This is a genomic window from Pseudomonas capeferrum (assembly GCF_013523055.1).
Classification (GTDB): domain Bacteria; phylum Pseudomonadota; class Gammaproteobacteria; order Pseudomonadales; family Pseudomonadaceae; genus Aquipseudomonas; species Aquipseudomonas capeferrum_A.
In genome coordinates, this window is the sequence record NZ_JAAMQM010000023.1 from 57428 (window position 1) to 106423 (window position 48996).

Consider the following 48996-nt stretch of genomic DNA (forward strand, 5'->3'; position numbering starts at 1 on the left):
AGCACTACGATGTGCGTCTGGGTGTGAACAACGTCTTCGACAAGCAGATCTACCGCGGCGGCAACGCCAGCAGTTCGGGTGCCAATACCTATAACCAGCCGGGCCGGGCGATGTTCGCCGCCTTGAACATCTCGTTCTGACCGACTGGCTGTAGCCACTGCCCCGACCCGGTCGCGCATCGACCGGGGCAGGGCAGTTTTCCCTTGTCTGGACTGCAGCATTCACAAAGAGGCTGGGTCTGCGGGTTGTCACGTTTGAAACAGCACCTGTGGGCTAATGCCTGTCAGATAAAGGAAAGCAATCGGTTCAAATGCTGGTGCTCAGCCTTCGGCTTTTGGAATCCTCAGTGATGCTGCTGGCCTATCGCGGGACGAGCCCGCTCGCCACTGAGAACACCACGAACCAGTGGCGAGCGAGCTCGTCCCGCGATAGGCCAGCAGCGTCACTGAAGATTCCAGAGGCAAAACAAGAGCACCAACCAACGAAATTTGATGGTTTTTCATTAGCTGACCAACATTAGCCTTTCGGCGGCCTGAACTCTCGAGGAGTCATTCGAATGAGCAAGACCCCTGCCTGGCTGGCGATCCTTTCGCGCAGCGCGGCGGCTCTCCTGGGCGGCTACGCCTTCAGCTACGCGGTGACCGCGTTCCTGGCCAGGGTCCTGCCCCTGGCTGCCGGTGATGCGGTGATCGTCTCGACGTTGCTGGCCTTCGCCTTCTACACCGGCGTCATTCTCTGGGCCTTCGCCACCCGCGATGCCTGGCGGGCGTGGATACCCATGGTCCTGGCCGGGCCGTTGGCACTGGTCGGTTTCTGGCCGCAGGCGATGGAGTGGCTGAAATGAAGAACACCTTCACCCAGTCCATGTCCTGGCTGCATACCTGGGCGGGCCTGATCTTCGGCTGGCTGCTGTTCGCCATCTTCGTCACCGGCACCCTGGCGGTCTTCGACAAGGAAATCGATCATTGGATGCACCCGGAGATCCCCACCACCGGGGTAAACCAGGCCGAGGCAGCGCAGCGCGCCATCGCCTACCTGCAGCAACATGAGCCCACGGCCGGCAACTGGGGCATCAGCCTGCCCACCGAGCGTTCCCCCGGGTTGCGGGTATCCACCGGGGATCGCCGTCACGGCAAGAGCGTGCAGCTCGATCCACGCACGGGCGAGGTCCTGGAGGTGCGCGAGAGCGTCGGTGGCAATTTCTTCTTCCGCTTCCACTTCACCCTGAACCTGCCGCGCAACTGGGGGATCTGGGTGGTTGGTGCGCTGGCCCTGGTGATGCTGGCGGGCCTGGTCACCGGCATCGTGATCCACAAGAAGATCTTCAGGGAGTTCTTCACCTTCCGCCCGAACAAGGGTCAGCGCTCCTGGCTGGATTTTCATAACGCCAGTGCGGTACTGCTGCTGCCGTTCCACCTGATGATCACCTACACCGGCCTGGTGATCTTCATGTTGATCTATATCCCGGCGGCGGTGGACGCTCTGTTCGAAGGCGACACTCGCGCCTATTTCCAGTCCCAGGGCCATGGCGGGCCGCCCCCGTTCAGGCAACTGATCAAGCAGCCAGGCCAGCTGACCGATGTGGTGCCCTTGCTGGCCCAGGCACAGGCCCGGGTGGGCAATATCGCCGGCGTGAGTATCCGCAACCCCAATACGGCCGGCGCGCGCATCGAGGTCCGTCCGGAGCTGGGCTACCGCATCGCCCTGACCAAGGGTCAGGCCATGACGTTCGACGGCGTCAGTGGCGAGCTGCTCGGCGATGTTCCCGAATTCCGTCCGGCGCCGCTGACCCAGCGGGTAATGGCCGGCCTGCATTTCGCGCAGTTCGGTGGCTATGGCATGCGCTGGTTGTATTTCCTCTGCGGACTGATCAGTTGCGCGATGATCGCCAGTGGCCTGGTACTGTTCTGCGTCAAGCGCAGCCGCAAGTATGCACACGCCACGGCCGAGCGCTCGGCGCGACGCTGGTACCGCCTGGCGGAGGTCTTCAACGTCGCCTTCGTCGCCGGTTTGCTGGTGGCCTGCATCGGGCTGTTCTGGGCCAGTCGTCTGCTGCCGACGGAACTGGCCCAGCGTGAAGCCTGGGAAGTGCGAGCGTTCTTCGGGGCATGGCTGTTGACCCTGCTGCATGCCGGGGTGCGGCCCGCCCAGCGCGCCTGGGTCGAGCAGCTGGGTCTGGCGGCGCTGCTCTGCGCGGGACTGGGACTGCTGGGCGCACTCACCGAGCTGGCCGACCGTACGCGTATCCTGCTTGAAGTCAGCGGCCTGGTGCTGGGCCTGCTGCTAGCCATCGCGGCCTGGCGCGTGGCCACACGCGTAGAGGCGCCAGCCAGGTCGAGAAGCCGCGGCAAGGTTTTGGAGGTGAATCCATGATGATGTTCATCGGCGGTGTCCTGTGCGCCTATGGCGGCATGCTCGGACTCTGCCAGGGACTGGAACGACATTACAAACAGGTCTGGGGCAAGCCTTGCGCACCTTGGCGAAGTCGTGTCCTGCGCGGGCTGGGCTGGGTCGGACTGGTGGCGAGCCTGTTGCTGTGCGTGCAGGCCTGGGGCTGGGCCATGGGGCCGGTGGCGTGGTTCGGCGCGATGTCCCTGGCCGGGCTGGCGCTGGTGATGCTGCTGCCCTACTGGCCGCGATTGGCCGTCAGCTTGGCGGTTGCGTTGCCAGTATGGGGTGCGGTGTCGCTCTCGCCCCTTGCGGTGGGGTAGTGCGCCGGGCGGCAGCGAGCGCCCGGCGTTGCCGTATCATGACGGTACGCGGGCCACGTCGGATTCGAGGAAGGCCGCCTCCAGCAACTGCCGGGTATATTCGTGTTTCGGAGCCTGGAAAATCGCCTGGGCATCCCCCTGTTCGACCACATGACCATGCCTGATCACCATCATCTGATGGCTCAACGCCTTGACCACCGCCAGGTCATGGCTGATGAAAAGGTAGGTGAGGTTGTATTTGAGCTGCAGGGAACGCAGCAGCTCGACCACCTGACGCTGCACCGTGCGGTCGAGGGCCGAGGTCGGCTCGTCGAGCAGGATCAGCGCCGGCTTGAGCACCAGCGCGCGGGCGATGGCGATGCGCTGGCGCTGGCCCCCGGAGAATTCATGGGGATAGCGATGGCGAGTCCGCGGATCCAGGCCCACTTCTTCCAGCGCGGCGATGATCGCCATTTCCTGCTCGGCGGCCGTGCCGATGCTATGAATGCGCAGGCCTTCGCCGACGATCTCGGCTACCGACATACGTGGGCTCAGGCTGCCGAACGGATCCTGGAAGACCACCTGCATCTGCCGGCGCAATGGACGTACCGCCTTCTGGTCGAGCCCTTCCAGGGACTGACCTTGGAAGCGGATCGCGCCGGTGCTGGAAATCAGCCGCAGGATGGCCAGCCCGAGGGTGGACTTGCCTGAGCCGCTCTCGCCGACGATGCCCAGGGTCTGACCCTGAGGCAGGCTGAAGTTGATGCCATCCACCGCCTTGACGTGATCGACGGTACGCCGCAACAGGCCCTTGCGGATGGGGAACCAGACGCGCAGGTCATCCACCTCCAGCAGCGGCGCGCCTATCGGGTTGTCGGCGGGCGACCCGGTGGGTTCCGCGCCGATGAGCATCTGCGTGTAGGGATGTTGGGGGGCGCTGAACAGGCTGGCGCAGTCGGCCTGTTCGACGATCTGCCCGCGTTGCATCACGCAGACCCGATGAGCGATACGCCGCACCAGGTTGAGGTCATGGCTGATCAGCAGCAAGGCCATGCCCAGGCGGGCCTGGAGTTCCTTGAGCAGTTCGAGAATCTTCAGCTGGACCGTGACGTCGAGCGCGGTGGTCGGCTCGTCGGCGATCAGCAGTTCCGGTTCGTTGGCCAGGGCCATGGCGATCATCACCCGTTGTCGTTGCCCACCGGACAGCTCATGGGGCAGGGCCTTGAGGCGCTTGTGCGGTTCGGGGATGCCGACCAACTCCAGCAGTTCGAGGGTGCGCGCGGTCGCCTGCTTGCCGGTCAGGCCCTTGTGCAGCAGGAGAATCTCGTTGATCTGCTTTTCGATCGTGTGCAGCGGATTGAGCGAGGTCATCGGCTCCTGGAAGATCATGGCGATGCGGTTGCCACGAATGCGCTGCATGGGCCGTTCGCCAAGCTGTAGCAGGTCCTGTCCTTCATAGCGGATGCTACCGCTGGGATGGCGCGCCAGAGGGTAGGGCAGCAGGCGCAGGATCGAGTGCGCGGTGACCGACTTACCGGAACCGCTCTCGCCGACCAGGGCCAGTGTCTCGCCCTTGCGGATGTCGAAGCTGATGCCTTCGACCACGCGCTGCACCTGCTCGCCGGTGACGAACTCGACCGCCAGGTCGCGGACTTCGATCAGATTGGGGTTGTTCATCTCACTTCCTCGGGTCGAAGGCGTCGCGGGCGGATTCGCCGATGAATACCAGCAGGCTCAGCATCAGGGCGAGCACGGCGAAGGCGCTGATGCCCAGCCAGGGCGCCTGCAGGTTGGACTTGCCCTGGGCAACCAGCTCGCCCAGTGATGGAGCACCGGGCGGCAGGCCGAAACCGAGGAAGTCCAGGGCGGTCAGGGTGCCGATGGCGCCGGTGAGGATGAACGGCATGAAAGTCATGGTCGAGATCATCGCGTTGGGCAGGATATGCCGGTACATGATCGCGCCGTTGCGCATGCCCAGGGCGCGTGCGGCGCGCACGTACTCGAGGTTGCGCCCGCGCAGGAACTCGGCGCGCACCACATCGACCAGGCTCATCCAGGAAAACAGCAGCATGATGCCCAGCAACCACCAGAAGTTGGGCTGCACGAAACTGGCGAGAATGATCAGCAGGTAGAGTACCGGCAAGCCCGACCAGATCTCCAGAAAACGCTGGCCTGCCAGGTCGACCCAGCCGCCGTAGAAGCCTTGTAGCGCGCCCGCGATGACCCCGATGATGGAACTGAGCACCGTCAGCGTGAGGGCGAACAGCACCGACACGCGGAAGCCGTAGATCACCCGCGCCATGACATCGCGGCCCTGGTCATCGGTCCCCAGCCAGTTCTCCGCCGACGGCGGCGCCGGGGCGGGAACCTTGAGGTCGTAGTTGATGCTCTGGTAGCTGAACGGGATCGGTGCCCAGAGCACCCAGCTCTGCTTGGCCGCGAGCAGTTCGCGGATGTACGGGCTCTTGTAGTTGGCTTCGAGGGGGAATTCGCCTCCGAAGGCGGTTTCCGGGTAGCGCTTGAGCGCCGGGAAATACCACTCTCCGTCGTAGCGTACGGCCAGCGGCTTGTCGTTGGCGATCAGCTCGGCGCCCAGGCTCAGGCCGAACAGGATCAGGAACAGCCAGAGTGACCACCAGCCGCGGCGGTTGGCCTTGAAACGCTCGAAGCGTCGTCGATTCAGGGGGGACAAAGCCATTTCAATGCTCCCGGCTGGCGAAGTCGATACGCGGATCGACCAGGGTATAGGTCAGGTCGCCGATCAGCTTCACCACCAGCCCCAGCAGGGTGAAGATGAACAGGGTGCCGAAGACCACCGGGTAATCGCGGTTGATGGCCGCCTCGAAACTCATCAGGCCGAGACCATCCAGGGAAAAGATCACTTCGATCAGCAACGAGCCGGTGAAGAAGATACCAATGAACGCCGATGGGAAACCGGCGATGACCAGCAGCATGGCGTTGCGGAAGACATGACCGTAGAGGACTCGGGATCGGCTCAAGCCCTTGGCCTTGGCGGTAACCACGTACTGCTTGTTGATTTCGTCGAGGAAGCTGTTCTTGGTCAGCAAGGTCATGGTGGCGAAGTTGCCGATGACCAGGGCGGTGATCGGTAGCACCAGGTGCCAGAAGTAATCGAGGATCTTGCCCGTGGTGCTCAGCTCGTCGAAGTTGTTGGAGGTCAGCCCACGCAAGGGGAACCAGTCGAAGTAGCTGCCCCCGGCGAACAGCACGATGAGCAGGATGGCGAAGAGGAACGCCGGGATGGCATAGCCGACGATGATCGCCGAGCTGGTCCAGACGTCGAAGTGACTGCCATGGCGCACCGCCTTGGCGATTCCCAGCGGGATCGACACCAGGTACATGATCAGGGTGCTCCACAGCCCCAATGAGATCGACACCGGCATCTTCTCGACGATCAGGTCGAGGACCTTGGCGTCGCGGAAGAAACTGTCGCCGAAGTCGAGTCGGGCGTAGTTCTTGATCATGATCCACAGGCGTTCCGGGGCCGGCTTGTCGAAACCGTACATGCGCTCGATTTCCGCGATCAGTGCCGGATCCAGGCCTTGGGCGCCCCGGTAGCTGGAGCCGGCGACCGACACCTCGGCGCCCCCACCGGCGATGCGGCTGGTGGCGCCGTCGAAGCCCTCCAGCTTGGCGATCATCTGGTCCACCGGTCCGCCAGGCGCGGCTTGGACGATGATGAAGTTGATGATCAGGATGCCCAGGAGGGTGGGAATGATCAGCAGCAGGCGGCGCAGGATATAGGCAAGCATGTCAGTGCGCCTCGTCCTTGACCGAATCGCTCGCATCCCCTGGCTGCGGTATCGTCGGGCTCACGTCGGGTTTGATCCACCAGGTATTGATGCCGATATCGTACTTGGGCGACACCTCGGGATGGCCGATATGGTTCCAGTACGCCACGCGCCAGGTCTTGATGTGCCAGTTGGGAATGACGTAGTAGCCCCATAGCAGCACGCGGTCCAGGGCACGGGTATGGGCGATCAGGCTTTGCCGCGAATCGGCGTTGATCAGACTATCGACCAGGCTGTCGATCGCCGGGTCGCGCAGCCCGATGAAATTCCGGCTGCCTGGGTTGTCGGCGCTGCTGCTCGACCAGTATTCACGTTGTTCGTTGCCCGGTGAGCTGGACTGCGGAAAGCCGGCGACCAGCATGTCGAAGTCGCGCGAACGCAGGCGGTTGATGTACTGGGACGTGTCGACACGGCGGATGTTGAGCTCGATGCCTAGGTCGGCCAGGTTGCGCTTGAAAGGCAGCAGGACCCGTTCGAATTCGGTCTGCACCAACATGAATTCCAGGGATACCGGTTTGCCCTGGGTGTCGACCATCTTGTCGTCGACGATCTTCCAGCCAGCGGCCTGCAGCAGTTTGTAGGCCTTGCGTTGCTGCTCGCGGATCATGCCGCTGCCATCGCTCACCGGGTTGGCGAAGGCCTGGGTGAATACCTGCTCCGGTACTTGGCCACGCAGGGGCTCGAGAATCTTCAGCTCGTCAGCGCCGGGAAGACCGCGGGCGGCCATCTCGGAGTTCTCGAAGTAGCTGCCGGTGCGGGTGTAGGCCCCGTTGAACAGCTGCCTGTTGGTCCATTCGTAATCCAGCAGCAGGCTCAGCGCTTCGCGGACCCGTACATCCTGGAAGATCGGTCGACGCAGGTTGTAGACGAAACCCTGCATGCCGGTGGGGTTGCCGTTAGGCAGCTCTTCGCGGACCAGGCGTCCCTCGCGTACCGGCGGCACGTCGTAGGCGGTAGCCCAGTTCTTCGCGGTTCGTTCCTCCCAATAGTCGAACTGCCCGGCCTTGAGTGCTTCCAACGCGACGGTATTGTCGCGATACGAATCGTAGGTCATCTGGTCGAAGTTGTACTGACCGCGGTTGATCGGCAGATCCTTGGCCCAATAGTCCTTGACCCGCTCGTAGCGAATCGAGCGCCCGGGCTTCACGTCGGCTACCCGGTAGGGGCCACTGCCCAGCGGGATCTCCAGGTTGCCACGGGTAAATTCGCGGCCTTGCCACCAGTGCTTGGGGAGCACCGGCAGTTGTCCGAGAATCAGCGGCAGTTCGCGGTTGTTCTTGTGCTTGAACTTGAAAAGCACCTGCAGGGGCTGCTCGGCGATCACTTCGGCGACGTCCGCGTAATAGGCGCGGTAGAGCGGGGCACCGTCCTTCATCAGGGTATTGAAGGTGAATACCACGTCTTCGGCGCGGATCGGGTGGCCATCATGGAAGCGTGCTTGCGGGCGCAGGTAGAAGCGCACCCAGCCATTGTCCGGGGCTTTTTCGATCTTGCCGGCAACCAGGCCGTATTCGGTGAAGGGTTCGTCCAGACTTTGACGCATCAAGGTGTCGTAGATCGCGCTGATGTCTTCGGCCGCTACCCCTTTGTTGATGAAGGGGTTGAGGCTATCGAAGCCGCCGAAGCTGGACTGGCGGAAGGTTCCGCCCTTGGGGGCGTCCGGGTTGACGTAGGCGAAGTGCTTGAAGTCGGCCGGGTACTTGGGCGGCTCGTCGTACAGGGTCAATGCATGTTTTGGCGTGGCCAGCGCGCACGTGCTCAGGCAGGCGAGCAGCAGGCCGCCGACGATCTTTGACATCATTGGGCTTTCTCCGAAGTCTTGAGCCACCAGCTGTTCAGGCCCAGGGTGTAGGGCGGCGTGGTGACGAAGGCGAACCGGTTGCGGTAGGCCAGGCGATGATTGTCGAGATACCAGTTGGGAATCATGTAGTAGTGCCAGGACAGCACGCGATCGATGGCGCGTGCCGCGGCGACCTGGTCATCCCGAGTACGGGCCGCGAGCAGGGTATCGAGCAGGTGATCGATCACCGGGTCCTGAACACCGGCGTAGTTCTTGCTGCCCTTGATCCCGGCTTGGCTGGAATGGAAGTACAACCACTGCTCCAGCCCTGGGCTGAGCGTCTGGCCCATGGTCATCAGGATCATGTCGAAGTCGAACTGGTCCAGCCGCTGTTTGTACTGGGCGCGGTCAACCGTGCGCAGCTGCGCCTGGATGCCGATGCTGGCGAGATTCTCGACGTAGGGTTGCAGAATGCGCTCGAGGTTGGGATTGACCAGCAGCAATTCCATCTGCAAGGGCTGGCCCTGGCTGTCGACCAGGCGCTGACCCTGGAGCTTCCAGCCCGCGTCGGCGAGCAGGCCCAGGACCTGGCGCAGGGTCTGGCGGCTGATGCCGCGGCCGTCGGTGTGACTGACCTGATAGGGTTCGGTGAATAACCGGGCAGGTAGCTGGTCGCGGTAGGGCGTCAAGAGCAGCCACTCCTTGCCAATCGGCAGGCCGCTGGCGGCGAACTCGCTGTTCGGATAGTAGCTGGTCGAGCGCCGATAGGCGCCGCTGAACAGGGCGCGATTGGTCCACTCGAAGTCGAGCATCAGGCCCAGGGCCTGACGTACCCGGGGATCGCTGAACGGGGCTCGCCGGCTGTTCATGAACAGGCCCTGGGTCTGGGTCGGGATGCGGTGCGCGATCTGCGCCTTGATCACCTCGCCCCGACGAACCGCGGGAAAGTTGTAGCCGTTGGCCCAATTCTTCGCCTGATGCTCGATATAGATGTCGAATTCGCCTGCCTTGAACGCTTCGAAAGCGACTGTGGCATCGCGATAGAACTCATACTCGACCCGGTCATAGTTGTACTTGCCGCGGTTGACCGCCAGATTCTTGCCCCAGTAGTTCTTCACTCGCTGGAAAATCAGGCTGCGGCCTGGCTTTACCTGGGTAATCCGGTAGGGGCCGCTGCCCAGTGGTGGTTCGAAGGTCGTCGCCTTGAAGTCACGCCCTTGCCAGTAGTGCTTGGGCAGTACCGGCATCTCGCCCAGGCGCAGGATCAGCAGCGGATTACCCGCGCGCTTGAAGACGAAACGGATGCGCAGGGGACCCAGGATATCGACCCGCTGCACTTCCTGCAGGTTGGTGCGGTAGCTCGGATGGCCGTCCTTGAGCAATGTGCGGTAGGAAAAAGCCACATCGGCGGCGGTGATCGGTTTGCCGTCGTGGAATCGCGCTTCGGGACGCAGATTGAACACTACCCAGCTGCGGTCTTCGCTGTACTCCACCGAACGGGCGATCAGTCCGTAGCTGGAGGTCGGCTCGTCGCCAGAGGGGTCGTACTGGCCAGTGCCGACCATCAGCGGCTCGTTCAGCTCGCTGATGCCGTACTGAAGGAAATTCGGTGTGCTGACCGGGCTACTGCCCTTGAAGGTATAGGGGTTCAACGTATCGAAGGTGCCGAACGCCATGGCCCGCAAGGTACCGCCCTTGGGGGCCTGCGGGTTGACCCAGTCGAAATGGGTGAACGTGGCTGGGTACTTGAGCGTGCCGAACTGCGCGTAACCGTGGCTTTCGCTCACTGTCGCGCCCGCGGAAAAGCTCAAGGCCAGGCTGAATGACAGCAACAGGAGGGGACGTATCAAGTCAGAGATCCGATCCAGGCGGCTTGGGCTTTGGTCGGGCTACAGTAACAGCTTGTCTGGGATGGAAAAAGAGTACCGCGCAGGCGTCTTCGACGGCCCGCGCAGGAGAGATCAGCGGCCTACGTAGACGGTCAGGGTCTGCCCAGGCTTGAGGGCATGCCCACTGCGTGGGTTCCAGCGCTTGAGGTGCTTCATTTCGACGTTGAAACGCTTGGCCACCAGATACAGAGAGTCACCTTTGCGTACCTTGTATTGGGTGGAGCGCTGCTTGGCCGCGGCAACGCTGTCGGCACGCGCAGTGGACGCGCTGCCGCCGCGCAACGCCAGGACCTGACCGGCCTTGAGACGACTGCCAGGCAGGCGGTTCCAACGTTGCAGGTCTTTCACCGACACCCGGTTGGCGCGAGCGATGCTGGCAAGATTGTCGCCGCGCTTGACGCGGTAGCTGCGGGTGGCGCGCACCGGCGCGGCGGCTTCGGCCAGGGCCGCTTCGAATACGGCCTTGCGTGGCTGCAGGCTGAGCAGCTCCTCGGGCTTGAGGTTCGACAGGCTGTCGGACAGCAGCTGAGCCTTGGCGGTCGGCACCAGCAATTGCTTGGGCCCGTCCACGGTCATGTGCTTCTTGAATGCCGGGTTGAGCTGGATCAGTTCGTCTTCGTCGATACCGGAGAAGGCCGCCACGCGCGAAAGATCGAGCCGTTCGCTGATGGCCACCGCTTCGAAATAGGGTTCGTTGGGAATCGGGCTCAAGCTGACGCCATAGGCCTGCGGGGTCATGACCACCTGCGACAGGGCCAACAACTTGGGCACGTAGTTGCGGGTTTCCTGAGGCAGCGGCAGGTTCCAGAAATCCGTCGGCAGGCCGAGCTTTTCATTGCGCTCGATCGCGCGGCTCACGGTACCTTCACCCGCATTGTAGGCTGCCAGGGCCAGCAGCCAGTCGCCGTTGAACATGTCGTGCAGACGGCTGAGGTAGTCGAGCGCGGCGTTGGTCGACGCGGTAATGTCGCGGCGACCGTCGTAGAAGTTGGTCTGGCGCAGATTGAAGTAGCGCCCGGTCGAAGGGATGAACTGCCACAGGCCGACCGCGTGGGCATGCGAGTACGCCATCGGGTTGTAGGCGCTTTCAATGGCGGGCAGCAGGGCCAGTTCGAGCGGCATGTCACGTTCTTCAAGGCGCTCGACGATATAGTGCAGATAAAGACTGCCGCGCTCGCCCATCATGGTCAGGTTGGATGGATTGCTGGCAAACCACAGGCGCTGCTGCTCGATACGCGGGTTGACGTCGATTTCATGCTGCAGGGTAAAGCCCTGGCGCATGCGTTCCCAGACATCGGTGGGCGCCTGCTCGACAGGCTTTACCTGCACGGTCACCGGTTTGTGCTTGATCCGCACCTGTTGAGTGTGCGCGCGAACGCTGGCGGCTTCATCGACCGGACGGGTGCTCTGGCAGCCCACCAAGGTGGCGGCCAGGGCCAGCGCACTGACTTGCGCGAGGCGCATCAAGGCGACGGAATGAGCGGTTCTGCGGCTACGAAAAGGCATCGGCGGGGACAGGCTTCCGGACGAAAAGTGGGGCGATTCTAGGAACCGCCCCCCACCGGGTCAACCTTTAAGCGTTCGTTGCGATATATCTTGGGAAGCCTAGAACCTGTCCTTCCATCGGCGCAATGCAGCAAAAACGGCGTTCGGGCTGTCTAGGGCTGCGTCTTCCCGTTCGTCCACTTTTTGTTTAACGGATGTTTCAGAAGTACGAATGAAGGGATTGGTCAACCGCTCGAGAGCGATAGTTGATGGCAATGTGATGCGATTTTCACCGCGCAATCGGGTAACTTCAGCCAAACGTGCGGCGATGTCGGTATTTTCCGGTTCCACCGCCTGGGCGAAGCGCAGGTTGCTCATCGTATATTCGTGGGCACAATAGACCTGGGTATTGCCCGGCAACGCGGCGAGCCGCTCCAACGAAGCATGCATTTGCTCGGGAGTGCCCTCGAACAGTCGGCCGCAGCCGGCGGCGAACAGGGTATCGCCGCTGAACAGAACCGGAGTCGGTGTCTGCGCGGTGTAGAAGGCGATATGGCCCAGGGTATGGCCAGGCACGGCGAAGACATCGAAGGTAAGCCCCAGCACGGTGACCTGCCGCCCCCCGGCGAGCGCCAGGTCTCGCGCTGGTATGCGCTCGTTGGCCGGTCCGCTGACACGCGCCCCGGTCTCGTTGCGCAGGGCCTCGACCCCGCCGACATGGTCCTGGTGATGGTGGGTCACCAGAATGTCTTCCAGCGTCCATTGCGGGTGGTCCCGCAACCACTGTCGTACGGGCGCGGCGTCACCGGGATCGACCACCGCGCAACGGCGTTTGGCGGTATCCTGTAACAACCAGATGTAGTTATCCGAGAAAGCGGGGAGAGCATCGATCTGTATCATGGTGCGGATCCGAATCACCAAACGTGGCACATGTAGGCATCTTAGCCGCGATCAGACGCGCTGAGAAACCTCGCAGGGAGAACGCAATGACCGATCAAGCCTTCGCTCAGGCCGATCCCGAATGGCTGGAGCTGACACGCCTGGCTCGTGAGTGGTTCGGTGGGCCCCTCGGGCAACTGATGCTGCAGGAAGAACGCAAACTGCTCGAAGAGGAACTGGGACGCTATTTCGGTGGTTTCCTCGTGCATTACGGTCCCTGTGCGGAGGCTCCGGCGACAGCGCCGCAGGTACAGCGCAACGTGCGCCTGGGCGCGCCCTTGCCGGGCGTCGAGATCGTCTGCGAGGAACAGGCCTGGCCACTGGGCGAGCATGCCGCCGATGTGGTGGTGTTGCAGCATGGCCTGGATTTCAGCTTGTCACCCCACGGCCTGCTGCGCGAGGCGGCCAGCAGCGTACGCCCTGGCGGGCACCTGTTGATCGTCGGCATCAACCCCTGGAGCGGCTGGGGCGTGCGTCATCTGTTCGGCAAGGGTGCGTTGCGCAAGGCGCGTTGCATTTCGCCCTCGCGGGTCGGCGATTGGCTCAACCTGCTGGGTTTCGCGCTGGAGAAACGTCGCTTCGGGTGCTATCGTCCGCCGCTTGCCTCGCCAGCCTGGCAGCAGCGCCTGGCGGGCTGGGAGCGGGTGGCCGGTGGCTGGCAGAGCCTGGGCGGGGGCGTCTATCTGTTGGTAGCGCGCAAGATGGTGGTCGGTTTGCGGCCACTGCGCCAGCAACGGCGCGAGCCCATGGGCAAGCTGCTGCCCTTGCCGATGGCCAAGGTCAACCGTCGACCCAGCGAGCCCTGATCCGCGTCCCGCGATCGATAACCCTGAACAAACAAAGGCTGTGAATGAGCGATAGTGTCGAGATGTACACCGATGGTGCCTGCAAGGGCAATCCCGGTCCGGGCGGCTGGGGCGTGCTGATGGTGTGCAAAGGTGTCGAGAAGGAACTGTGGGGCGGCGAGCGTGAAACCACCAACAATCGCATGGAGCTGATGGCTGCCATCCAGGGACTGCAGGCGCTCAAGCGCGAATGCGAAGTGCTGCTGGTCACCGACTCCCAGTATGTGATGAAAGGCATCAATGAGTGGATGGTCAACTGGAAGAAGCGCGGATGGAAGACGGCCTCGAAGGAGCCGGTGAAAAACGCCGACCTGTGGCAGATCCTCGATCAGCAGGTAGGCCGACACAAGGTCACCTGGCAGTGGGTGCGCGGTCACATCGGCCATCCCGGCAACGAGCGCGCCGACCAGTTGGCCAATCGTGGTGTCGACGAGGTGCGCGGCCTGCGCTGAGCTGGTTTATACTTCGCGGCCTTGCAGAACTCGGAGACATCCCGACGTGGAACAGCAGAACAACAGGTCGGTCATCCTCGATACCGAAACCACCGGCATGCCGGTCAGCGACGGCCATCGGATCATCGAGATCGGCTGTGTCGAGCTCATCGGCCGACGCCTGACCGGGCGTCACTTCCATGTCTACCTGCAACCCGACCGGGAAAGTGACGAGGGTGCCATCGGCGTCCACGGCATCACCGACAGTTTCCTGATCGGCAAGCCGCGCTTCGCCGAGGTTGCCGAGGAGTTCTTCGAATTCATCCAGGGCGCCCAGCTCATTATCCACAACGCGGCGTTCGACGTTGGCTTCATCAATAACGAATTCGCCTTGATCGGCCAGCACGAGCGCGCCGACATTTCCCGCCACTGCACCATCCTCGATACCCTGATGATGGCCCGCTCCCGTCATCCGGGGCAGCGCAACAGCCTCGATGCCCTCTGCAAGCGCTACGGCATCGACAACTCAGGTCGTGAACTGCACGGCGCACTGCTCGACTCGGAACTGCTCGCAGATGTCTACCTGGCAATGACCGGGGGCCAGACCAGCCTGTCGCTGGCCGGTCATGGCAATGAAGGGGATGAGCAAGGGGAGGGCAACGATACGCAAATCCGGCGCCTGCCCGCCGATCGTCGGCCCGGCCGGATCATCCTCGCTTCACCACAAGAACTCGAACTCCATGCGGCGCGGCTCGAAGCGATCGCCAAGTCAGCCGGTGGCCCGGCGCTCTGGCAGACGCTCGTCGACGCTCGTTGAGGTAGCGGCACGCAGCCGCGCGGGCAGCTTTCACGCTGGTTCCACGCGACAAGCTTCCTCTGAAGGATGGCGCTTGTCGCGTGGGAGGTCAGGAAATGCGAATAATTTCCACACCAGTGCCTACAAGTTGAAAGCGATCCCCATCGAGGTGGGTAACTCGATCACCAATGGCCAACTTATATGTGGTCTTGGGTGGAGTGGAAGCGCTGCCGTCGGCCTCCAGCGTGGATTCCTGGAACTCATGAACGGGGTAGATGCGGCCTTCGGCATCTCGTGCATGAAATTGACCGACCAGTACTGCTGCCATTTAGCGTGAGACCTCTACAAAGGGTGGAATGCGTCTGCAGGCATAGACCACTAAGTTACCGGGGAAGTTTTGGGTCAAGGGAAAAAAACCAACAGGGCCGAGGAACGGTCTATAAAGATAAGGTCCTTTTACCCGCTAAGGAAGAAAAAGTCATGAGCCAAGTGTATTCGGTAGCTGTCATCGTCGGCAGCTTGCGCAAGGAATCCTACAATCGCAAGATGGCACATGCTCTCGCAGGACTGGCGCCATCGAGCCTCGAGCTGAAGATCATCGAGATCGGGGACCTGCCTTTGTATAACGAAGACATCGATGCCGAGCCGCCCCAGGCCTACACGCGGTTCCGTAATGCGGTCAAGAGCCAGGACGCGGTCCTGTTCGTGACGCCCGAATACAACCGCTCCGTGCCTGGTGTGCTGAAGAACGCCATCGACGTCGGCTCCCGGCCTTATGGAAACAGCGCATGGGCCGGCAAGCCCTGTGCCGTGATCAGTGTTTCGCCTGGCGCCATCGGTGGCTTCGGCGCGAACCATCATCTGCGTCAGTCATTGGTGTTTCTCGATATGCCGTGCATGCAGATGCCCGAGGCCTACATCGGTGGAGCGGCAGACCTGTTCGACAAGGCCGGCAAGCTCAATGAGAAGAGCCGACCCTTTCTACAAAGCTTCATTGACACATTCGCCGCCTGGGTCAAGTTGAACCGTTCTGTCTGACAGGACCAGTGCGAGGTATCGGAAGGGACGTTGCAATTGGGCCCTCCATCGTTCAGATTGTGGACCGTCGGTCTTGGCATCAACTCGCTGCTAAGCGCTTGCAGCGGTGCTGTCGCTGCGCCGGCCCCTCAGCAGCAGTCAATGGACCTCCACGATCGGAATGAGCGACAAGGACACCATCTCCATGCAGTTGGTGCGCGAAGCACTGTTGCAAAGCGCACCCGCCGATGCGCCGGACGCCGAACTGCTGGCCGGTGCTGGCATTGATGTGCGGCAGTTGCACCACCCCGAAGCGCGCGTCACCGCCAGCGCCTATGCCCATCTCTGGCGCGTGCTGGCCGTACGCTGCAACGATGAGTTCTTTGGCATGGATCCTCGGGGTTTGCGCAGCGGTAGTCTGGCTTTCCTGGCAAGGACGGCGATGGCCCAGCCTACCCTGGGCGCAGGTCTGGAGGTGGTGCTTGATTTTCTCGCATTGATGCTCGAAGACCTGCGACCGTCCCTGGTGCGTCGGCAGAGCCTTGCCGAAATCGTCATTGCCGAGCCTGTCCAGCAGCCACGGCGGGCGTTCACCTACTTCACGTTCTGGATGATCGTGCATGGCGTCGCCTGCTGGCTGGCAGGGCGACGTATCCCCATCCTGGCCATCGACCTGCGCTGCGTGGAACCGCTGTTCTGCGACGACTATCGGGTGATGTTCTCCGAAAACCTGCAATTCGAGCGTCCGAGCACGCGTTTGATCATGTCCGCGGAAGCGTTGGATGTCCCGATCAGGCGCAGTCATGAAGACTTGCAGCGTTTCCTGGCCGAAGCGCCTGGCAATATCTTGGTCAAGTATCGCGATCCCGCCAGCCTGGCGCGACGGATCCGCCAGTCCTTGCGTCAGCAAGATCCCGGTCAATGGCCGGATGCCGAGCACCTGGCGGCGTCATTGTGCCTGTCGGTCGCCACGTTGCGGCGTCGACTCGCCGAAGAGGGGCAGACTTACCAGGGCATCAAGGACAGTGTGCGACGGGAGCTGGCCATCGCGTGGTTGAACGATGTCAGACTGAGCATGGCTGAACTTGCCGAGCGCCTGGGCTTTGCTGACAGTAGCTCTTTCTACAAGGCCTTTCGCAAGTGGTTTGGCTGCAATCCCGGCCACTATCGGGCATTGATACTGCGGCGCGAAAGGGGGTGAATGACTCAGAGGGGCCATTTCCGTCTGTGGGTCCGATTGGAACTGATTCAAGTTAAGCGCCCGCCCACAGCGATGGACCCGTGCTATGACTCTCTACCGCGAAACCCTCTCTCTTGCTGCAGCCGCCAAGCTTGCCACCGCGACCGATGATTACATCCGCGAAATCCTGCCTGCGTGGCTGACCAATGCCCAGCCCCAGCAAATCAATCACCTGCGTGACAGCTTCAGAACATGGCGCGTGACGCAGAACAGGCTCAAAGCCGCCTTGGCGCCACTGCAACCGCTGACCGATTTCGCGCGGGACGCATTCGAGAAGGCAATGGCCGATACGCTGTCGCTTTCGCTTGACCTCGACCGTGTTCGCTGGCTTGAGGTAAGACGTCGCTTCAGCGTCTCTCCTGGCATCTCGCTGCCCATCGATGAGCAGGTCAACATCCGCTGGCCAGCTTTGCAGCGGTTGTTGCAGAACTTCCACGCCGATGCCTCGTTTTACCTGGGCACGGGTCTGGTCAGCGCCGACGAGAGGGAGACGGTTCATTACTCGGACGCAGGACGCGTCGCATCGTTGTGTCACCAGCTCGACGTTGGCCGACAGTACCAAGATCACTTGGCCGAGGTATTCAACGAGTCGACCCGGACACTGCTGGCGCAGGACCTGTATCAGAAACTGACGTTATCTGTCGAACTCGCCACCCTCAAAGGTGAGCTGGCGCGCAAGGACCTGGATCTGTTGCAACGTATGATAAAGAGGCTGCCGCTGGTCCACATGGACAGCACAAGCGTCGAGGTCAGGGGGTTGACGCTGTTGGATTGCCGAATCGACGGTGCACTGGTATTCGAACTCCAAGGGTCATGGGGGGCTCCAGGAGTGGGGGGTAATTCGCAAGGAATCACGGGCGTCATCATTTACCTGCCAGGTGATCCGCAACGGGTGTTCCGGCGTTTCGATTCCTGGCGGGCCGCTTCGATCGAGTTGGGACGCCGCGTACGCCAACCCGATTATCTCCAGTACATCAGCCAGCAGGTCGGCCTCAAGGATCGAGCACGCTTTCTCGCCACGGTGCGCATTCGACTGGGCGATGCGCGTCTGGATATGCAAGCCGCTAGCGAGAACATGCCTGCGGACATCTTTGCCACTCTGGCCGCTCGCCAGGTCGCCCGGATCCAGGCCGATGCGCGGTTCATCGCGGTTCCGTCCAGCGATGCCAATCAGGCCGCTTCGCAGGCACGCATGGCAGCGTTGGAAGGCGCAGGGCTGGTGCTGTTGAATCTCGCTGGGTTCTTCGTCCCTGCAATCAACGCCTTGTTGCTGAGTCAATTGGTCGTGAGTACCTTGGAGGAAGTCTTCGAAGGTGTCGCGGACTGGGCCCAAGGGCATGATCATGAGGCGCTCGAGCATATGCTGGGAGTAGCGGAGACTGTTGCTATCACGGCGGCGACCGCGGCGGGCGCAACCTTGGTTGCGCGAGGCTTCCAGAGCAGCGTCGAGGTCCAGCAAATGGCGCCCGTCAAGCTCGTGAGCGGCTCCCAGCGCCTTTACAAGTACGATCTGGCGGCTTATCGAGTGGCCTTACTTGTGCCTGGCGCGCGCTTGCAGGATAACGGGCTTTACGCCATGGAGGGGCGGTATTGGTGGCGAAACCAGGACGGCTTCTACGAAGTTCAAGAGGTGGATGGCAGCTGGCAGCTGCGCCATCCACAGCGCGAAGCAGGCTATCACCCGCGGCTCGAACATAATGGTGAACAAGGTTGGCGCCTAGTGCACGGGCGGCCCCTGGAATGGCAAGGGGGGCGTTTGCTGTTAGGCCATCTATGGCCCGAAGCGCATGGGTTCAGTGAAGCGCGCGTCGCCTCTATCCTAAAGGTGGCGCAGGTGGATGAAGACCAGTTGCGGGGTCTGGTGGTGGAAAATCGACGTTTGCCGGTCCAGTTGCGTGACACCCTGGAGCGGTTCGCCGTTGACGCGCGCATCGAGGCCTTTTTCCAGGAACTGGCGGCACAGAATGGCCATCCTGATGCCTCGCTTTACCAATGGTCTGTCAGGCATGCTGATCTCCAGGCACTGGAGCCCACTGAGCAACGGGAAGCGCTATTGGCCGCCCAGGCAACATTGCGTGTCGATCAGATGACGCATTTCTCCCAGCTTTACCTGCCTCAAGACGAACTACTGGCCTTGCTTCAGCGCGACTTTCCGGGGCTTCCCGATGCCTATGCTCTCGAGGTGTTGGCACAAGCTGGCGCCACGCAGCGCCAGGCGATGCTCGAACGATCACGTATCACGCTGGAAGTGGCGGAGCAGGCACGCATCGCATTGCGCACGGCCAGGGTGACGCGCATGCTCGAAGGCTTGTACCTGCGCAATGCTGTATCGGCCGAAACGGTCGAGCTGCTCTTTGCCCTGCTGTACCGGCAGGCGCAATGGCCCAGAACGGTCAATCTGGAACTGCGCGAGGGCAATGATGCAGGCAGGCTTCTTGCCCGTCTCTACCCCAGTGATGGCGGGAACGACGTGCAAATACTGGTATGCCGCAACGGACAGTTCGCCCTGTACGATCAACGTGGGCAAGCACTTGAGCTGGACATCGAGGAGCCGAGCGGGGTGCTTGATCTGCTTCTCGCCCTGCTACCCGAGGTGCATAGGCAGCGCTTGGGTTGGGCCGGCCCTGCGGGCGTAACGAAGATGCGCCATGACCTGCAACGCTGGATACCGCCAACGACCGGGCAACTGCTCAATCTCGTTGGTTGGCGGCAGGGTGCGCCTAGGTTTAACCCAGGCCAGCGTCTGGCAGATGGTCGGGTCGGCTACCTGCTGAGTGGGCGGGGAGGCGGTGCCACTGGGGCCGGCCGGACCCTGAGGGATCGAATTCGCATTTTGTACCCGGGTTTCAGTGGCGAAGAAGTGGAGCGTTACTTGCAGATCACACTGGAGCAAGCTGGCTCGCCCCATGGCAATCTGTTGCGCCAGGAGGAGGGCTATCGTGCCCTGGACAGGGCATTGCATAACTGGCAGAGGCAGGTTCCGCAGCCCAGCGGCGCAGCGATGCGTGTGCTGATCGCCAATCAGTTGCGTCGCGGTTGGCGCCTCATGGGCGATCGTGTGTGGGACGCCCACACTCGCGAATGGAGCATGCGCCTGAGCCTGGATAATATCGCGGTCGATAGTCTTCCGGAGCTACCGGAGGGCGCAGATTTCGCTCATATCACCGAGCTCTCCGTGACCAATCTCGGTCTGCGGCAGCTGCCTGCCAACTTCTTGCAATGTTTTCCGCTCTTGCGCCTGTTGGATATGAGCACGAACGCGCTGAGGGCGCTTCCCGAGCAAATCGCTGGCATGACTTTCCTGCATGAATTGCGGGCGAGTGCGAACCGTATCCGTATCACGGCTTCCACGCGACGCATCCTAGAGCGCTTGACTGGTTTGCAGGTCCTCGATCTCGATGGCAACCCGCTCGGCGACATCAGTCTGCGGCTTCCGCAGCCCTCGCACATCTGCAGGCTCTATATGCGAGACTGTTCGTTGCGCACGGTGCCCGAGGGCCTGGAGCACTGTGGCTTTCTTGCCCTGGCCGACCTGCGCGAAAACCGGATTACCGCCCTGCCAGAGGCGATCCTCAACGCGCCAGCACGTTTCCACCAGGCGTTGGAACTGGCGGGCAATAATCTGCCAGTGGCGGTCCGTGAGCGTTTGAACGCAACGCACGAAATGCTCCTGGAACAGGACACCACGCAGGAAAACGCAAGGCTGATGTGGTTGGACGGGCTTGAGGAAGCCGAACGTACGCATCGGGCCAAGCAATGGGATGCGGTACGCGCCGAGATGGGCAGCGATGATTTTTTCCAGTTGCTCGGGGAGTTGACGCAAAGCAGTGACTTTCGATTACAGCGGCAGGACTTGACCGGGCGCGTCTGGAGCATGCTCGACGCGGTGCACAGGGATGCGACACTGCGTCGAGAGCTGTTTTCCCTGGCCGGCAATCCACGTACCTGTGTTGATAGCGTCGCCTCCTGTTTCAGCGTTCTGGAGGTCCGACTTCATGTTGCCCAGGCACTTCACGGCAGCCTGCCGGGTCAGGCCCAGGCCATACGTTTGCGCGTCGCTCGCCGGCTCTTCCGTTTGGAGCAGGTCGAGCAGGTTGCCCGCGCGGATATCCTGGCGCGCCAGCAGGAGGGCCGTGACGTGGACGAAATCGAAGTGAGCCTGGCCTACCGTACCGGGCTTGCCACCCGGCTGGAGCTGCCGGGTCAGCCGCGGACAATGCAATTCCGGCTCATTGCCAACGTAACCGAAACAATGCTCGAGGACGCTGTGCGAGCGGTCGAGCAAGCCGAGGCAAGCCCCGCGCTGGCTCGATTCGTCAGCCAGCGTGACTTCTGGATCGAATACCTGCAGCAAACCCAAGCCGAGCTTTTCGCCAGCACCGAGCAGCCGTTCTGGGAGCAGTTGGAGGCATTGGACGAAGAGGAAGGCTTGCCGGAAGGAGAGTACCTGAGCCGGGCCAACACGCTGGCCAGTGCGCGGCAGGCTGCAATCGACGCACTGGTGTTGCGTCTGACCGAGGAGACGCTGGCGGTCCAGCCTGCTGGGGAGCATTGAACACCGCCATCCCGCGCGGCCAAACCGATCACCCGGATTGATGGATTTGGCCATTGCCCCGGCGCTTGCCCGGGGCGACTATCGTCAGACCAATGGTGCTACTCCACACAACAAGAAACCAGGAGTCTGACGATGTGCGCACGCGCCGTAATCGCCTCTGACCGCACGCTTTCCGAAACGAGAGCGGCACGCGGCAGCACTTCACCGCCTTCCCGAGTCGACAATTGCTTCGAACCCCGCAGCGCTGGCTGCGGGCGTCAACGCCTGGAAGGAATCCATCATGCAGATAGCCAATAGCAGCTTCATCGTCACCGGCGCGGCTTCGGGGCTGGGCGCCGCGACCGCGCAGATGCTCATCGAGGCCGGCGCCCGAGTCATGCTGGTCGATCTCAATGCCGAAGCCGTTTCGGCCAAGGCACGCGAACTGGGTAGCAGTGCCCGCTTCGCGGTGGCCGACATCCGAGAACAGGCGGCGGCGCAGGCTGCGGTGGACGCAGCTGTCGCGGCCTTCGGCAGCCTGCAGGGGTTGATCAACTGCGCCGGAATCGTTGGCGCCGAGAAGATCGTCGGCAAGCACGGTCCGCATGGGCTAGACAGCTTCGCCAACGTCATAGGTGTCAACCTGATCGGCAGTTTCAACTTGCTGCGCCTGGTGGCCGCTGCCATGGCCGAGGGTGCGGCCGACCCGACTGGCGAGCGGGGGGTGATCATCAATACAGCATCCATCGCCGCCTATGACGGGCAGATCGGCCAAGCCGCCTACGCCGCGTCCAAGGGCGCGATCGCCAGCCTTACCTTACCGGCCGCGCGGGAGCTGGCCCGTCATGGCATCCGCGTGATGACCATCGCTCCCGGCATCTTCGAGACCCCGATGATGGCCGGCATGACCCAAGAAGTCCGGGACTCGCTGGCCGCCGGCGTCCCTTTCCCCCCGCGACTGGGCAGCCCGCAGGAATATGCGGCCCTGGTTCGTCATATCATCGAGAACAGCATGCTCAATGGCGAGGTCATCCGTCTCGACGGTGCCCTGCGCATGGCTGCCAGATAAGGAGTTTCCATGTCTCTTGCGAATGATCCGATCGTCATCGTCAGTGCCGTGCGTACGCCCATGGGCGGTCTGCAGGGCGCTCTCGGCAGCCTGACCGCGCCGCAACTGGGCGCCGCTGCCATCCGCGCGGCAGTCGAACGTGCCGGTATCGAGCCCGCCAGCGTCGAGCAGGTGCTGTTCGGCTGCGTGCTGTCCGCCGGCCTCGGCCAGGCCCCCGCGCGTCAGGCGGCAATCGCCGCAGGACTCGGGGCCAGTACCACGTGTACTACCTTGAACAAGATGTGCGGCTCGGGCATGCAGGCTGCGATCCTCGCCCACGACCTGCTGTTGGCCGGCAGTGCCGAGGTCGTGGTCGCTGGTGGCATGGAAAGCATGTCCAACGCTCCCTATCTGCTGGACAAGGCGCGTAGCGGCTACCGCATGGGGCATGGCCGAGTCATCGATCACATGTTTCTGGATGGGCTGGAGGATGCCTACGACAAGGGCCGCCTGATGGGCACCTTCGCCGAGGACTGCGCAGAGGCCAATGCTTTCAGTCGTCAGGCTCAGGATGACTTCGCCATCACGTCGCTCACGCGGGCCCAGCAAGCTATCGAGCACGGACGTTTCGCCGATGAAATCGTCCCGGTGCAGGTGACCGAGGGCAAAGTGCAACGCCTGGTCAGCGATGACGAGCAGCCACCCAAGGCCCGCCTGGACAAGATCCCCCAGCTCAAGCCGGCGTTCCGCGAAGGCGGGACCGTGACGGCGGCCAATGCCAGTTCGATCTCCGACGGTGCCGCCGCGCTGGTGCTGATGCGCCGCTCCCAGGCCGAACAGAGCGGCTTGCAACCGCTGGCGGTGATCCACGGGCATGCCGCGTTCGCCGACGCGCCGGCGCTGTTCCCTACCGCACCCATCGGCGCTATCGGCAAGCTGATGGAACGCACTGGCTGGAGCCTGGCAGATGTCGACTTGTTCGAGATCAATGAAGCCTTCGCCGTGGTGACCCTGGCCGCCATGAAGCACCTGGATCTACCCCATGACAAGGTCAACATCCACGGCGGTGCCTGTGCCTTGGGCCATCCGATCGGTGCCTCGGGCGCGCGGATCCTGGTGACCCTTCTGTCAGCATTGCGCCAGAACAACCTGCGCCGCGGCGTGGCGGCCATCTGCATTGGCGGCGGCGAGGCCACCGCGATGGCCGTCGAGTGCCTGTACGGAGATGGCCATGCTCATCAATGAAGAGCAGCAGCAGATCGCCGACGCCGTCCGTGATTTCGCCCAGGAACGCCTCAAGCCCTTCGCCGAACAATGGGATCGCGAGCATCGCTTTCCCCGCGAGGCTATTCAGGAGATGGCCGAGCTGGGCCTGTTCGGCATGCTGGTGCCGGAACGATGGGGCGGCAGCGACACCGGCTACGTCGCCTATGCCATGGCGCTTGAGGAAGTGGCCGCGGGTGACGGTGCCTGCTCGACGATCATGAGCGTGCATAACTCCGTGGGCTGCGTGCCAATTCTGCGGTTCGGCAGCGAGCAGCAGAAACAGCGGTTTCTAACCCCCCTGGCCAGCGGGGTGATGCTGGGGGCCTTTGCCCTCACCGAGCCCCAAGCGGGCTCCGATGCCAGTAGTCTGAAGGCTCGGGCTCGGCTGGAGGGCGATCATTACCTGCTTACGGGCAGCAAACAGTTCATCACTTCTGGGCAGAATGCGGGAGTGGTGATCGTCTTCGCGGTGACCGATCCGCAGGCCGGCAAGCGTGGCATCAGCGCTTTCATCGTGCCGACCGATTCACCGGGCTATCAAGTCGCGAGGGTGGAGGACAAGCTCGGGCAGCATGCTTCGGATACCTGTCAGATTGTCTTCGACAACGTGCGTGTGCCGGTGGCCAACAGGCTGGGCGAGGAGGGCGAAGGTTACCGAATCGCCCTGGCCAACCTGGAAGGCGGTCGTATCGGCATCGCCGCTCAGGCGGTGGGCATGGCCCGCGCCGCGTTCGAGGTAGCGCGCGACTATGCGCGTGAGCGGCAGAGCTTTGGCAAGGCGCTGATCGAGCACCAGGCAGTGGCCTTCCGTCTGGCCGACATGGCCACGCGCATTGCCGTCGCTCGGCAGATGGTGCTGCATGCCGCGGCCTTGCGCGATGCTGATCGGCCGGCGCTGGTGGAAGCCTCCATGGCCAAGCTGTTCGCCTCGGAGATGGCCGAGAAGGTATGCTCCGATGCCTTGCAGACGCTCGGCGGTTATGGCTATCTGAGCGACTTCCCGCTGGAGCGCATCTATAGAGACGTGCGCGTCTGCCAGATCTATGAAGGCACCAGCGATATCCAGCGCATGGTCATTGCGCGCAATCTTTGAAGGAGCAATCTGCATGGCATTCGAAACCATCCTGCTGGACATCCACGGCAAAGTCGGCCTGATCACCCTCAACCGGCCCCAGGCCCTGAACGCGCTCAATGCCCAGATCGTCGGCGAGATCAACCAGGCCCTGGACCAGCTGGAAAAGAACCCGGCGATCGGCTGCGTGGTGCTGACGGGGTCCGCCAAGGCGTTCGCGGCAGGTGCCGATATCAAGGAAATGGCTGACCTGCAGTATCCGCAGATCTATGTCGAGGACCTGTTCAGCGACGCCGACCGGATCGCCAATCGACGCAAGCCGATCATTGCCGCCGTATCCGGCTTCGCCCTCGGTGGCGGCTGCGAATTGGCGATGATGTGCGATTTCATCCTGGCGGCGGACAATGCCCGTTTCGGCCAGCCGGAAATCAATCTGGGCGTGCTCCCCGGCATGGGCGGCACCCAGCGGCTGACCCGCGCGGTGGGCAAGGCCAAGGCCATGGAGCTGTGCCTCACGGGCCGCCTGATGGACGCCGAGGAAGCCGAGCGCGCCGGGCTCGTCGCCCGTGTGGTGCCGCAAGCCGAACTGCTCGAGGAAGCGCTCAAGGTCGCGGCGACCATCGCCAGCAAATCGATCCCGGTGAGCATGATGGTCAAGGAGAGCGTCAACCGCGCGTTCGAAGTTACCCTCAGCGAAGGGGTGCGTTTCGAGCGCCGAGTGTTCCACGCGGCGTTCGCCACCGAGGATCAGAAGGAAGGCATGGCCGCCTTCGTGGCCAAGCGCGAGGCGCAGTTCAAGGATCGCTGAAGTCACTCCTTGCTGTTCAGCGCCGGGCGGAGCGACTGTCTGCGAGATGACAGCCGCTCGGCCCGGCACTACGACATTCGCATCGAAGACCATGTGCCTTCGCCGCTGGATGGACTCGGCAGGCACCCCTACCAAGGAAGCAGCCAAGTGCACCCAACGGCCCATTCGTCCAGGCGGTCGGGGATTCTAAGATCCTCTCACCGCCTGTCATTGCGACAGGCCCCGCACAGTCGAGGCTCATTCCATGATCTATGCCGCTCCAGGTACTCCGGGTGCTCTTGTCCAGTTCAAGTTGCGTTATGGCAACTTCATAGGAGGTGAATTCGTCGCCCCCGCCAAGGGTGAGTACTTCACCAATTCTTCGCCAGTCAATGGCCAACCCATCGCGGAATTCCCACGCTCCGGCATCGAAGATATCGACGGGGCGCTTGATGCTGCGCATGCCGCGGCAGATGCCTGGGGGCGCACGGCGGTACAGGACCGTGCCCTGATCCTGCTGAAGATCGCCGATCGCATCGAAGCCAACCTGGAGAAGCTTGCCATCACCGAAAGCTGGGACAACGGCAAGGCCATTCGGGAAACGTTGAATGCCGACGTGCCCTTGGCGGCTGACCACTTTCGCTATTTCGCTGGCTGCATCCGCGCGCAGGAAGGCGCCGCCGCCGAGATCAATGAAACGACCGTGGCCTATCACATCCATGAACCGCTGGGCGTGGTCGGCCAGATCATTCCGTGGAACTTCCCTTTGCTGATGGCCGCCTGGAAACTGGCTCCGGCCCTGGCCGCGGGCAACTGCGTGGTGCTCAAGCCTGCCGAGCAGACGCCGCTGTCGATCACTCTGCTGGCCGAACTGATCGGTGACCTGCTGCCTGCGGGTGTTCTGAACATCGTCCATGGCCTTGGTCGCGAGGCGGGCGAGGCCTTGGCCACTAGCAAGCGCATTGCCAAGATCGCCTTCACAGGTTCCACCCCGGTAGGCTCGCACATCATGAAGTGCGCGGCCGAGAACATCATTCCGTCTACCGTGGAACTGGGCGGCAAGTCGCCGAACATCTTCTTCGAAGACATCATGCAAGCCGAACCAAGTTTCATCGAAAAAGCGGCGGAGGGCCTGGTGCTGGCGTTCTTCAACCAGGGTGAGGTGTGCACCTGTCCGTCACGCGCGCTGGTGCAGGAATCCATCTATCCGCAATTCATGGAAGTGGTGCTGCGCAAGGTCGAGCAGATCAGGCGCGGCGATCCGCTGGACACCGAGACCATGGTCGGGGCCCAGGCCTCGGAGCAGCAGTTCGACAAGATCCTGTCCTATCTCGAGATTGCCAGGGAGGAGGGCGCCGAGCTGCTCACCGGTGGTCAGGCCCAACGGCTCGAAGGCGACCTGGCCCGCGGCTACTACATCCAGCCGACCCTGCTCAAGGGGCACAACAAGATGCGCGTGTTCCAGGAAGAAATCTTTGGTCCGGTGGTCAGTGTGGCGACCTTCAAGGATGAAGCCGAAGCGCTGGCGATCGCCAACGACACCGAGTTCGGCCTTGGCGCGGGCGTCTGGACCCGCGACATCAACCGTGCCTACCGCATGGGCCGGGCCATCAAGGCCGGGCGCGTGTGGACCAACTGCTACCACCTGTATCCGGCGCATGCCGCGTTCGGGGGGTACAAGAAATCCGGTGTCGGTCGGGAAACCCACAAGATGATGCTCGACCACTATCAGCAGACCAAGAACCTGCTGGTCAGCTATGACATCAACCCGCTGGGCTTCTTCTGACCGATCAGGCGCGAGACCTGTCCTAAAGTAGCGATGAATCTGCGCCGGAAACGGTGTATCAATGGACGCACCGCAATACTGCGGTGCAAGAAGAGGATGAACCCATGTGGAAAAAGCCCGCGTTCACTGACCTGCGTATCGGTTTCGAAGTGACCATGTACTTCGCCAGCCGTTGACCCTCCTGGTGTCGGTTGCTTCTACAGTGGCCGGCACCGCTACCTTGCAATGGTCTGATTGCAAACCCCGGTGGATGCTTTAGTCTGAGGCTCATTACCCTAGAACAACAAGAATAGGCGTTGCATGAGCCCGAATCTGAGCCAGTTGCGCAAGTTCGTTTCACCCGAAATCATCTTCGGTGCCGGCTGCAGGCACCACGCTGCCAATTACGCCCGCAATTTCGGTGCTCGCAAGGTCCTGCTGGTCAGCGACCCAGGCGTGAGGGCGGCCGGTTGGGTGGCCGACATTGAGGCGAGCCTGCAAGGCCAAGGCATCGGCTACTGTGTCTATACCGAGGTATCGCCCAACCCCCGTATCGAGGAAATCATGGCCGGTGCCGAGCGCTATCGCAGCGAACAGTGCGACGTGATTATCGCCGTGGGCGGTGGCAGCCCCATGGATTGCGCCAAGGGCATCGGGATCGTGGTTGCCCATGGCCGTCACATCCTCGAATTCGAAGGGGTCGACACCATCCGTGTACCGAGCCCGCCGCTCATCCTGATCCCCACCACGGCCGGCACGTCGGCCGATGTGTCGCAGTTCGTGATCATCTCCAACCAGCAGGAGCGCATGAAATTTTCCATCGTCAGCAAGGCGGTGGTGCCGGATGTTTCGCTGATCGATCCGGAAACTACGCTGAGCATGGATCCGTTCTTGTCCGCCTGTACCGGCATCGACGCGCTGGTGCATGCGATCGAGGCCTTCGTTTCCACCGGCCATGGACCCTTGACCGACCCGCATGCGCTGGAGGCCATGCGACTGATCAATGGCAACCTGGTGGAAATGATTGCCAACCCGCACGATATCGCCCTGCGCGAGAAGGTCATGCTCGGCAGTATGCAGGCCGGCCTTGCGTTCTCCAATGCCATCCTTGGTGCCGTGCATGCGATGTCCCATAGCCTGGGCGGGTTCCTCGATCTTCCGCATGGGCTGTGCAATGCCGTGTTGGTCGAGCATGTGGTGGCCTTCAACTACAGCGCCGCGCCCGACCGCTTCAAGGTCATCGCCCAGACGCTGGGCATCGATTGCCGTGGGCTCAGCCACGAGCAGGTGCGAAGGCGTCTGGTCGAGCACCTGATCGCGCTCAAGCATGCCGTGGGCTTCCATGAGACGCTCGGCCTGCATGGCGTCGGCAGTAGTGACATTCCCTTCCTGTCGCGCCATGCCATGGACGACCCGTGCATCCTCACCAACCCTCGCAATTCGAGCCTGCGAGATGTCGAGGTGGTCTATGGCGAGGCCCTCTGAGGTTGGCAGTGACGCCCTGGCAGGGCTGTTGGGCCTGAGCAACCACACCGTACGCAAGAGCCATTACCCTGAGCTTGCCGTGCGCCTGGAGGAACTGGAGGCCGAGCGCAATCGCTACAAATGGCTGTTCGAACACGCGGTACAGGGCATCTTCCAGGCCAGCCTGGAGCACGGCATGCGCGCGGCCAACCCGGCATTGGCGCGCATGCTTGGCTATGCGGATCCTCAGGCCGTGTTGTTTTCTCGCAGCGACCTCGCCTCCCAATTGTTCGTCGGCGGCTCTGTGGAGTTGTTGGCCATCGTCGCGGCGCTTCAGCGTGAACAAGCCCTGCTCGGCTATGAGACCCGGCTGCGTCGGCGCGATGGCAGCAGCATCGACGTGTTGATGAACCTGTTGATGCGTCCGGACGAGCCGGGCGTGGTGGAGGGGTTTGTCGCCGATATCACCGAGCGCAAGCAAGCCCAGGCCAGGCTACAGCAGCTCAATGATCAGCTCGAGCAACGGGTCGCCGCGCGGACCATCGAATTGAGGGATGCCCGGGATGCCGCGCAGGCGGCCAATCTCAGCAAGGATAAATACCTGGCGGCTGCCAGCCATGATCTGCTGCAGCCCCTGAACGCGGCGCGTCTGCTGATTTCGACGCTGCGCGAGCGTCGCTTGGACAATGCCGAGCAAGTGCTGGTCGAGCGGGCGCATCAGGCGCTGGAAGGGGCCGAGGACCTGTTGACCGATCTGCTCGATATTTCACGCCTGGACCAGGCCGCCGTTAAACCGGACCTGGAGCTGTATCGCCTTGACGAAGTGCTGCTGCCTCTGGGGTCGGAATTCCAACCGGTCGCCGAGGCTGCCGGTCTGGCCCTGCGCGTGCGCGGGGGACAACGGGTGATCCATACGGATCTGCGGCTGCTGACGCGGATCCTGCGCAATTTCCTCAGTAATGCCTGTCGTTATACCGAGCAGGGGCGGGTACTGCTGGGCTGGCGTCGGCGCGGTCACCATCTGCGCATCGAGGTTTGGGATACAGGCCGCGGGATTGCCGCGGACCGCCTCGACTCGATCTTCCTGGAGTTCAACCAGCTGGATGTCGGGCGTGCGGCCGACCGCAAGGGCGTGGGGCTGGGATTGGCGATCGTGGAGCGGATTGCACGGATTCTCGACTGTCGCATTGAGGTGCGTTCCCGACCAGGTCGCGGTTCGGTCTTCAGCATCGACGTACCTTTGTCTCATGAGCAGCCTGCCCAGCCGCTACCCTTGCTGCCGCAGATCAGCCTTGGCGATCCGTTGCCGGGGCGGCGATTGCTGGTGCTCGACAACGAATCCAGCATCCGCCAGAGCATGGCGTCGTTGCTCTCTCAATGGGGATGCCAGGTCGTCACAGCGGGAGACCTGGTGGAATCCCTGGCAGTGCTCGGCGGGCAACCGCCGGATGTCGTTCTGGCGGATTTTCATCTCGATGACGGCGTCACCGGTTGCGATGTCGTGCGTGAACTGCGATCGTATTTTGCCTGCTCTATCGCGGTGGTGATGATCACTGCCGATCGCAGCGAGCAGAGCCGCCGCGCCATGCAGCGGCTCAAGGCACCGCTGTTGAACAAACCCGTCAAGCCGGGCAAGCTGCGCGCGGTATTGAGCCAGTTGCTGGGTTGAGGTCCGATTTATGGTCCCTGGCTGAACCTTGTTCTCAGGTTGTTGCTTCATCCCCACTGCAATATGGCGATGATAGCCGCCCCCATGTGTGCAATCCTGGCCCTTGCGGTCGATTGGCTGTCATTTATGTTGCCCAGCAAGACGTGGCACCTTAGACTGCCGCCCCCTGTAAAAGAGTGCCGCTTTGGCGCTCGAAGAATTCCGCTGCCGGCACGTCGTTGCCGGGAGTATCCGAAACGCCTAAATGCACGTATTTTCATAGAGAAATCGATGACCAAGGAACAGTTGCTGGCCATGCCGGCCGATGACTACATGAACGCCGAGCAGCTCGCGTTCTTCACTCAGTTGCTGCAATCGATGAAGGTCGAAACCCACGAGCGGATCGATCAGAGCCGCGCTACGATCGAGAGCCTCGATACCCCATCCGATCCGGCTGATGTGGCATCGGTCGAGGAAGAGCGCCACTGGCTGGTCAACGCCATCGAGCGCGACCAGCGTCTGCTGCCGCAACTGGAGATGGCCCTGGGCCGAATCGCCGACGAAAGTTTCGGATGGTGCGATGACAGTGGTGAGCCTATCGGCCTGCAGCGCCTGCTGATCAGCCCGATCACCAAGTACTGCATCGAAGCCCAGGAGCGTCACGAGCAGATCGACCGGCACCAGCGCCAGATCTGACCGACCCTGCTGAAAGCCCTGCGGAGCGATCCTTGGGGCTTTCGTATGGCAGGGGGCGGTGTTTTGTTGCCGTATTTGCAAAACATCTGTACCGGCCAATGCTTTTTTACTTGCGAGGCCGCGCGTATCATCCGCTATCGTTAGGTTGCTAATTAACTGGCGAGGCGATGATGTCCAATCGGGTCGATGTGGCGGTGATGATCGGCAGCAGTGTCCCTGCGTGTCTGCAGTCCATGGGTGCGCGTGCGTGTTGGGTAGTGCTGGTCAATGGTGAGCGGCGCGGGACGGCGTTCGCCACTCGAGAAGAGGCACTTGCCTGCCAATCTGCGTGGATCGAGCTGCTGCGCAGCGGTCGGGCCGCGTGAATGTCCTGGCTGCTAGTTATCGTGTCCCGCTCGAGTCGGCGCGCGAGCTGACAGGCGCCAGCATGGCTACGGCGGAAACCTTTCACTTGCCCGGTAGCGCTTTCGGTGATGTGAAAAAACTCGACGCCAGCGGGGATTACGACATAGCGTGGCATGACTGCGAGAGAGTTATCCATGGTCGCTGCGTAGTAAGAAATGTTCTGAAACTCTCGACGGATTTCGGTCTTTTCGTGCATATTCCTTTCCCTGTGATGCATAGAAGAGTATCGAGGCCGATGCGCCACGAGTCCTGCGCTTATCTATTGCATCTTTTCTGATTGTTTTGGTGTCAGAAATAGCGACTCCTTGGGTGGAAATCTGCCGAAAGTCTGTAATGTGGCATTCGCTGGCAAGTAACAGTAAAGTTTCCTGCCTGTTCCGGTGCACATCGGTACAGACGCTTCGTGCTTCAACTCATTAGTCTTTCAGACTTGGACAAGAAAGGCCGTTGTCTTCGTGCAGTCATCTGTCCGCGCGGCAACGGCGTGTAAACGGTTTGAGGAAACTTCATTGGCAGTCAGTACTCTGGATACCCATGCCCTGTTCGCCTTGGGCGACTTGCGGGCCAAACTGGTCAAGCAGTTTCAAGGGCGTTTCGTCTATGTCACCGAGCAGAACGCCGAAGGCCTGTACATGGCCGAGATCGATACCGAGGACGCCTTGGTGGTCGATGACAAACAACGGCTCGAATTGAAGGTGGGCGACCACTTTCGCGCGGCAGTCCTGCCAAGCCGCGAAGGCGGCAAGCTGGAAGTCCGATTCCGGGACATTCGCATCAATGTCTATGGTCAGGGCGATTATGCTTTCGTCTCGGTGCCTGATGGCGAAGGCATCGTATTGCGCGAGGGCCAGGGTGTCATGTTGGTGTTCGCGGCGAACGAGCAAGTGCGAGAGGGACTTGGCAAGACGCTCAAGGCCGTAACGGGCAAAGTGGCCAAATGGCGCAAGGGCGAGCTGACGACCTTCAAGGCCAGTGAATGATGGAAAGGCAGGATGCGCCTGGCGGTCGGGCGCAGTTCCATCGTCAGCACCAGGCTGGAGCACACGAAGTCGCCAAGCAGCTACTGGCGCAGCGTGAGGAGCTACAAGCCGGCTGGCTGAGTTGGGTAGCCGCGCAGCTTTACCAGCTCAGCCCTCCGGAGTTCGCCGCCATGGTGCGTCGTGAGTTGCAGCAGCTCAGTCAGGACCCGGCGGATTCGTGAAGAGTGCAGTACGCCCGATCAGTTGCCTGCGTCTCGGCCACTGCTGATTTCTGCGGGTATGTTTTCTTCTCCGGCCGCACGCTTGCGGAACAAGGCTGCCCGCGCCAGTAGCAGCGTGGTCACCGGCACGGTGATCGACAGCAGCACGGGGATCAGCCAGGCGTGTAGCACCGGGCCTTGCTTGAGTGCCGAGAAATACAGGATCGAAGCCAAGGCAATGCACCAGGTGCCCAGTGTTGTGGCGAGGGCGGGTGGATGCATTCGCTTGAAATAATCTTTCAGGCGTACCAGGCCCAGGGCGCCGATCAGCGCGAAGAGGCTGCCGACCAGTAGCAGGGTTGCCGTGGCCAATTCCAGCCAGAAGGGCAGTTCGATGCTTTCGTTCATTCGATCACCTCACCGCGCAGGAGAAACTTGGCCAGCGCGCAGGAACCGACGAAGCCGAACAGCGCAATCAGCAGGGCACCTTCGAAATAGGTGTCGCTGGCGTAGCGGATTCCCAGGACCAGCATCATCAGCATGGCCAGGATATACAGGTAGTCCAGGGCCAGGACCCGATCCTGGGCGGAAGGGCCGCGAAAAAGCCTGATCAGCGTCAGCGCCATGGCGATAGCGAAGATGAAAAGGCTGGCAAGGATGGCGTTCGCGAGCAGACCTGTCATTCGAATATCTCCATCAACGGTCTTTCGTAAGCGTGCTTGAAATGCTCGATGAAGGCCGCCTCGTCCTTGAGATCGAACACATGCAGCAGCAGCATGCTGCGATCCAGGGCAAGTTCGGACCAGACGGTGCCGGGCACCACGGTCGTGATCATCGACAATGCCGCCAGGCCGTGGGCGTCCCGCAGGTCCAGGGGGATATGCACGAATACCGAATGCGGTTGGCGACTACCTGCCCGTAAGACGCCCTTGGCAACTTGCAGGTTCGACATCACCACGTCCGTGCCTACTCGGCAGAGCAAACGGATGATCACCCGGGGACGACGGATGTGCGCCTGCTGGGGCCGCAGGGGTGCCAACAGCAAGGGCGCGAAGATGCCCAGGGCGGCGGCGAGCACCAGATTACCCGGGCTGACCGATACATTGAGCAATAGCCACAGAAAGAACATCGACACGGACAACAGTGGCGCAGGGAAGAATCGTTTCATGGCTGTACCTCTGCGGAAGCCGAGGTGGGGCCAGGGATAGGACGGGTTGCCAACACGGCTTCTATATAGGCGTCTGGAGTGCGCAGGCTGGCTGCGGTGTCTTGTGTGTAGCGCAGCAATGGTTCGGCCTTGACGCTGAGAAACAGGCAGAGACCGAGCAGGAGCAGAATGGGCAGGCATTCATAGCGACGCAACAGAGGTGAAGGCCTTTCTTCAGGTTTCCAGAAGCGCTGGATGCCGACTCGGCCAAAGGCGATCAACGACGCCATGCCCGAGATAACCAGCAGCGCCACGAGCCCCCAGCCCGCAACCGTCAGTGGCTGCTCGGGAGCGACCCCCAGCCCCAGTGGATTGAACAGCGCGCTGATCAGGCCCAGCTTGCCGATAAAGCCCGACAGGGGCGGCATGCCGATGATCAGCAAGGCACAGGCGATGAAGCTCAGCCCGAGAAAGGCCATGGTCCAAGGGATGATCTGGCCGATCACCGCTTTCTGTTCGTCATCCAGGTTGATTCCCTTGGGAGGGTGAAGGGATTCGAGAGGGGAGGGCAGTACGCCGTCCTCTTCTTCGAGGGGCACCTCGTTGGCGGATCTGGAGCGTTCGATCAGCTCGGCGAGCAGGAACAGGGCGCACAGCGCCAGAGTCGAGCTGACCAGATAGAACAGCGCACTGCCAGTCAGGGCAGGTTGACCGAAGCCGATAGCCGCCATGAGCGTACCGGACGATACCAGGATGCTCAGCGCTGCCATGCGCTCCAGGCGCTGGGCGGCTAGGATCGATACCGCGGCGACCGCGAGGGTCGCCAGCCCGCCGTAGATCAGCCACTGGCCGCCAAACAGTGACGAAGGCCCGGCCTGTTCGGAAAAGAGCAGAGTCCACAGCCGCAAAGTGGCATACAGGCCGACCTTGGTCATGATCGCGAACAGCGCGGCTACAGGCGCACTGGCCGATGCATAGGCCGGTACCAGCCAGAAGTTCAATGGCCAGATACCCGCCTTGGCCAGGAAGGCCATGGCCAGGATGGCTGCGCCGGCATGCAGCAATCCACGGTCGGCTTCCGGCACCAACGGCACCTTCAGAGCAAGATCGGCCATGTTGAGCGTGCCGGTCACACCATAGAGCATCGCCGCGCCGACCAGGAAAAGTGACGAGGCAAAGAGGTTGATGGCGATATAGTGAAGGCCTGCCTTCACCCGTGCACGTCCCGAGCCGTGCAGCAACAGGCCATAGGACGCGGCCAGCAGCACTTCGAAGAATACGAACAGATTGAACAGGTCGGCGGTCAGGAAGGCACCGTACAGTCCCATCAGCTGGATCTGGAACAGGGCGTGGAAACTTGCCCCCGCGCCGTCCCAGCGGGCGCGTGCGAAGAGCAATGCACTGACGCCGACGATACTGGCGAGAGTCAGCATCAGCGCCGAGAGATGATCCAGGACCAGGACGATGCCGAACGGTGCCGGCCAGTTGCCGGGAAGGTACACGCCTATGGATTCCGCCTGGCCTTGGCCGCGCACCCATAGCAGCAGTGTGACGGCGATGCTCAGGCCGAGAAGGGTCGAAACCAGGTTCAGGCGTGCCTTGAGCGGACGCCGCTTCTCCCCGAGCAACAGCATCAACGCCGCCGTGAGGAGGGGTAGCAGAATGGGCGCGACGATCAGTTGATTCATCAGGCTCATTCGTCCCGCTCCCGGCCATCGACATGGTCGGTTGCCGTCAGCCCGCGCGAAGCCAGCATGACCACCAGGAACAATGCGGTCATGGCAAAGCTGATGACGATAGCGGTCAGGACCAGCGCTTGGGGCAGTGGGTCGGTGTAATGAAGCAGATCCTGAGTCACGCCTTCCTTGATGATGGGCTCCTTGCCGATGAACAGGCTGCCCATGCTGAAGATGAACAGGTTGACCCCGTAGGACAGCAGGCACAGGCCCATGATTACCTGGTAGGTCCGTGGACGCAGGATCAGCCATACCCCGGACGCGGTCAGTACACCGATGGCGACTGCGATGACTTCTTCCATCAGGCGGCTCCTGCCTTGGTGGGTTTCGGCTGGCTGGCCGGGCGATAGGCACGCACCGACTGGTGAGCCAGGGCCGTGAGAATCAGCAGGGTCGATCCGACGACCACGGCGTATACCCCGACATCGAAGAGCAGGGCGCTGGCGACATGGATATCGCCCAGCAACGGTAAGCGCAGATGGGCCGTGTGGGTGGTCAGGAAGGGATAGCCCAGGCTCATGGCGCCCATCCCGGTCAGGGTGGCGCACAGCAGGCCGGTGCCCATCCAGCGCAGCGGGCGCAGGCTCATCTGCGCCTCGACCCACTTGGTACCGGCGACCATGTACTGGAGAATGAAGGCCACCGACATCACCAGGCCGGCGACGAACCCGCCGCCCGGCTGATTGTGACCGCGCATGAACAGGTACATGGACACCAGCAAGGCGATTGGCAGCAGCAGACGTACGAGCACTGCCGGTACCATCATGAAACCAAGCGCGGTATCGGGAGCATGCCGCGGGTTGATCAGGTCGGAAACCACATCGGGTGCCAGACGGCGTTGCTGGGCAGGCACTTGCATGCTCTCCTTGGGCGGGCGGAAGCGTCGCAGCAGTGCAAAGACAGTCAGGGCCACGGCGACCAGCACGGTGATCTCGCCCAGGGTATCGAAGCCGCGGAAGTCCACCAGCATGACGTTGACCACATTGGTCCCGCCACCTTCGGGCAAGGCTCGGCTCAGATAGAAGGAAGAGATGGCGTTAGGTGTAGGGCGAGTCAGCATGGCATAGGACAGCACGGCCATGCCGCCACCTACCAAGGCTGCCAGCAACAGGTCGCGCAAGCGGCGCAGGCGGGCCCGCTCCTTGGCCCTTGGGCTCACATTTTCGAGCCGCCGTGGCAACCAGCGCAGCCCGAGCAGGATCAGTACCGTAGTGACCACCTCGACCACCAGCTGGGTCAAGGCAAGATCAGGGGCCGAGAACCAGACGAATGTGATACAGGTCATCAGACCGCAGACGCTGACCATGATCAATGCCGCCAGCCGGTGATATTTGGCCTGCCAGGCCGCACCGACGGCGCAGGCGATCGCGATCAGCCAAAGCGCGACGAAAACGCCGGAGCCGGGGATCTTGGGTCGGTCGCCCCAGGTCAGGCCGTTGTAAAGCACGGGCGTCAGGCCGGCGATGAAAGCCGCCAGGACCAGCATGAAGAGCTGTTTCTGCAAACGTTGTGTGGTGAATTGCGTCTCGATGCGACGCGCCAGTAGCATCAGGTGCACCTGACCCCGTTCGAACAGGCGCTTGCCATTGAAGCGTTCGATCAGCGGCGGATAAGGGAAGCGACCACGGCGCAGTTGCTCGCGCAACAGCAGGTAGAGCACAACGCCACCGCACATGGCGATCAGGCTCATGATCATCGGTGCATTCCAGCCATGCCAGATGGCCAGGCTGTACTCCGGCAGGGTACCGCCGACTACCGGCAATGCCGCTGCCGCTAGCAGAGGGCCCACCGATTGGGCAGGAAAGATCCCCACGATCAGGCATGTCAGGACCAACAGTTCGACCGGGGCGCGCATCCAGCGAGGCGGCTCGTGGGGCGTGTGCGGAAGGTCCTGCGCGGTTGGGCCAAAGAAAACATCGACGGTAAAGCGCAGGGCATAGGCCACGCTGAACGTACCGGCCAGCGTGGCGATCACCGGCAGGGCGATCTCGACCCAGGCAGTGGCGCTGATGAATACGGTTTCGGCGAAGAACATCTCCTTGGACAAGAAGCCGTTCATCAACGGAACACCCGCCATGGACGCGCTGGCCACCATGGCCAGGGTCGCGGTGTAGGGCACCAGGCGGACCAGCCCGCTCAGGCGTCGGATGTCACGTGTGCCGCTCTCGTGGTCGATGATGCCCGCAGCCATGAACAGCGAGGCCTTGAAAGTAGCGTGATTGAGAATGTGGAACACCGCCGCCACGGCAGCCAGTGGGCTGTTCAGACCCAGCAGGAGGGTGATCAGGCCGAGATGACTGATGGTCGAGTAGGCCAGGAGCCCCTTGAGGTCGTTCTGGAACATGGCCGCGAAGGCGCCGAGCAGCAGGGTGCAGGCGCCCGCGCCGCCTACTATCCAGAACCACTCTTCCGTGCCGGAAAGCACGGGCCAGAACCGGGCCATGAGGAAAACACCCGCCTTGACCATGGTGGCCGAGTGCAGGTAGGCCGATACCGGGGTGGGGGCGGCCATGGCATGAGGCAGCCAGAAGTGGAACGGGAACTGCGCGCTCTTGCTCAGCGCCCCGATCAGGATCAGGGGCAGCAGTACCGGATAGAGTGCGTGCTGACGGATCAGGTCACCAGCTGCAAGGGTCTTGTCCAGGTCGTAGCTGCCGACCACATGACCGAGCAACAGCGCACCGACCAGCAGGCAAAGGCCACCTGCGCCCGTCACCATCAAGGCCATGTAGGCACCCCGGCGCGCATCGCCGCGGTGATGCCAGTAGCCGATCAGCAGGAAGGAGAACAGGCTGGTAAGCTCCCAGAAGAACACCAGCTGGATCAGGTTGCCGGAAATCACCAGGCCGAGCATGGCTCCCATGAATGCCAGAAAAAACGCGAAGAATCGGGGAACAGGGTCCTGGGGCGACATATAGTAGCGCGCGTACAGCGACACCAGAGCGCCGATTCCCAGGACCAGCAAGGAGAACAGCCAGGCAAAGCCGTCCATTCGCAGCACGAGGTTCAACCCTAGGCTGGGCAGCCAGAGAAACTCCTCGCGGATGACGCCCCCATGGGCGATCTGCGGGTACATGAGCGCGACCTGAACCGTGCCGGCAAGCGCCACGAGGCCCGCCAACAAGGATTCGGCGTTGCGCGCGTTGTGCGGCAAGACAGCCGCCAGGCAACTGCCTACGAACGGCAGGAGCAATAGCACTATCAATGACATAGCGTTCTAATCTGCAGAGATTTGCCAAGGATCATACGTGGCGCATTGGTGATCACCAACACGCAACCTGTCGCAGGATCCTACAAAAGTAGGCAGGAAAGCTGTTTTTTTATAACAGTTCTTGTCAGCAGACACCGATCCGTACGTTTATCAGAGACCGGTATCCTGACCGAGAGGTTCATCCGCGGTTAGCAGGGGAGACGCCTCGCCGCGGCGACGAACCTTCAGCTCGCTGACAATGACCGCTATCACGATCAGCAGGCCGCCAATCAATGCAATGCCAGGCAGTCGCTCGCCAGCCAGTCGGCCCACTACGCCAGCCCAGACTGGCTCACCTGCATAGATCAGCGTCGCACGGGTGGGAGAGACCGAACGCTGGGCCCAGTTCATCGCCACTTGGATCACCGCACTCATCGCTCCCAGGCCGATCGCGCTGAACAGCAACAACCAGGAGAAGTCAGGGAGCCGCTCCTGGGTCGGTACCATCATCAGAAAAGCCAGGATCGATGCAGTCGCCAGTTGCACCACGGTCACCCGTCGCACATCGACCGTTCCCGCATAGCGGCTGATGAGGATGATTTCCCCGGCTATGGCGATGGCGCTGACCAGTGTCACCACCTCGCCTTCGCTGAAGTGCAACGAGCCTCCCTCCGGGCCGGCCAGCAGCATCAGACCGATGAAAGCCAGGCAGATACCGAGGCTGGGCATCAGTCCTGGGCGGCGTCCGAGGACCAGCCATTGCAGCAGTGGCACGAAGGGGACGTACAGAGCTGTGATGAATGCGGACTGGCTGCTGCTGATGGTCTGCAGGCCCATGGTCTGCAAACCGCAGCCAAGCATGATCGTTGTGCCGATCAACAGGCCTGCCTTGAGCTCTATCGCGGTCAAGCCAGGCATGGACCGGATGAATACCATGGCAACGAACAGCGCGGCCGCGGCAAAGCGCAGACCGACGAAGAACATCGGTCCGCTCACGCTCATGACAGTGTGCACCAGGAGAAACGTGCCACCCCATAGCATGGTGATGAATACCAGCACCACTTCGGCCTTGCTGAGGCGAAAGGGGAAGGGAGAAGGTCGGGAGCTGCTAGGAGAAGGCATGGCTTGCACACTCGGAGAGAAGGACGCACAATTGGCGGCAAAGTGCGCAGTATACTGCGCATAACCCTGAGGTGAGCAATATAGTGCCCAACGATTCTTCCCATCGCAGCTCGGTGCTGCGACATGTCAGTCAGAATGTGCGCTGTCTTCGTGTGGCAGCCGATCTGAGCCAGGCGGGTCTGGCGGAACGTTCAGGGGTCAGTCGGCGCATGCTCGTCGCGATAGAGGCCGGGGAAAAGAATGTCAGTCTCACGACCCTCGACCTTATCGGGGAGGCTCTTGGGGTGCCGTTCAGTCGCTTGATCCAGGCGCCGGACCAGCGTGATCCCGGTCGCATCAATGAACTGGCCTGGGCTGGAAAGCACCCCGGTAGCAAGGCGCGGCTGTTGGCCAGCAGCCCTGCCCGGCGCGAGGTGGAAATTTGGGAATGGCAGCTCGCGCCTGGCGAACACTACGCGAGCGAAGCGGACGCGCAGGGCTGGAGCGAGCAGATATACGTAGCCGAAGGCTGCTTGACGCTGATAATCGAAGAGCAGAAGCACTGCCTGCAAGCCGGTGAGTTCTTCGTATTTCCCAGTGATCAGCACTATGCCTACCGAAACGAGGGCGCAGTGCCGACCCGTTTCGTGCGTAATGTGGTTATCTGATTACGCCCTTCAGGCTTCGGCGCTTTTCAGGCAGCTATCGGTATCCTCCACGCTCGCATAGGCGAAAGCCAGCGCCGCCGTGGCAGCTGCGGCCGGTACCTACTGACACGCCTGACAGTCTCGAAATCGGGCTGCTGATCTATCCCGGCGCACAGCGTGCGGCGGTAGACGGGCTGTCCGACCTGTTCAGCGTGGCCAACCGCATGATCGACGACCTGCGCGCCCCGCGCCTGCCGCGCTTGCGCATCAGTCGTTGGCAGACGGATAGCGATGGCCTGCTGCATGTCATTCATGACAGCGAGCACGAGACACCGGGCGGCCATGAGGTGCGAGCGCTGGTCATTGCTCCGAGTCTGGCTTCGGTGCCGACCCTTTCGCTGCTCGAGCACCATGCTGCTCAGCTTCGCCAATGGCATGCGCAGGGAACCTTGCTGGCATCGGTTGCCTCGGTGTGTTCTTCATTGCGGCCAGCGGTCTGCTGGATGGGCGCATGGCGAGTGTGCACTGGAACCATGCCCAGATACTGGCCGAGCGATATCCTCAGGTCCAGGTAGCGGTCAGCGCCCTTTGCTCGACGACGGCGATTTTCTTACCTCCGCGGTTCTGATGGCCTGGACCGAGTTGGGCCTGCGTCTGATAGAGCGGTTCCTGGGCTCTACCGTTGCGCGCGAGACTGCTCGATTTCTGGCGGCGGAGCCGATCCTGGCATCGCCACCGGGTTCAGTCTTCAAGCCGCGGCTCGAGCATGGGATGGAGCGGTACTGAAGGTCCAGCATTGGCTCCAAAGTGAAAACGGGCGCGATGCCGATCTCGTGTCGATGGCCGCCGTTGCCGGACTCCAGACACGGACCTTCCTGCGACGGTTCCGTGCTGCAACTACGTTGCGTCCGACCGAATATTGTCAGCAGGTGCGTGTCGGGCGTGCCTGCCGTCTGCTGGAGTTCACGCGCCGTAGCGTCGAGCAAATCGCCTGGGAGGTGGGTTATCAGGAGCCTGGCACCTTTCGCAAGGTTTTCCAGCGCCTGACCGGGCTGACCCCTGGCGACTATCGACAGCGGTTTGCCCAGACTGGCGACTGAGTCCTACTTTGGTACCGGGCGGCTGCCGTTACTGCTATTCATTGCTTATGATCCTCGACACCTGTCACGAGAGAATGCCATGAGCGATCGCCATACCCTTGAGGCCGATATCCTCATCATCGGTGGCGGCTTGAGCGGTAGCCTGCTCGCCGCCCAGTTGCTCCGCCAGCCAATCGGACGTCGACTGGTGATCGTCGAACCCCGTGCCGACCTGGGACGCGGCGAGGCTTACAGCGCTGTCGAGCTTGGCCATACCCTCAATGCCAATGCCGCACGCATGAGCGTCGACCCCGACAACCCGGACGATCTTTCCCAGTGGCTGGAGCAGCACATCGCTGCCGGTGGCTGGCCGGAGTCGGCCGAGCAGGGTCTTCCGGCGGCCGAGCTGTTCCCGCCTCGGAGTCTGTTCGGCCGTTATGCGCGACAGCGGCTGGCCCAGGCGCAGGCAGCCGCTGCGCTCCACGGTTCGGAGCTGTTGCACCTGTGCACCGAAGCCGTCGATGTCCAGCTCGAAGCGCGCGGTGTACGGGTGTGGATGGCCGATGGGAGTCGCTGTCTTGCGGATCGCGTGATTCTGGCCACCGGTATGTTCACCGCCGCGCGTACCTCGCAGCGCGAAGGCAATGGCTTGAACACGCTGGCGGTCGACCCTTGGGATGTAGCCACGATGGGTGGCCTGGATCCGGATGGGCGTGTATTGATCATCGGCTCCGGCTTGACCATGATCGACGCGCTGGTCTCTCTGAACCAGGCTGGGCATCGCGGCCCGGTTGAAGTCTTCTCGCGCCATGGTCTGCTGCCTCACGTACGCCGCCAGCCTCCAGCTTGGGAAGATTTCCTGGCTGCCGATACCGATCTGCGCTCGCCGCTGCAGTTGTTCAGGGCCCTGCGCGCCCAGTGCCGTCTGGCAGAGTCTCGCGGTATCGACTGGCAAGCTCCGTTGGATACGGTCAGGGCGCATATCGGGCGGCTATGGAGCCAGGCTACCGACGTGCAGCGTCGACAATTCGTGCGCCATGTCAGGCCTTTTTGGGAGAGCCATCACCACCGCGCGCCGCCGCTCGGCGCCGCGTTGTTGGAGCGCTGGCTGGTCCAGGATCGACTACGCATTCGCGCGGCCACCTTGCTGGCCGTGGCGCGCGATGCAGATGGTCTGCCGAAGGTGCAAGTGCGTTCGAGGGGCGAGGCACAAAGCGAATGGCGCTCGGGCTGTGCGGTGATCAATTCGATGGGCATCGAGTACGACTGGCGTCGTGTCGATCGCCCGTTGCCACGCCAATTGCTCGCTCGAGAACTGGTCCGCCCAGGACCGCTGGCATTGGGTATCGCAGCAGATCCGAACGGCGCGGTGATCGATGCTCATGGGCAGGTTTCCCAGCGCCTGTTTACCCTCGGCCCGCCCTTGCGTGGGCAATGGTGGGAAAGCACCGCGGTAACTGACGTGGCCGCGCAGGCCAAGGCCCTGGCGAGGTATCTGCTCGCGTCGAGCCGAGCGGCAGGTCCCTGAGGCTTCAGGCGTACCAGGGCGCGTAGTGGGGATAGCGATCCAGACGCGCTCCTATCACCATTTCGCTGATCCAGGCACCCAGGATCGAGCTGTAGGCCTTCTGACTTTCTTCGCTGGAGAGCGCATGATCCGAACCGTCTACGATCCGGTGAGTCAGTGAGTGAGTGTTGACGAATGCCGAGCGATAGCTCATGAGGGTGGCGTGGGGTACGTAGTCATCCTGCTCGGATTCGACCAGCAGCACATCCCCTCGGAAGTCGGAACAGGCGGCCAGGGCCTGATTGTCACCCGGGGCGAGCATTCGCTGACGATAAGCCTGCAGACGCTGACGGTCCAGCGCCTGCTTGGGTGTATCCCACTGATCGTCCCAGTACAGGGCTGGAACGCGCAAGGCCAGCCACTTCACCGCCCGGTGCTGGGTCAGCAAGGTAGCAAGATAGCCACCATAACTGCTGCCGATCACGGCGATGGCGCTGCTGTCCACGGCGGGATGGCTCACCAGTCGGTCATAGGCTGCCAGTAGATCGGCGAGATTCTGCTCGCGCGTCACGGTCAGGCGCTGGCTTTCGGTTTTTTCATGGCCGCGCAGGTCGAAGGTCATGCACACGCACCCGAGGCCGGTGATCTGTCGAGCGCGGGCCAAGTCGCGCTGCTGACTGCCGCCCCAGCCGTGGACGAAGAGAATGCCAGGCATCTTGGTGCCCGGACTGACCAGGGTGCCGGCGATGCTTTCACCATCCACCTGCAGCTCTACGGATTCACTCTGGATCGCCATGCTCGTGCAGTCGCGCATATTTACAGAATTCGCCGAGTTCACTGTCATCTCCCTTGTAGAAAAGTGTGGCGTCGCTGGGCAGGTCGGGTGAACCGAATATTTCATGGCTGGAGGCATGCACCCGTTGCAGCTTCGGATCATCGGCGAAGGCGAGCAGGGCCAGTACTTCGGCGCTGCTGGCGCCACCCAGGCGCCAGGATTGCTCGAGAACGCCGCTGCGTGACGCTCCGGTATGGTCTACGCCGCGGGCTATATCGTAGTTGCGTCTGGAGGCAACGAAGCCTGGAAAGTGTTCTTCGGCTGCGCGCTCGTAGGCCGTAGCCTGATCGATCGCCAGGCGCAGTTGGTCTTCGAGCGGGAGGCGCAACAGCGTTTGATAGTCGCCACGCACCACCATGAGGTCGGAACCGCCGTAGACCTCCTCTCCCTGATGGTCTCGCGTCAGTCTCTGGGTGCCATAGTAGCTGCAGGTGATACCTGCCACGCGGACCTGTCCGACGCTAAACGTCTCGACGTTGGACAGATTTTCTTCCAGGACCAGGCCCCAGAGTCCAAGCTGGCGCTCATCCATGTCGTGCAGCAAAGGCGGGAGGGCATTCGAATTCTGGATGACCACCTGGCCACGGCCAGCGCAAGCCAGGACTGGCTTGACCCGGACCGGGCCACTTCGCAATAGCAAGTCTGCCGCCTTTCGCGCCTCGGCCTTGCTGAAAACGGTATAGCCGCGCAACACGGCACTGGCGGCCTGAGCAGCAAAAACATCGGTCCAGCCCTTTGGGGCGCTCGCGCCTGGCAGTAGCGGGTGAGAAATGGCTTTGGTTGCCATATAGGGCTCGCTGACGAGCCCGCCGAACAAATCCGACTCATCGACGATGCCCATGCACTGGTAGTGGTCAGGGCCGACAAGGGTCTGGGTAGGCAGGTAGTAGAAGCGATCGGAAGCGGTGGGAGGACGCTCCGGTTCGATTCGGGCGATACCAAGCAAGGTGGCGAGGCAGTCGGCAATCTTCAAGTGCGAAGCGTGCTCGTGCGCGGGCGTTTCCTCTCGATTGTCGAGTAACACTAGGGCTGTCTTTGCTTCGCAAGCGCGGGGCATGGATAGTCTTCTCTCCGACACGGGTTGTAAGCTTGAGAAAGAGTGAGATGAAAAGAAGTTCAGTAGGAACGATCAGCGGAGTTTGTGTGTATTGGCCAGTCAACAGTGATCGGCCGGCTTGCGATTGCGGTCACGAGCGGGGTGCTCCATTATCGGGCGCATTGAAAAGGCATGGCCGCAGGAGTCCGCATGAATGCTCAATCTGTAACTCAGGTCGTACCGCAGCGGTTGTTCCGCTTGCGTGAAGTGATGGCGAGCGTGGGAGTCGATGCGGCGCTCATTCCGTCTGCTGATCCACATCTTTCCGAGTACTTGCCTGGGCATTGGCAGGCGCGTCAGTGGTTGTCCGGTTTCCATGGCTCTGTGGGGACTTTGGTGGTTACCGCCGATTTTGCCGGCCTGTGGGTGGACAGTCGTTATTGGGAGCAGGCGGAGAAGGAACTGGACGGCAGCGGAATCGGGTTAATGAAGCTGCAGCCTGGGCAACCGGGTGCGCTGGACTGGCTGGCTGAGCACGTGGCGGCGGGCGGCGCGGTAGCCGTGGACGGTGCGGTGATGGCTGTGCTCCAGGCGCGACAACTGCGGGAGCGACTCCAGGCGCGTCAGGTAACGTTGAACACTTGCCTTGACCTGCCCGGTCAGGTCTGGAATGACAGGCCAGCGCTGCCACTCAGGCCGATCTACGAGCATCTTGCGCCGTACGCGTCCGTCAGCAGGGCCGATAAGCTGACCCAGCTACGTCTTGCGATGCTGGAAAATGGCGCCAGCTGGCACTTCCTGGCCACGCTCGATGACATCGCCTGGCTCTTCAACCTGAGAGGGAGCGATGTTTCCTATAACCCGGTATTCGTGTCCTTTGCCTTGATAGGGCCTGGCCGGGTAATCCTGTTCGTGGCGTCAAGCCAGGTAGACGATACGCTGTGCCAGGTTCTCGCAGCCGAAGGCATCGAGGTGCGCGACTATGCGCAGGTCGGCGCGGCGCTGGGAGAAATTCCTGCAGGAGAAGGTCTGCTGTTGGATCCTGCGAAAGTCACGTGCGGTTTGTTGGATCATGTCGATCCAGGCGTCAGGTTGATTGAAGGTATCAATCCGACCACCCTTAGCAAGTCGCGCAAGCCCAACAGTGATCTGCTCCATGTTCGACAAGTCATGGAGCAGGACGGCGCTGCGCTTTGCGAGTTCTTCGCCTGGTTCGAGGCGCATTCGGGACAAGAGATCATCACGGAACTGACCGTCGATGAGCAACTGACTGCCGCGCGAGCGCGCAGACCAGGTTTCGTGTCACCGAGCTTTGCCACCATAGCGGCCTTCAACGCCAATGGCGCGATGCCGCACTATCGAGCGACGGAGGAATCGTATGCTGTCATCGAGGGTGATGGACTGCTGCTGATCGATTCGGGAGGCCAGTACCTGGGAGGCACGACCGATATCACGCGGATGGTAGCGGTGGGAAAACCGAGCCTGGAACAGATGCAGGATTGCACGCGAGTGCTCAAGGGTGTCATTGCGTTGTCGAAGGCGAAATTCCCTCGTGGCATTGCCGCGCCTCTGCTCGATTCCATCGCCCGCGCGCCGCTCTGGGCCGACGGGGTGGATTACGGCCACGGAACCGGGCATGGCGTGGGCTACTTTCTAAATGTGCATGAGGGGCCCCAGGTCATCGCCTACCAGGCAGCCCCCTTGTCGCAGACAGCCATGCTGCCGGGAATGATCACCTCGATCGAACCAGGCACCTATCGCCCTGGACAATGGGGCGTGCGAATCGAGAATCTTGTTGTCAATCGTGAGGAAGGCCAGGGCAATTTTGGCAACTTCCTGGGTTTCGAAACGCTCACCTTGTGCCCGATAGACACGCGGTGCTTGTTGATGTCGATGCTGGCTGCTGAAGAGCGGTCCTGGCTGAACGCCTATCATGCTGAAGTGCAACACCGCCTTGCACCTTTGCTGCAAGGGTCGTCGCTGGCTTGGCTGGCCGCCCGAACGGCAGCGATCTGAATCCACGTGCCAAGGGCAGTCTGTTGGCTGCCCTTGCTCGTCACTTGCAGATAACGATCATGCTGCGACTGGTGTAGCCTGCCGGGTTGATACCGAATAGATAATCACCTGGCTCTTGATCAGCTTCGCCCGACCTGGCGATGACCTTGTAGCCCTTGTTCCCGCAAGACGTTTCCGCCTTGCTGTGACATCTGTCCCAGGATGAAGAAAGGCCAGAACAGTTGATATGGAGCCCTTTCTTCCCTCGCTTGACCGTCGTTTTCTCGGTGGCGGCGCATCCAGCAATGGCCAAAATGGCCAGGATGATCAAAATACGTTTCATTCCTGTCCTTAGTACATACCCGGTCACAGCACGGGAATTGTCGATGTGGCTTCGTTTCTTCCTGAAATGCGCTGCTTCCCTGTACGGCAGTAATAGCGTTTCTATGGCGATTCTGACAGCTTAAACAAGCGTGGCGCGCCGGTACAAGACCGGGTTGGTATTAAATGAAAATATTTCTCATATCAGTCGGCGGCGACCGCGGGCAGTGTTTCCTTTCTCATGGACAGCGTTGCGCCAATAGAGGCTGTGATGATGGCGATAATCGCCAGCCATTGAGTGAGGGTCAGGACTTCATTGAGAAAGAGCAACCCTGACACTGCAGCCACTACGGGCTCGATACTCATGAGCGTGCCGAATGTGCGAGTGGGCATGCGGGTCAAGGCGACCATTTCCAAACTGTAGGGCAGCGCCGTGGAGAGAATGGCCACCCCCAGCGCGACCGGGATAAGCGAGGGTGATAACAGAGCGCTCCCGGCATGGACGATACCGATAGGCGCGACGAACAAAGCTGCGACCAGCACACCAAGAGCGGCGGTTTGAATGCCATGTTCTGCCCCGGCGCGTTGTCCATAAAGGATATAAAGGGCCCAACAGGCTCCGGCGCCCAGTGCATACGCGGCACCAATGGGATCGAGGGCGCTGCCGGATTGCCCGACCGGGATCAACAGCATCAAGCCGAGCACGGCCAGGCCAATCCACAAGAAGTCGACAAGGCGGCGCGAAGCATAGATAGCCACTGCCAGTGGGCCTGTGAACTCCAAGGCCACTGCGATACCTAGCGGCACTGTGCGCACTGACATATAGAAGAGGAAATTCATTCCGCCCAATGCCATGCCATAAATGATCACATTGCGTAGCGTTCTTCTGGTCATCCTCGCCCGCCAAGGCCGCAGTAGGAGAACCATGATGACGCTGGCGAAGATCAGCCGTAGCGTGGTGGTGCCTTGGGCTCCGACCAGGGGGAACATCGATTTCGCCAGCGAGGCGCCGGACTGGATTGAGGCCATGGCGATCAAGAGGAGACCGATCGGAAACAGACTCGATGCCAGGGTGCGGGGTTGGGTGGTCATTTGGCAATGCGGTCCATGGAGATTTGAGCAGTATAGTGCGCACTCAAACAGTCCTGTCGCAAGAGTATTTAATGGGCTGGCAGCATTAATGTCTTGCACAGGGAGGTCATTGGATTTTATTGCGTGTTGATGAAATAAAAGCTTGACGGCTTCTTCCAGGTCCTTATAATGCGCACCACTTCCAGCGTAGTTGGAGCGAGAAACTCCTTGAAGATCAACGAGTTAAGCGTTTCAAGCGATGCGGGAAGGGCTTCGATCGACAGATCGACAGCGGTGAAAAAGGTGGTTGACAGCGGTTTTCAACGCTGTATGATTCGCCTCCCGCTGACGAGAGATCGCAGCGCGTCAAGTGGTTGAAGTTGAACGAAAAACTTCAAAATAAACGCTTGACAGACTCTGAGGAAAGCGTAGAATGCGCACCTCGGTTCAGCAAGTCGAAAGACGCCGAACCAACCGCTCTTTAACAAATTGAATCAAGCAATTCGTGTGGGTGCTTGTGAGCATGGACTGATAGTCTGCAA

Annotated in this window: 44 protein-coding genes and 1 pseudogene (1 of these 45 running past the window's edge); 26 read left to right on the forward strand and 19 right to left on the reverse strand. The window is 61.7% G+C overall.

The features are described 5' to 3' along the window. From G7009_RS22740 to G7009_RS22755, 4 genes are all read left to right on the forward strand, one after another. Positions 1–140, forward strand: the final stretch of a protein-coding gene (locus tag G7009_RS22740) for a TonB-dependent siderophore receptor (protein WP_181132350.1). Its footprint begins 2101 nt before the window's first position; only the last 140 of its 2241 coding nucleotides appear in the window; the start codon falls outside the window, past its left edge; the stop codon is at positions 138–140. 416 nt (positions 141–556) lie between these two features. Continuing rightward, a complete protein-coding gene (locus G7009_RS22745; RefSeq protein WP_181132351.1) occupies positions 557–844 on the forward strand; it encodes an iron transporter in 288 nt (95 codons plus the stop codon). Then, entirely contained in the window at positions 841–2373 is a 1533-nt protein-coding gene (locus G7009_RS22750) for a PepSY-associated TM helix domain-containing protein (RefSeq protein WP_181132352.1), read from the forward strand. The genes G7009_RS22745 and G7009_RS22750 overlap by 4 nt, the downstream gene beginning before the upstream one ends. Continuing rightward, positions 2370–2711: a DUF3325 domain-containing protein gene (locus tag G7009_RS22755; protein ID WP_181132353.1), complete on the forward strand. Its 342-nt coding sequence runs from the start codon at positions 2370–2372 to the stop codon at positions 2709–2711. Before G7009_RS22750 ends, G7009_RS22755 begins: the two co-directional genes overlap by 4 nt. 36 nt (positions 2712–2747) lie before the next feature. Here G7009_RS22755 and G7009_RS22760 read toward each other — a convergent pair whose 3' ends face one another. From G7009_RS22760 to gloB, 7 genes are all read right to left on the reverse strand, one after another. Further along, a complete protein-coding gene (locus G7009_RS22760; protein WP_181132354.1) occupies positions 2748–4367 on the reverse strand; it encodes an ABC transporter ATP-binding protein in 1620 nt (539 codons plus the stop codon). Position 4368: 1 nt separating this feature from the next. Beyond that, a complete protein-coding gene (locus tag G7009_RS22765) occupies positions 4369–5388 on the reverse strand; it encodes an ABC transporter permease (RefSeq protein ID WP_181132355.1) in 1020 nt (339 codons plus the stop codon). A gap of 1 nt (position 5389) precedes the next feature. Next, complete coding sequence (locus G7009_RS22770) at positions 5390–6463, reverse strand: microcin C ABC transporter permease YejB (RefSeq protein WP_181132356.1); 1074 nt, start codon at positions 6461–6463, stop codon at positions 5390–5392. 1 nt (position 6464) lies between these two features. Further along, positions 6465–8303 (reverse strand): extracellular solute-binding protein, encoded by a 1839-nt coding sequence (locus G7009_RS22775; RefSeq protein ID WP_181132357.1) that lies wholly within the window; start codon positions 8301–8303, stop codon positions 6465–6467. Continuing rightward, positions 8300–10132, reverse strand: coding sequence for an extracellular solute-binding protein (locus G7009_RS22780; RefSeq protein ID WP_181132358.1), 1833 nt, complete (start codon positions 10130–10132; stop codon positions 8300–8302). Before G7009_RS22780 ends, G7009_RS22775 begins: the two co-directional genes overlap by 4 nt. A gap of 111 nt (positions 10133–10243) precedes the next feature. Continuing rightward, positions 10244–11677: a lytic transglycosylase domain-containing protein gene (locus G7009_RS22785; RefSeq protein WP_181132359.1), complete on the reverse strand. Its 1434-nt coding sequence runs from the start codon at positions 11675–11677 to the stop codon at positions 10244–10246. Between the two features lie 99 nt (positions 11678–11776). After that, positions 11777–12556 carry a hydroxyacylglutathione hydrolase gene (gene gloB, locus G7009_RS22790; RefSeq protein ID WP_181132360.1) on the reverse strand — a complete coding sequence of 260 codons (780 nt, stop codon included), beginning with the start codon at positions 12554–12556 and terminating at the stop codon, positions 11777–11779. Between the two features lie 86 nt (positions 12557–12642). Between gloB and G7009_RS22795 the strand changes: the two genes are divergently transcribed. Genes G7009_RS22795 through dnaQ form a run of 3 tightly spaced genes read left to right on the forward strand, consistent with a single transcriptional unit; the run spans position 12643 to position 14688 of the window. Further along, a complete protein-coding gene (locus G7009_RS22795; RefSeq protein ID WP_181132361.1) occupies positions 12643–13401 on the forward strand; it encodes a methyltransferase domain-containing protein in 759 nt (252 codons plus the stop codon). Between the two features lie 44 nt (positions 13402–13445). After that, positions 13446–13892, forward strand: a complete 447-nt coding sequence (gene rnhA, locus G7009_RS22800) for a ribonuclease HI (RefSeq protein ID WP_181132362.1) — start codon at positions 13446–13448, stop codon at positions 13890–13892. Between the two features lie 46 nt (positions 13893–13938). Continuing rightward, the gene (gene dnaQ / locus G7009_RS22805; RefSeq protein WP_181132363.1) at positions 13939–14688 is read left to right on the forward strand and encodes a DNA polymerase III subunit epsilon; all 750 of its coding nucleotides are present in this window, start codon (positions 13939–13941) and stop codon (positions 14686–14688) included. An 88-nt stretch (positions 14689–14776) separates the two neighbouring features. On the opposite strand, the gene G7009_RS22810 is transcribed toward dnaQ, so the two are convergent. Further along, positions 14777–14995 carry a hypothetical protein gene (locus G7009_RS22810; protein ID WP_181132364.1) on the reverse strand — a complete coding sequence of 73 codons (219 nt, stop codon included), beginning with the start codon at positions 14993–14995 and terminating at the stop codon, positions 14777–14779. 152 nt (positions 14996–15147) lie between these two features. On the opposite strand from G7009_RS22810, the gene G7009_RS22815 reads away from it, so the two are divergent. From G7009_RS22815 to G7009_RS22885, 15 genes are all read left to right on the forward strand, one after another. Then, positions 15148–15705: an NADPH-dependent FMN reductase gene (locus G7009_RS22815; protein ID WP_181132365.1), complete on the forward strand. Its 558-nt coding sequence runs from the start codon at positions 15148–15150 to the stop codon at positions 15703–15705. Positions 15706–15865: 160 nt separating this feature from the next. After that, positions 15866–16885 (forward strand): AraC family transcriptional regulator, encoded by a 1020-nt coding sequence (locus G7009_RS22820; RefSeq protein ID WP_181132366.1) that lies wholly within the window; start codon positions 15866–15868, stop codon positions 16883–16885. A gap of 85 nt (positions 16886–16970) precedes the next feature. After that, positions 16971–21479 carry an NEL-type E3 ubiquitin ligase domain-containing protein gene (locus G7009_RS22825; protein ID WP_181132367.1) on the forward strand — a complete coding sequence of 1503 codons (4509 nt, stop codon included), beginning with the start codon at positions 16971–16973 and terminating at the stop codon, positions 21477–21479. A 280-nt stretch (positions 21480–21759) separates the two neighbouring features. Continuing rightward, on the forward strand, positions 21760–22527 hold the full coding sequence (locus G7009_RS22830; protein ID WP_181132368.1) for an SDR family NAD(P)-dependent oxidoreductase: 768 nt from the start codon (positions 21760–21762) through the stop codon (positions 22525–22527). Between the two features lie 9 nt (positions 22528–22536). After that, positions 22537–23751 (forward strand): acetyl-CoA C-acyltransferase, encoded by a 1215-nt coding sequence (locus G7009_RS22835; RefSeq protein WP_181132369.1) that lies wholly within the window; start codon positions 22537–22539, stop codon positions 23749–23751. After that, positions 23738–24865: an acyl-CoA dehydrogenase gene (locus G7009_RS22840; protein WP_181132370.1), complete on the forward strand. Its 1128-nt coding sequence runs from the start codon at positions 23738–23740 to the stop codon at positions 24863–24865. Before G7009_RS22835 ends, G7009_RS22840 begins: the two co-directional genes overlap by 14 nt. Before the next feature lie 13 nt (positions 24866–24878). Beyond that, the gene (locus tag G7009_RS22845) at positions 24879–25652 is read left to right on the forward strand and encodes an enoyl-CoA hydratase (protein WP_181132371.1); all 774 of its coding nucleotides are present in this window, start codon (positions 24879–24881) and stop codon (positions 25650–25652) included. A 244-nt stretch (positions 25653–25896) separates the two neighbouring features. After that, on the forward strand, positions 25897–27417 hold the full coding sequence (exaC, locus tag G7009_RS22850; protein ID WP_181132372.1) for an acetaldehyde dehydrogenase ExaC: 1521 nt from the start codon (positions 25897–25899) through the stop codon (positions 27415–27417). Positions 27418–27521: 104 nt separating this feature from the next. Next, positions 27522–27593, forward strand: a complete 72-nt coding sequence (gene pqqA / locus G7009_RS22855) for a pyrroloquinoline quinone precursor peptide PqqA (protein WP_020289857.1) — start codon at positions 27522–27524, stop codon at positions 27591–27593. A gap of 124 nt (positions 27594–27717) precedes the next feature. Continuing rightward, positions 27718–28881 (forward strand): alcohol dehydrogenase-like regulatory protein ErcA, encoded by a 1164-nt coding sequence (gene ercA / locus G7009_RS22860; RefSeq protein WP_181132373.1) that lies wholly within the window; start codon positions 27718–27720, stop codon positions 28879–28881. Then, a complete protein-coding gene (locus G7009_RS22865) occupies positions 28865–30529 on the forward strand; it encodes an ATP-binding response regulator (protein WP_181132374.1) in 1665 nt (554 codons plus the stop codon). Before ercA ends, G7009_RS22865 begins: the two co-directional genes overlap by 17 nt. A gap of 270 nt (positions 30530–30799) precedes the next feature. Continuing rightward, entirely contained in the window at positions 30800–31204 is a 405-nt protein-coding gene (locus G7009_RS22870; protein ID WP_181132375.1) for a TraR/DksA family transcriptional regulator, read from the forward strand. Positions 31205–31374: 170 nt separating this feature from the next. Continuing rightward, positions 31375–31569, forward strand: coding sequence for a hypothetical protein (locus G7009_RS22875; protein ID WP_181132376.1), 195 nt, complete (start codon positions 31375–31377; stop codon positions 31567–31569). 549 nt (positions 31570–32118) lie between these two features. After that, the gene (locus tag G7009_RS22880) at positions 32119–32589 is read left to right on the forward strand and encodes a hypothetical protein (protein WP_181132377.1); all 471 of its coding nucleotides are present in this window, start codon (positions 32119–32121) and stop codon (positions 32587–32589) included. Next, positions 32586–32810, forward strand: a complete 225-nt coding sequence (locus G7009_RS22885) for a hypothetical protein (protein WP_181132378.1) — start codon at positions 32586–32588, stop codon at positions 32808–32810. The genes G7009_RS22880 and G7009_RS22885 overlap by 4 nt, the downstream gene beginning before the upstream one ends. 18 nt (positions 32811–32828) lie before the next feature. On the opposite strand, the gene G7009_RS22890 is transcribed toward G7009_RS22885, so the two are convergent. From G7009_RS22890 to G7009_RS22920, 7 genes are all read right to left on the reverse strand, one after another. Further along, positions 32829–33197: a Na+/H+ antiporter subunit G gene (locus G7009_RS22890; protein ID WP_181132379.1), complete on the reverse strand. Its 369-nt coding sequence runs from the start codon at positions 33195–33197 to the stop codon at positions 32829–32831. Further along, entirely contained in the window at positions 33194–33472 is a 279-nt protein-coding gene (locus tag G7009_RS22895) for a K+/H+ antiporter subunit F (RefSeq protein ID WP_181132380.1), read from the reverse strand. Before G7009_RS22895 ends, G7009_RS22890 begins: the two co-directional genes overlap by 4 nt. After that, entirely contained in the window at positions 33469–33957 is a 489-nt protein-coding gene (locus tag G7009_RS22900) for a Na+/H+ antiporter subunit E (protein WP_181132381.1), read from the reverse strand. The genes G7009_RS22895 and G7009_RS22900 overlap by 4 nt, the downstream gene beginning before the upstream one ends. Beyond that, positions 33954–35633, reverse strand: a complete 1680-nt coding sequence (locus tag G7009_RS22905) for a monovalent cation/H+ antiporter subunit D (protein WP_181132382.1) — start codon at positions 35631–35633, stop codon at positions 33954–33956. Before G7009_RS22905 ends, G7009_RS22900 begins: the two co-directional genes overlap by 4 nt. Further along, entirely contained in the window at positions 35630–35974 is a 345-nt protein-coding gene (locus G7009_RS22910; RefSeq protein ID WP_181132383.1) for a Na+/H+ antiporter subunit C, read from the reverse strand. The genes G7009_RS22905 and G7009_RS22910 overlap by 4 nt, the downstream gene beginning before the upstream one ends. After that, on the reverse strand, positions 35974–38883 hold the full coding sequence (locus G7009_RS22915; RefSeq protein ID WP_181132384.1) for a monovalent cation/H+ antiporter subunit A: 2910 nt from the start codon (positions 38881–38883) through the stop codon (positions 35974–35976). The genes G7009_RS22910 and G7009_RS22915 overlap by 1 nt, the downstream gene beginning before the upstream one ends. 150 nt (positions 38884–39033) lie before the next feature. Next, positions 39034–39984: a DMT family transporter gene (locus G7009_RS22920; protein WP_181132385.1), complete on the reverse strand. Its 951-nt coding sequence runs from the start codon at positions 39982–39984 to the stop codon at positions 39034–39036. An 83-nt stretch (positions 39985–40067) separates the two neighbouring features. Here G7009_RS22920 and G7009_RS22925 point away from each other — a divergent pair, with 83 nt between their 5' ends. The 3 genes and pseudogenes from G7009_RS22925 (at position 40068) to G7009_RS22935 (ending at position 43217) form a co-directional block, all read left to right on the forward strand. After that, positions 40068–40631, forward strand: coding sequence for an XRE family transcriptional regulator (locus G7009_RS22925; protein ID WP_181132386.1), 564 nt, complete (start codon positions 40068–40070; stop codon positions 40629–40631). Positions 40632–40717: 86 nt separating this feature from the next. Continuing rightward, positions 40718–41710 (forward strand): annotated as a pseudogene (locus G7009_RS22930) (GlxA family transcriptional regulator). Between the two features lie 79 nt (positions 41711–41789). Further along, complete coding sequence (locus G7009_RS22935) at positions 41790–43217, forward strand: FAD/NAD(P)-binding protein (RefSeq protein ID WP_181132387.1); 1428 nt, start codon at positions 41790–41792, stop codon at positions 43215–43217. Between the two features lie 4 nt (positions 43218–43221). Here the strand turns inward: G7009_RS22935 and G7009_RS22940 are convergent, their stop codons facing one another. After that, positions 43222–43992: an alpha/beta hydrolase family protein gene (locus tag G7009_RS22940; protein ID WP_181132388.1), complete on the reverse strand. Its 771-nt coding sequence runs from the start codon at positions 43990–43992 to the stop codon at positions 43222–43224. After that, entirely contained in the window at positions 43976–45088 is a 1113-nt protein-coding gene (locus G7009_RS22945) for a DUF3182 family protein (RefSeq protein ID WP_181132389.1), read from the reverse strand. The genes G7009_RS22940 and G7009_RS22945 overlap by 17 nt, the downstream gene beginning before the upstream one ends. Positions 45089–45277: 189 nt before the next feature. Here G7009_RS22945 and G7009_RS22950 point away from each other — a divergent pair, with 189 nt between their 5' ends. Beyond that, positions 45278–47083, forward strand: coding sequence for an aminopeptidase P family protein (locus G7009_RS22950; RefSeq protein ID WP_181132390.1), 1806 nt, complete (start codon positions 45278–45280; stop codon positions 47081–47083). Positions 47084–47123: 40 nt separating this feature from the next. Here the strand turns inward: G7009_RS22950 and G7009_RS22955 are convergent, their stop codons facing one another. Both G7009_RS22955 and rhtA read right to left on the reverse strand, forming a co-directional pair. Beyond that, positions 47124–47405, reverse strand: coding sequence for a hypothetical protein (locus G7009_RS22955; RefSeq protein WP_181132391.1), 282 nt, complete (start codon positions 47403–47405; stop codon positions 47124–47126). Between the two features lie 182 nt (positions 47406–47587). Next, positions 47588–48475 (reverse strand): threonine/homoserine exporter RhtA, encoded by an 888-nt coding sequence (gene rhtA, locus G7009_RS22960; RefSeq protein ID WP_181132392.1) that lies wholly within the window; start codon positions 48473–48475, stop codon positions 47588–47590. Between the last annotated feature and the right edge of the window lie 521 nt (positions 48476–48996).

Excerpts from the sequence above, each read along its gene's own strand:
- rhtA (WP_181132392.1), bottom strand. The coding sequence starts at position 48,475 with ATGACCACCCAACCCCGCACCCTGGCATCGAGTCTGTTTCCGATCGGT.
- G7009_RS22920 (WP_181132385.1), bottom strand. The coding sequence starts at position 39,984 with ATGCCTTCTCCTAGCAGCTCCCGACCTTCTCCCTTCCCCTTTCGCCTC.
- G7009_RS22910 (WP_181132383.1), bottom strand. The coding sequence starts at position 35,974 with ATGGAAGAAGTCATCGCAGTCGCCATCGGTGTACTGACCGCGTCCGGG.
- G7009_RS22745 (WP_181132351.1), top strand. The coding sequence starts at position 557 with ATGAGCAAGACCCCTGCCTGGCTGGCGATCCTTTCGCGCAGCGCGGCG.
- G7009_RS22750 (WP_181132352.1), top strand. The coding sequence starts at position 841 with ATGAAGAACACCTTCACCCAGTCCATGTCCTGGCTGCATACCTGGGCG.
- G7009_RS22870 (WP_181132375.1), top strand. The coding sequence starts at position 30,800 with ATGACCAAGGAACAGTTGCTGGCCATGCCGGCCGATGACTACATGAAC.
- G7009_RS22940 (WP_181132388.1), bottom strand. The coding sequence starts at position 43,992 with ATGGCGATCCAGAGTGAATCCGTAGAGCTGCAGGTGGATGGTGAAAGC.
- G7009_RS22825 (WP_181132367.1), top strand. The coding sequence starts at position 16,971 with ATGACTCTCTACCGCGAAACCCTCTCTCTTGCTGCAGCCGCCAAGCTT.
- G7009_RS22945 (WP_181132389.1), bottom strand. The coding sequence starts at position 45,088 with ATGCCCCGCGCTTGCGAAGCAAAGACAGCCCTAGTGTTACTCGACAAT.
- G7009_RS22760 (WP_181132354.1), bottom strand. The coding sequence starts at position 4,367 with ATGAACAACCCCAATCTGATCGAAGTCCGCGACCTGGCGGTCGAGTTC.
- G7009_RS22840 (WP_181132370.1), top strand. The coding sequence starts at position 23,738 with ATGCTCATCAATGAAGAGCAGCAGCAGATCGCCGACGCCGTCCGTGAT.
- G7009_RS22795 (WP_181132361.1), top strand. The coding sequence starts at position 12,643 with ATGACCGATCAAGCCTTCGCTCAGGCCGATCCCGAATGGCTGGAGCTG.
- G7009_RS22900 (WP_181132381.1), bottom strand. The coding sequence starts at position 33,957 with ATGAAACGATTCTTCCCTGCGCCACTGTTGTCCGTGTCGATGTTCTTT.
- gloB (WP_181132360.1), bottom strand. The coding sequence starts at position 12,556 with ATGATACAGATCGATGCTCTCCCCGCTTTCTCGGATAACTACATCTGG.
- G7009_RS22955 (WP_181132391.1), bottom strand. The coding sequence starts at position 47,405 with ATGAAACGTATTTTGATCATCCTGGCCATTTTGGCCATTGCTGGATGC.
- G7009_RS22775 (WP_181132357.1), bottom strand. The coding sequence starts at position 8,303 with ATGATGTCAAAGATCGTCGGCGGCCTGCTGCTCGCCTGCCTGAGCACG.
- G7009_RS22895 (WP_181132380.1), bottom strand. The coding sequence starts at position 33,472 with ATGACAGGTCTGCTCGCGAACGCCATCCTTGCCAGCCTTTTCATCTTC.
- G7009_RS22835 (WP_181132369.1), top strand. The coding sequence starts at position 22,537 with ATGTCTCTTGCGAATGATCCGATCGTCATCGTCAGTGCCGTGCGTACG.
- exaC (WP_181132372.1), top strand. The coding sequence starts at position 25,897 with ATGATCTATGCCGCTCCAGGTACTCCGGGTGCTCTTGTCCAGTTCAAG.
- G7009_RS22815 (WP_181132365.1), top strand. The coding sequence starts at position 15,148 with ATGAGCCAAGTGTATTCGGTAGCTGTCATCGTCGGCAGCTTGCGCAAG.
- G7009_RS22830 (WP_181132368.1), top strand. The coding sequence starts at position 21,760 with ATGCAGATAGCCAATAGCAGCTTCATCGTCACCGGCGCGGCTTCGGGG.
- G7009_RS22845 (WP_181132371.1), top strand. The coding sequence starts at position 24,879 with ATGGCATTCGAAACCATCCTGCTGGACATCCACGGCAAAGTCGGCCTG.
- G7009_RS22765 (WP_181132355.1), bottom strand. The coding sequence starts at position 5,388 with ATGGCTTTGTCCCCCCTGAATCGACGACGCTTCGAGCGTTTCAAGGCC.
- rnhA (WP_181132362.1), top strand. The coding sequence starts at position 13,446 with ATGAGCGATAGTGTCGAGATGTACACCGATGGTGCCTGCAAGGGCAAT.
- G7009_RS22915 (WP_181132384.1), bottom strand. The coding sequence starts at position 38,883 with ATGTCATTGATAGTGCTATTGCTCCTGCCGTTCGTAGGCAGTTGCCTG.
- G7009_RS22865 (WP_181132374.1), top strand. The coding sequence starts at position 28,865 with ATGGCGAGGCCCTCTGAGGTTGGCAGTGACGCCCTGGCAGGGCTGTTG.
- G7009_RS22885 (WP_181132378.1), top strand. The coding sequence starts at position 32,586 with ATGATGGAAAGGCAGGATGCGCCTGGCGGTCGGGCGCAGTTCCATCGT.
- G7009_RS22950 (WP_181132390.1), top strand. The coding sequence starts at position 45,278 with ATGAATGCTCAATCTGTAACTCAGGTCGTACCGCAGCGGTTGTTCCGC.
- G7009_RS22785 (WP_181132359.1), bottom strand. The coding sequence starts at position 11,677 with ATGCCTTTTCGTAGCCGCAGAACCGCTCATTCCGTCGCCTTGATGCGC.
- G7009_RS22935 (WP_181132387.1), top strand. The coding sequence starts at position 41,790 with ATGAGCGATCGCCATACCCTTGAGGCCGATATCCTCATCATCGGTGGC.
- G7009_RS22755 (WP_181132353.1), top strand. The coding sequence starts at position 2,370 with ATGATGATGTTCATCGGCGGTGTCCTGTGCGCCTATGGCGGCATGCTC.
- G7009_RS22810 (WP_181132364.1), bottom strand. The coding sequence starts at position 14,995 with ATGGCAGCAGTACTGGTCGGTCAATTTCATGCACGAGATGCCGAAGGC.
- G7009_RS22820 (WP_181132366.1), top strand. The coding sequence starts at position 15,866 with ATGAGCGACAAGGACACCATCTCCATGCAGTTGGTGCGCGAAGCACTG.
- G7009_RS22875 (WP_181132376.1), top strand. The coding sequence starts at position 31,375 with ATGTCCAATCGGGTCGATGTGGCGGTGATGATCGGCAGCAGTGTCCCT.
- ercA (WP_181132373.1), top strand. The coding sequence starts at position 27,718 with ATGAGCCCGAATCTGAGCCAGTTGCGCAAGTTCGTTTCACCCGAAATC.
- G7009_RS22770 (WP_181132356.1), bottom strand. The coding sequence starts at position 6,463 with ATGCTTGCCTATATCCTGCGCCGCCTGCTGCTGATCATTCCCACCCTC.
- G7009_RS22890 (WP_181132379.1), bottom strand. The coding sequence starts at position 33,197 with ATGAACGAAAGCATCGAACTGCCCTTCTGGCTGGAATTGGCCACGGCA.
- G7009_RS22905 (WP_181132382.1), bottom strand. The coding sequence starts at position 35,633 with ATGAGCCTGATGAATCAACTGATCGTCGCGCCCATTCTGCTACCCCTC.